The organism is Psychrobacillus sp. FJAT-21963 (assembly GCF_001420585.1).
Lineage (GTDB): Bacteria > Bacillota > Bacilli > Bacillales_A > Planococcaceae > Psychrobacillus.
In genome coordinates, this window is record NZ_LJIY01000014.1 from 117710 (window position 1) to 168931 (window position 51222).

A 51222-nucleotide genomic window follows, 5' to 3' on the forward strand; every position below is an offset into this window, starting at 1 on the left:
AAATACCTAGTGGAGGGATCATTGTGAAGCGTATCGGTGTATTGACAAGTGGGGGAGATGCTCCAGGCATGAATGCAGCAATTCGTGCAGTAGTAAGAAAAGCAATATATGAAGGTTTAGAAGTAGTAGGTATTTTTCATGGTTATCAGGGATTAATCGATGGAAATATGGAACTTTTAGATTTAGGTTCGGTTGGAGATATTATTCAACGAGGTGGAACCAAACTTTATTCTGCGCGTTGCCCTGAATTTAGAACAGAAGAGGGACAACAAAAAGCTATGGAGCAATTAAAAGCAAATGGAATTGAGGGGTTAGTCGTTATTGGGGGAGATGGTTCTTACAGAGGTTCCATGACTCTAACGAAAAATGGCTTTCCTTGTGTTGGAATTCCGGGGACCATTGATAATGATATTCCAGGGACGGATTATACACTTGGTTTTGATACAGCTTTAAATACAGTTATCGAATGTATTGATAAAATAAGGGATACAGCAACTTCACATGATCGAACATTCATCGTCGAGGTAATGGGTAGAGATGCAGGAGATTTAGCTTTATGGGCAGGTCTTGCTGGCGGAGCTGAAACAATTATAATTCCAGAGGTAGACTATAATATAGATGAAGTTGTAGAAAGATTAAAAAGTGGATCTGCTCGTGGTAAAAAGCACAGTATTATTATAGTTGCTGAAGGTGTAATGAGTGGATCTGAATTTGCAGCTAAATTGATGGAAAAAGCAAATATAGAAACACGTGTCTCCGTTTTAGGCCATATTCAACGTGGTGGTTCTCCAACTGGTCGTGACCGTGTATTGGCAAGTATGTTTGGAGCTAAAGCGGTTGAAGTATTACTAGCTGGCCATGGAGGTCGTGCAGTTGGCATACAGAATCATCAAGTGGTAGACTATGATATGAATGAAGCTTTTGAAAAGAGTGAAGTTTTTGATTCAGTAATGTATCAATTATCGAAGGAATTATCCATCTAATTATTATCTTCTTGAAAGAAAGGACTTGTATATGAGAAAAACTAAAATAGTATGTACGATTGGACCGGCTAGTGAATCAGAAGAAATGTTAAAACAATTAATTGGAGCAGGCATGAATGTCGCTCGATTAAATTTTTCACATGGCAGTCATGAAGAGCACGCCGCTAGAATCCAAAAGATAAGAGAAGTATCAAACAAAGCAGGTAAAATTGTAGGGATCTTACTTGATACAAAAGGACCTGAAATTCGAACACATAAAATGGAGAATGATGCTATTGAGTTAGTATCTGGTCAAACAATTGAAATATCTATGAACGAAGTATTAGGTAGTAAAGAACGTTTTTCGATTACATATGAAAAATTGATCGAGGATGTTCAAGTGGGCTCGATTATTTTACTTGATGATGGATTAATTGAATTAGTAGTTACTAAAATAGATGTGAATGAAGGTATTATCACTACATTTGTACAAAATGCTGGAACACTAAAAAATAACAAAGGCGTTAATGTTCCTGGAGTATCAGTGCAATTACCTGGAATTACAGAAAAAGATGCAAAAGACATTTTATTTGGAATTGAACAAGGTGTCGATTTTATCGCAGCATCATTTGTTCGTCGAGCAAAAGATGTACTAGAAATAAGAGAGCTACTGGAAAATAATAATGGTTCACATATTCAAATTATCCCTAAGATTGAAAATCAAGAAGGGGTAGACAATATAGATGAAATTATTCAAGTTTCAGATGGCTTAATGGTAGCTAGGGGCGATCTTGGTGTAGAAATTCCTGCCGAAGAGGTTCCTTTAGTTCAAAAGAGTCTTATTCAAAAATGTAATAATGCTGGAAAGCCAGTCATTACTGCTACCCAAATGTTAGACTCTATGCAGCGTAATCCAAGACCTACTAGAGCAGAAGCAAGTGATGTTGCAAATGCTATATTAGATGGCACAGATGCGATTATGCTTTCTGGTGAAACCGCAGCTGGCCTATACCCGGTAGAATCAGTTCAAACAATGGATAAAATAGCTAAAAGAACTGAAAATGCAATTGACTATCGTTCGATTGTTACTAAACTAAGTAAAGGACGAGAAGTAAACTTAACGGATGCAATTGGTCAAGCAGTGGCACATACTGCTATTAACTTAAAAGTAAAAGCGGTAATTGCACCGACTGAGAGTGGACACACAGCTAAAATGATTTCAAAATTTAGACCAGGTGTGCCTATTATTGCAGTAACATCGTCTACACAGCCTTCTAGAAAGTTAACACTCGTTTGGGGTGTTTATCCGATAGTTGGTAAGAAGGCATATTCAACTGATGAGGTTTTAGAGGTTGCAGTAGAAGAAAGTATTCTTCATCATTATGTAACGCATGGTGATTTAGTAGTAATTACTGCTGGTGTACCTGTTGGAGAAGCAGGAACAACTAACTTGATGAAAGTTCATGTTATAGGAGATATGGTTGCTAAAGGACAAGGGATTGGCAAACTAACTGCTTATGGAAAAGCGGTTGTCGTGAACAATTCAAGAGAGCTATTAGGTCAAGATACCTCTAATAGCATTATTGTAACAATTGGTTCTGATCGTGAAATGATTCCTGCGATCGAGAACTGTAAGGGACTTATTACAGAAGAAGGTGGCTTAACAAGCCATGCTGCTGTAGTTGGGTTAAGTTTAGGGATTCCAGTTATTGTTGGAGTTAATAATGCAACAAAATTAATTAAAAATGGACAAGAGCTTACGATAGACGCGGAAAGTGGAGTTATTTATCACGGAAAAGCAAGTATCATTTAAATTGTCTACAGATAATATTAAAAATTGCCTCACCATAATTGGTGGGGCAATCATTCTATATAGAAGGTGAATATATGAAATGGATCATTGGATTGCTTATCATCATTCCAGCAATAGAATTATATATATTACTTTTGTCTGGTAAATCAATTGGTGTAGGTTTTACAATTCTGCTTATACTAGCAACAGGAATTGCTGGTGCTTTTTTAGCAAAAAAACAAGGGATGAAAGCTTACCGTGAAGTTTCCGATAGCATTAAAAACCGTCAAGCACCTGGAGATGCGGCTATAAATGGCCTGTGTGTATTTGTTGGTTCAATTTTAGTTATCCTACCAGGTTTTATTTCTGACGTTCTTGGATTTTTACTTTTGATTGGTCCAACAAGAAAGTTATTCAAACCAATAATTTATAAGTGGATTCGGAAAAAAATGAAAAACGGTCAAGTAATTGTTATGAAGTCCTCGTGAGACCGCTCCATCTGGTTGCAAGCAAATATATAAAAGGACTAAATAAAATTCCGATAAACCCAAATATTAAAATGGCTGCCGCGCTAAGAAAGAATACGTGGACAGCCTTTATTTGCATAGAGGAAGACCATAACATAGACTCTACGATATGCCGTGTTAACTGGACAAATAAATATAAAAGCAAAATAATGAGCCCAAACGTATGTTGTTCCAATAAGAAAAAGTAAATACTAAGAGGAATTAAAATTATGCCAATGCCTAAAAAAGGAAGACTATCAACCAAGGAAATAAGAAATGCATATTTAAATGGTTGTTGAAAGCCTAATACAACAAATCCAATTGATAAAAGGAAGAAAGTTAAAATATATAGCTTTAAACCTACAGAAATAAAATTATTCATCACAACTGAAACCTTCACTAATACCCTTTCACAAAGTCCTCTAGCCTTTTTTGGAAAATAAACTAGAAACCAATGACGGTCTTTCCCAGATTCATATAATGAAAAAAAGAGTGCAATGATAAAGAGAAACAACTCAAAAAAATAAGAAGGCAAGTGAGTGAGGTAGATTAAAAGCTCATTCATAAATTTATTTAATAATGTTTGAAATTTCCCTTCAAACATTAAAAAGATAGGATGTTTTTGAATTTCTACTACTGGTAACTTCACAATATAATCGTGAATTAGCGGAATAAGATCAATGAGTGTTTGTACCAAATATAAAATTAACAATATACAGCCAGATAAAATAAATACTTCTGTTAAAAATACACTAAAGATAATTGGAAGTTTAAACTTCTTATAAAAGAGATTAGTTATTGGAAATAAAAAATATCCTAATATAATTGCTAGAGTTAAAGGATAAGCGATAATTGAAATAAGTATAATTATTCCAATCGGCATCCATTTCCCAAAAAAATCTTCCTTATTTATTTGAAAACCAATCATTTTCATCCAATCTTTTCAAATATTTAGTAGATTAGTAATTATTTTTTTGATAAATTTAAGCGTTTTCATTCACAAATTAGCCAAACTTGATTATAATGAATTAGTAAGCATTGATAAGATACATATTATATTCAGATAAATTCTTATCATCTTTTTTAGGTGATTAATAATTTAATCTGAAAAAGAGGGAGAGATTAAAATGACAACAACTCGTGGATTAGAAGGGGTTGTAGCTACGCAGTCTGCTATCAGTTCAATTATTGATGACACACTAACTTACGTAGGCTATGATATTGATGATTTAGCTGTAAATGCGAGCTTTGAAGAGGTAGTATTCTTACTTTGGAATAAACGTCTACCTAAAGCAAATGAATTGGAAGAATTAAAACAACTACTTGCTAATAACATGGCAGTTCCTCAAGAAGTACTTAACCATTTCAAATCTTATCCAATATCAAAAGTTCACCCAATGTCGGCTCTAAGAACTGCTGTATCTATGTTAGCATTATATGATGATGCTGCTGAGGATATGTCCGAAGAGGCGAACTACTTAAAAGCTATCCAACTTCAAGCTAAACTTCCAACATTAGTTACAGCATTCTCTCGAGTACGTAAAGGACTAGAACCAGTTGCTCCAAAAACAGACTTAGGTTATGCTGCAAACTTCTTGTACATGCTTAATGGCGAACTTCCAGAAGAAATTGAAGTGGAAGCATTCAATAAAGCATTAGTACTTCATGCAGATCATGAACTAAATGCTTCTACCTTTACAGCACGTGTATGTGTTGCGACACTTTCAGATATATATTCAGGTGTAGTAGCAGCAATCGGAGCTCTTAAAGGACCACTACATGGTGGAGCAAACGAACAAGTTATGAAAATGTTAACAGAAATCGGTTCTGTTGATAATGTAGAAAAAGTTATTAATACAAAACTAGAAAACAAAGAAAAAATCATGGGCTTTGGTCACCGAGTTTATAGAAAAGGTGATCCACGTGCAAAACATTTACGTGAAATGTCTCAAAAATTAACTGCTCTTCGTGGTGAGTCAAAATGGTACGACATGTCTGTAAAAATCGAAGAAATCGTTACTGGTCAAAAGAATTTACCACCTAACGTAGATTTCTATTCAGCATCCGTATATCATTCTCTTAATATCGATCACGATTTATTTACTCCAATTTTTGCTGTTTCTCGTGTTTCTGGGTGGACTGCTCATATTTTAGAGCAATATTCAGATAACCGTCTAATTCGCCCACGTGCTGAATATGTAGGACCTGGAATGCAAAAATATGTACCAATCGATGAAAGATAATGAAAAATAATAGCGTTTCATGATAAAATTAGGGCTGAACACATTTGTGTTTATAGCCCTATGATTATGATAGTAGGAGGAAATATAAAATGACAACTGGCAAAATCACAGTAGAAAACGGTGTACTTAACGTACCAAACACAGCAATAATCCCTTTTATTGAAGGTGATGGAACAGGTCCAGATATTTGGGCTGCAGCATCAAGAGTTTTAGAAGCATCTGTAGAAAAAGCATACAATGGCGAGAAAAAAATTGAGTGGAAAGAGGTTCTTGCTGGTCAAAAAGCATTCGATCAAACGGGTGAATGGTTACCTCAAGAAACTTTAGATGTTATCAATGAATATTTAATTGCAATCAAAGGACCACTTACTACACCAATCGGTGGTGGTATTCGTTCTTTAAACGTTGCACTACGTCAAGAACTTGATCTATATACTTGTCTTCGTCCTGTTCGTTATTTCACTGGAGTACCTTCACCAGTTAAACGTCCAGAAGATACAGATATGGTAATCTTCCGTGAAAACACAGAAGATATCTATGCTGGTATCGAGTATGCAAAAGGAACTGATAACGCAAAAAAACTAATAGAATTCTTGCAAACAGAATTTGGTGTTAAAAATATTCGTTTCCCTGAGACTTCTGGTATCGGCATCAAACCTATTTCAGAAGAAGGAACTAAACGTTTAGTTCGCGCTGCTTTAAACTATATTATTAAAGAAGGTCGTACTTCTTTAACACTTGTGCACAAAGGGAACATTATGAAGTTCACAGAAGGCGCATTTAAAAACTGGGGTTATGAAGTTGCTGAACAAGAATTTGGCGATAAAGTATTTACTTGGAATCAATATGACAAAATTAAAGAAGAGCAAGGAACAGAAGCTGCTGATAAAGCACAATCTGATGCACTTGCATCTGGTAAAATCTTAGTGAAGGATTCAATTGCTGATATCTTCTTACAACAGATTTTAACTCGTCCAAAAGAGTTCGATGTAGTTGCTACAATGAATTTAAATGGAGATTATATTTCTGATGCACTTGCTGCTCAGGTTGGTGGTATTGGTATTGCTCCTGGTGCTAATATTAACTACGTGTCTGGACATGCTATTTTCGAAGCAACTCACGGAACTGCTCCTAAATATGCTGGTTTAGATAAAGTTAACCCATCATCGGTTATCCTTTCTGGTGTGTTAATGCTTGAACATTTAGGTTGGAATGAAGCTGCTAAACTAATCATGGATTCAATGGAAAAAACTATTGCTTCTAAAGTAGTTACTTATGACTTTGCTCGTCTTATGGATGGGGCAACAGAAGTAAAATGTTCTGAATTCGCGGATGAACTAATTAAAAATATGTAAGATTTTACGAAATTGGGTTTACCGGGGGAGGATTTTCCTTCCCTTTACATATGATTAAAAGGAGAGTTTTCAATGACATTAAAACGTAATAAGATCTCAGTTATTGGTGGCGGCTTTACAGGTGCTACAACTGCATTCTTGCTTGCACAGAAAGAACTTGGAGATATTGTTTTAGTTGACATTCCTCAAGCTGAAAATCCAACAAAAGGGAAAGCTTTAGACATGGCTGAAGCTGCTCCTGTTCAAGGTTTTGATGCTAAAATTGTTGGTACTTCAAACTATGAGGATACAAAAGACTCTGACTTAGTAATTATCACAGCTGGTATTGCACGTAAACCCGGTATGAGCCGTGATGATTTAGTTCAAACAAACCAAAAAGTAATGAAAGCAGTAACAGGTGAGATTGTTAAATATTCACCGAATACAACGATCATTGTATTAACAAACCCAGTAGATGCTATGACATATACTGTATATAAAGAATCAGGTCTTCCAAAAGAACGTGTAATTGGGCAATCTGGCGTGCTGGATACGGCTCGTTTCCGTACATTTGTAGCAGAAGAATTAAATCTGTCTGTTAAAGATGTAACTGGTTTCGTACTAGGTGGACATGGCGATGATATGGTTCCTTTAGTTAGATATTCTTATGCAGGTGGTATTCCATTAGAAACACTAATCGATGCTGCTCGTTTGGAAGAAATCGTGGATCGTACTCGTAAAGGCGGGGCTGAAATCGTTAACCTGCTTGGTAATGGTTCTGCTTACTATGCCCCGGCTGCATCATTAGTCGAAATGGCCGAAGCGATTCTTAAAGATCAAAAACGTGTTTTACCATCTATCGCGTATTTAGAAGGCGAGTATGGTATGGACGGAATTTATCTTGGAGTTCCAACGGTATTAGGTGCTAGTGGTATTGAAAAAATTATTGAACTTGAATTAACTGAAGATGAGAAAGCTTTATTAAACAAATCAGCTGAATCAGTTAAAGCAGTTATGAACATACTAGCTTAATTTTGTATCAAAGAAATCGAGTGGGGAAACCTACTCGATTTTTTTATGCAATAATAAAGGACTTGCATATAGCCCTTTGCTTCTCATCAGTTTCAAATTTTTCCTAAAGAGATGGACTGATAATTGATTTTTCATGATTGATAGGAAATAACTTAAGGTATCTCAGGCATTAATCTAACTTAGGCAAATTTAATAACCCTATAATAAGTATTATTACTAAGGTGGATGTAATGTTATTTGCTGATTTAAGAAAAATAGTAAGCACAAATCTAATAGAATGAAATATAGCCACCGAAATTGTATCTTCGGGAGCTAACAAATGAATAGGACAGGGTATATTCACTCATTATCCAAACAACTATAATCCAGTTCCTAAAAGTTGCAGGATGTTGACGGACAGACGACAGCCACCAAATTACCAAAAAAGGAGAGGAGGGTCTTGACAGTAGTCACGACCCTCCTCTCCTAAAAATATTCGGTAATGTAATTGCGACAGTCCTGTCCAAAGCACTCCGGAAATATTTGAAACTGGTGTTTTTTTAAAAAATCACGACGGTTTTCTTATTATTTTAGTATAGGATATCCTAGTTATTAGGTCCTTTATTTCTAATACATAGAGGCGCTTGCGCTTATCTTATACTTATTGTTAAGATAGAGGTAGTATACGGATTGGGGGAGACGTATTGTTATTAGGGAAAACGCGCAAAATAGGTAGAAGAATAGAAGAGATCACTATTGGTGAGAAATTAACTATAACTGAGAAGATGGACGATAAGGATTTGCTTTTATATTTAGGGTTAACAAATGATAGTAATCCATTATATATACAGCATGATTTTGCATCTCAATCGGTCTATGAGAAACCAATTGTTCCGCCAATTATGCTCACAGGAGTAATTACTTCTGCAATTTCCAAATACTTACCTGGACCAGGTTCTTATTTAAAAAGACAATCATTAGCATTTCCTATACCAACCTATCATTATTCTGTTATTGATTTTACTTTCGAGGTTAAAGAAGTACATATGAATACAAACGAAATAGTAATTCAAGTAATTGCTCAAAATGAGGATGAACAAATAGTAGTGGAAGGGATTTTCCATGTTTCTCCACAACTCTTGGTCAATTGATTTGGAATGGGGGTTTCAAATCAACTTGGAGGCGAAAAAATGAAAAGAGTATTAGTCGTTGATGATGAAAGTTCAATCGTAACATTATTAAAATATAATTTAGAAGAAGCTGGTTTTGAAGTAATTACAGCGATGGATGGCTTAGAGGGCTTAAATCTTGCATTGAATGAACATCCTGATGTTATTGTGTTAGACTGGATGCTACCATATAAGGATGGTATGGAAATCTGTAAAGAGCTTCGCATCAGTAAAATACAAACACCTATAATCATGCTAACAGCAAAAGATGAAGAATTTGATAAAGTTCTTGGTTTAGAATTAGGTGCTGACGACTATATGACAAAACCTTTTAGTCCAAGAGAAGTTACCGCACGAGTAAAAGCGATGATTCGACGCTCAGGTATGGCTAGCGATGCAGCTAATACAGAACCTAAACATACTGAGGAATCATATGTTTTTGGTCCTCTACAAGTATTTCCTGAGCGATTTGAGGTTTTATTAAGCAATGAACCAATTGAATTCACACCGAAAGAATTTGAGCTACTTGTTTATTTAATTGAAAACAAAAATAGAGTCTTAACTCGAGATCAACTTTTAAGTGCAGTATGGAATTATGATTTTGCTGGGGATACTCGAATTGTAGATGTTCATATTAGTCACTTAAGAGACAAAATTGAAGAAAATAGTAGAAAGCCGATTTATATTAAAACAATAAGAGGTCTTGGGTATAAATTTGAGGAGCCAAAGACTAAATGAAAACCTATCAATCACGAATTTTGAGAACTTATTCTATATTAATTGGGGTAATCTTAGCTGGACTAGGCATCGTTCTTGGTCAGCTTTTTCCTATTTTCGTGGACCATTCTGCAAATAAGATAGTGGACTCAAAAATAGAGTCTGTTTCAACTTTTTTAGAAACGACAGAACTTTCAAAAGATGAACAAGTGAAAATTAATCAGTTAATTTCTTCTGAGCTCAAAGGGGAGAACTTAGTTGAGGAGCAATCGCTTTGGTTATTTTTGTTCTTTACTTTACTAGCAGCGTTTCTTATTGCATTATTTCTTGGAGCTAGTATATTTAGAAAATATGCTCAACCGATTGAACATTTGACAGAGACAGCTATGGAACTTGCCCGAGGAAACTATCGGATTAGAGCATTCGAAGATGACTTTTCAGGTATGTCGAAATTAAGTAATTCTCTCAATATTCTCGCACGTAATTTACATGATATTTCTGTTATGCGGGAAACAGAAAAAGAGCGTTTAAAAACGTTAATAGAAAATATGGGCAGTGCATTAATTATGATTGATCGAAATGGATTAATTACGATAGTTAATCGCTCATTTCTACAACAATTACAAATTTCCTTAGATAATGTAGATGGAAAGCTTTTTCGTAAAATTGGCTTGCCTGAAAAAATAGAAGAGTTTATAGATAAGCTTTTTCTGACAGAGTCTTCGAGTCGTGAACAAATTCAAATCAAGCGTGATCTTCATACTTATTACATGGATGCATATGGTGCACCAGTTATAGGAGAACACGGTAGATGGCTTGGAATAGTCGTTGTTATGCACGATATTACTGAGCTTATTAAATTGGAACAAATCCGCAAAGATTTTGTTGCCAATGTTTCACATGAATTAAAGACACCTGTTACATCTATAAAAGGATTCTCAGAAACTCTATTATTTGGAGCTTACAAAAACGAAGAAACATTACTTTCTTTTCTAGAAATTATCCATAAAGAAAGTAATCGATTACAAATGTTAATTAACGATTTACTGGATTTATCTAAAGTAGAGCAAGTTGGGTATGAAATATCCTTAAAGAAAGTCAGGCTAACAGATATTTTAGAGCGTGGTCTTGAAATGACCGCACACTTAGTAGAAGAAAAAGATATGAAACTAGAAACGACGGTAGATGATTCTGTCCATGTTTTAGGGGATATGAATCGTCTCATACAAATAATGATGAATTTACTTGCAAATGGGATTACGTATTCTCCAGAGAATACTACGGTTCGTGTAAATATATTCAAAAATGAACAGTATGGAATCTTTCAAATACAAGATGAAGGCATAGGTATAAGCAAGTCAGAGATAAATAGAATCTTTGAACGTTTTTACCGTGTGGATCGAGCTCGAAGTAGAAATTCGGGGGGGACAGGTCTAGGGCTAGCAATAGTTAAACATCTCGTGGAAGCACACCATGGATTAATAAAAGTAGAAAGTGAAGTAGGAAAAGGTACAACATTTACTGTATATATTCCTATTGCTAAAAGTTAACGGAGGTTTTTATGAACAATCAACCCTTTATTCCAATTATTATCGGCACAGACATAAATGCATATAACATGGCGATTTCCTTTCATGAAGAATACAATATAAAGCCAATTTTAGTTGGTAAGGAAGAAATGTCATTTACAAAGTGGAGTAATATTATTGAACATACTGAAATTCACTCTAATCTTTGGGACAAATCAGCGTTTGTCGCAGTTTTAACTCAAGTTGCTGAAAAGTATAATACACCTGGAAAACAATTGCTTCTCATTGGAACGAACGATTTCTATGTGCGATTGATTATTGAACATGCAGATGCATTGAAAAAGATGTATGTCTTTAACTACATGTCAGAAGAACTGATGAATAATCTACTTGTTAAGTCCAACTTTTATAAGCTTTGTGAAGAACATGGTATTGATTCTCCAAAAACATATTATTATTCATGTTTGAAAAAGGAAGCTTTCACAGAAGAAGTATTATTCCCTTTAATTATCAAACCAAGTAATGGAGTTCAATATTACAAGAACAAATTCGAGGGACAACAAAAGGTATATAGAGTTGAAAATAGAGAAGAGCTTAACACTGTAATTAACCAAGTTAATGCTAGTGGATATGAAGAGGATCTAATTATTCAGGATTATATTCCTGGAGATGATACTTATATGTGGGATTCCGTTATTTATATTAGTTCGAATGGGAAAGCTCAATTAAGTACATTTGCACAAGTTGTTTTACAAGAACATACAGTTACTGCAATTGGTAACTATACAGCTCTTATTACAAGATATAACGAGGAAATAATGAATAAATTGCAATACTTCTTAGAAGCTGTTGGTTATGTTGGGTTTGCAAACTTTGATCTAAAATATGATGAGCGAGATGGTAAGTTTAAGGTATTTGAAGTGAATATTAGACAAGGCCGTTCCAGCTATTATACTACAGCTCTGGGACATAATATGGCTCGCTATTTTGTTGATGACGTCATCTATAAAAAGGAAAAGCCTCTAACATTATTAAATGAGCATTATTTATTTACAGTTGTACCTAAAATAGTTCTGAGAAAATTTGTAGAGAATAAAGAAATTAAACAAGAAGTAGAGCAACTTATAAGAGAAGGGAAATGGGGGAATCCATTATTTTATAAGAAAGATACCCATTTAACACGAAAACTATTTCTAATTGCTCGACAGTTTAATTATTATAAAAAGTATAAAAATAATAATTGGTGAATGAAAATTTACAGTATATTCACAATGTATTTACAATCGTCTGCTACATTTAAATAGACCCCTTTTCCAAATGATTTACCTAAAAAAGCTAGCCTAGTGCTAGCTTTTTTACTGTCTAAATAAGTATTAACATAGCTACTAAATAATTTAGAATGCGAGGGTTGTGACCTTATTCATGCCACTCGCATATTTTGAGAATTGTGTAGGGACGTAACGTATAGGGAGAACTACCCTTTTGTTTATTTATTTTTGAAACCTATTACACTGTTGTTCCGTAAATGAGTTATACATAGAAAGGGGAAAAGATATGAGCACAAAGAGATTAATTTCTATTATCCTAGTTTCATTCATTGGAATCATTTTATTATCTGCTATTTTTACGTCTTGGTATACCGTAGATGAATCAGAACAAGCAATCGTTATAACATTTGGTGAAGCAAGCGACCCTATTACAGAATCAGGTCTAAAATTTAAGATGCCTTGGCCTATTCAAAAAGTTGAAAAGTTATCAAAAGAAACTTTTAGTCTTCAATTTGGTTATAAGCAGACACCGGATGGAGAGGTAACATCTTTTGATAAAGATACTAAAATGATTACAGGGGATGACAATATCGTGCTAACTGATTTAGTCGTTCAATGGAAAATCACTGATCCAAAAGCTTATTTATTCAACTCAGAAAGTCCACAAGATCTTTTACATGACGCAACTTCGGCCTCCATTCGTTCCGTTATTGGTAACTCTAAAATTGATGATGCTTTAACTTCAGGAAAAGCACAAATTGAGGCGGATACGATAGAATTACTTGGTTCATTAATCGATAAGTATGATATAGGTATCACCGTATTAACAGTGAAGCTACAAGATGTGGAGCTTCCAAATGCCGAAGTTCGTTCAGCGTTTACTGCTGTAACAGATGCCGAAGAAACAAAAAACACAAAGGTGAACCAAGCGGAAAAATATGAAAACCAACAAATGAGTGAAGCTGTCGGGGAAAAGGATGCAATTATCTCCAATGCAAATGGTTATAAAACTGCTCGTATCGAGCAAGCACTCGGAGATGTGGCATTATTCGATAAGTTATATGCAGAATACCAAAACAACAAAGAGATTACGAAGCAACGACTTGTAATGGAGACATTAGAAGCGGTTCTACCAAATGCAAAAATTTATATTATGAACGATGAAGGCGGTACGATGAAGTACTTACCACTTCAATCGTTAGAGTCAACTAAACAAATAACCCCTCCACCAGCAACTGATACGGAAACAAAAACAGAAGAAGGGAGCGGACAATAATGGCAGACAATAATAATCCATTTGCAAATTTAGAAGCAAAATTTAAAGCGATGGAAAATAAACCAAAGAAAGAAAAAGCGCCAAAGAAAGAAAAGACACCGATAGATTTTAAAAAGCATATGAAATCTTTTATCGCTATTTTCATCATGTTTGTCGTTTTTGTCATTGCTCTTGCAAATATTTATGTTGTGAAGGAAGGCGAATATAAAGTAATTCGTCAATTTGGTGAAATAAAAGACGTAAAAGATACACCAGGATTGCATATGAAAATACCATTTATCCAAAGTGTAACAACTATCCCTAGATATCAAATGAACTATAAACTTTCAGAGGCAGAGATCAACACAAAAGATAAGCGCAGAATCATAATAGATAATTACGCTGTATGGCGAGTAGTCAATGCAAAAGAAATGATAACAAGCGCAGGTAGCTTAGTAAATGCAGGTTCTCGTATGGAAGAGTTTATATACTCCGTAGTACGTTCAGAGCTTGGACAATTAGAGTATAGTGAAATCATCAATGATGAAAATTCATCTCGAGGCAGCTTAAATGACCGAATTACTACACAGGTGAATGAATTACTTAAAAAAGATAAATATGGTATTGAAGTAGTCGATGTCCGTATTAAACGTACTGATCTACCACAAGAAAATGAGCAATCCGTATATAATGAAATGATTTCGGAGAGACAAAGTATCGCACAAAAGTTTTTATCAACTGGGGACGCTGATAAACGACGTATTGAAGCGGAAACAGATCGTGAAGTAAGAGTGATGCTAGCAACTGCAAAAAAAGAAGCGGCAATTATTCAAGCTGAAGGTGAAGCAGAAGCAGCGAAAATATACAACCAATCATTCTCAAAAGATCCTGAGTTCTATTCGCTTTATAGAACATTAGAATCCTACAAAAAAACAATTGGAGAAGATACGATGATTATCATTCCATCTGATTCTCCTTATGCTAAAATTCTCTCTGGATATTTAGAGTAGTATGAATCGTCATTCCCCTTACTCACGTGGTAAGATATAGGGAATGACGGTTTTATTTATCTTATTTGAGCAAAACACCTGCTGAATATCGGAGTACCCTGGCAAATACCGCCATGTCCTACGTCAGAGCCTAGCGACAAACATCCTCTTTGCCTAAAGTATCTTGCGGATGTCAGTAGTTTAAGCAAGCTCAAAGCATAATTCTAGAATCGAATAAGTCAAGGTGATTTTGATTCGCTGGCAGCTTCAGGCTGCTCACTTATTACATATTTGAAGGAGTGAACTTAATGTCATCCGAAAAAGTTCTTTTATTAGATGGAAATAGTCTCGCATACCGAGCGTTTTTTGCACTACCTTTATTATCGAATGAACATGGAATTCATACAAATGCAGTTTATGGTTTTACATTAATGCTACAAAAAATTATGGAAGAAGAAAGTCCGACTCATATGCTAGTTGCATTTGACGCTGGGAAAACAACTTTCAGACACTCCACTTTTGGAGAATATAAAGGTGGAAGACAAAAAACTCCACCAGAACTTTCCGAGCAATTCCCATATGTTCGTAAGCTAATTGATGCATATGGAATTAAAAGATATGAGCTTGAAATGTACGAAGCAGATGATATCATTGGTACTCTTTGTAAGCAAGCGGAAGAGAAGGGACAACAAGTAATTGTTGTTTCAGGAGATAAAGATTTAACTCAACTTGCTACAGAAAATACAACGGTCTATATTACTCGAAAGGGTATTACGGATATTGAAAAATATACACCGGCGCATGTTGAAGATAAATATGGTTTAACTCCTCTGCAAATCATCGATATGAAAGGTCTGATGGGGGATGCATCGGATAATATACCTGGTGTACCTGGTGTAGGTGAAAAGACCGCAATTAAATTATTAAAAGAGCATGGTTCTGTTGAAAATTTATATCAAGCATTAGATACTGTAAGCGGTGCGAAGCTGAAAGAAAAACTAATGGCAAACGAAGAACAAGCAAAAATGAGCAAAGTTCTTGCTACTATTGAAACAAACGCCCCTATCGAAGTATCGGTAGATGATTTAACATACAGCGGTGCGAATATGGATGAGGTTACTTCTATATGGAAGGAGTTATCATTTAAAACACTATTAGAAAAATCAGAGCATGTTACGGAAGAACAAACGGCTTCGGAAGTGACTTTTGAGATTTTAGATGAAATAAATGCTTCTATTCTAAAAGATAAAATGGCCATTCATCTAGAAATGTTTAATGAGCAATACCATACAAGTGAGTTGCTAGGCATTGCTCTTTATGATGGAGAACAATCGTATTTTGTTACTGGATCTGTCGCGTTTGAATCGGCTGGTTTTTGTAAATGGTTGGAGGATGAATCGAGGATAAAATATTTAGTAGATTCAAAAGCAACACAAGCTGTTAGCCGCAAACATAATGTAAGTTTACTTGGAGCAGATTTTGATTTAGTTCTTGCCGCGTATATTGTTAATCCCTCTATTTCTTCTGATGATGTATCAACAATGGCTAAAGAATTTGGCAATTATGATGTGCTCACAGATGAAAATGTATATGGAAAAGGAGCAAAGAAAGCTACTCCTCCATTGGACAAGCTTGCAGAACATGCAATTAGAAAGGCTCAGGCTGTATGGAAGCTAAAGCCTATATTAGAAAAGAAGTTAGAAGAAAATGAGCAATATGCTTTGTATAAAGATATTGAATTGCCGTTAGCATCGATATTAGGAACCATGGAATCGGATGGTGTAAAAGTTGATGTTCATGTTTTAAAAGAAATGGGAATTGATTTGAATCAAAAACTGCGAGCTATCGAAAAAGAAATTTATACTTTAGCTGGACAAGAGTTTAATATTAATTCCCCGAAACAATTAGGCGTTATTTTATTTGAAAAAATAGGGTTAACACCTTTAAAGAAAACTAAAACAGGATATTCAACTGCAGCTGATGTACTTGAAAAGCTAGAAGGTGAACACGAGATTATCTCCCATATTCTAAACTACCGTCAATTAGGGAAGCTTCAGTCTACCTATATTGAGGGATTGACAAAAGAGATACACGGGGAAGATCAGAAAATTCATACACGATACCAACAAGCATTAACTTCTACAGGACGTTTAAGCTCGATAAATCCAAATCTTCAGAATATCCCTATACGATTAGAAGAAGGAAGAAAGATTAGAAAAGCATTTGTTCCTTCCCAACCAGATTGGATTATGTTCGCAGCAGATTATTCCCAAATAGAACTTCGAGTACTTGCTCATATGTGTGAAGATGAAAAATTAGTGGATGCATTTAATCATGATCTGGATATCCACACAAAAACTGCGATGGATGTTTTCCATGTAGGAATAGATGAAGTCACATCAGATATGCGTCGTGCTGCTAAAGCGGTTAATTTTGGAATTGTATATGGCATCAGCGATTATGGTTTATCACAAAGCTTAAATATTACTCGAAAAGAAGCTGCTACTTTTATAGACCAATACTTAAACAGCTTCCCAGGGGTAAAAGATTATATGGATGATATTGTACGCGAAGCAAAACAAACTGGTTATGTAACGACAATTCTAAAACGAAGAAGATACTTACCGGATATCACAAGTTCTAATTTCAACCTTCGCAGTTTTGCGGAGAGAACTGCTATGAATACACCGATCCAAGGAAGTGCGGCAGATATTATTAAAAAAGCAATGATTGATATGGCTAAACGCCTAAAGGATGAAAATCTGCAAACGAAAATGTTATTGCAAGTACACGATGAACTTATTTTTGAAGCACCTAAAGAAGAAATTGCTATACTTGAAAAAATTGTACCTGAAGTAATGGAGGGAGCTATCAAGTTGATTGTTCCATTAAAAGTAGAATATGCTTATGGCTCATCTTGGTACGATACGAAGTAAGGAGTTTTGAAATGCCAGAATTACCAGAAGTAGAAGGACTTGTACGTTCACTTAAGCCAATTGTTACTGGCAAAACAATTGAATCGGTAGAAGTTTCAAAAACTATTATTGATTCTAAAGCAAATGGAAAAGAAGCTATCTTGAAAGGGTTAGATGTAGAATCCTTTCGAGAAGCTCTGCCTCATATGAAGATAGAGCGAATTGATAGACGTTCAAAATATATTTATTTTCATCTACAAAAAGATGGGACTCCATATTTACTCGTTTCTCATCTTGGTATGTCTGGGGCTTGGTTTTATGTAAAGGGCTTACATGAAATTTTGGAGGATAAATTCAAACGGCATATACATGTCATCTTGCATTTTAGTGAGGGTGACATGCTTGTATATGCAGATATTCGTCGCTTTGGAGAACTTCGATTTTTGAATAGCGTTGAAGATTATCCTCCTTTATTATTAATGGCACCTGAGCCTTTTGATCAAAACGCTTTAGATCATTACTTAGAAATGAGCATATTGCCAAAGTATGAAAATAAACCGATAAAAGAATTTATTATGGATGGTCATGTTGTTTCTGGGTGTGGAAATATATACGCTACAGAAGCATTATTTCGTATGCGAATTCATCCTGGGCGTAAAGTAAAAAGAATTAGTAAAGAGCGTAAGATACAATTATTTAATGAAATCGTCATCGTTCTTTTAGATAGCATTGAAAATGGGGGCAGCAGCATTTCTGACTATCGTCAGATTAATGGAGAGTCAGGTAAAATGCAGAATCGGTTGCAAATGTATGCGAAAAAGACTTGTCCATTATGTAATGCAAAAACTCTACAGAAAACGATTGGCGGAAGAACTTCTACTTATTGTGGAAAATGTCAGAAATAAGGGAGGAAGCAAATGATTATTGGGCTGACTGGTAGTATTGCTAGCGGAAAAAGTACCGTTTCCAACATGTTGAAAGAATTAGGTTATCCTATTGTTGATGCTGACTTAGTTGCTAGGGTTGTAGTTGAAAAGGGAACGATGACGCTAGAAACGATCAAAGTAGCATTTGGAGAAGAAGTTTTATCGGAAGATGGAACGCTGAATCGAGAAAAATTAGGTACTATCATTTTTTCATCACCACAAAAAAGAAAGCAATTAAATGATATTATGCATCCGGCTATCCGTGAAGAAATGCTTCGACAAAAAAATGTTTTACTGGAAGAAGGTTTTGACACAATTGTCATGGATATCCCCTTATTATTTGAAAGTAAGCTTCAGTCCTATGTAGATAAAATTTTAGTTGTAACTGTAACAGAAGAAACGCAGTTGAAGAGACTAATGGCTCGTAATAATTACTCTTTAGAAGAAGCTAAAGCAAGAATTCAATCACAGTTACCACTATCGATTAAAGAACAAGGTGCAGATGCTGTCATCTATAACAATGGAACAATAGAATATACTAAAGAGCAATTACTCAAAATATTGTCAATTTGGAAAGACTAGTAGTCGGAAAATAAAAAATATTGCGGGTTTCTTTTGCAAGGCTACACAATTGTGAAAATGTGTTATACTAATTCATGGTTATAAAATAAAAAGTATCACATAGTTACAGGAGGATTTTTTTATGACAGCTTCAATCGCAATAAACGGATTTGGACGTATTGGTAGAATGGTGTTCCGCCAAGCAATTGTACAAGAAGACATTAATGTTGTAGCAATTAATGTGAGATACCCATTAGAAACTTTAGCGCATTTAATTAAATATGATTCTACTCATGGAACTTTCGAGGGAGAAATAAGTATTGATAATGATGCACTAATAGTTAATGGAAAGCGAGTTCAAATCGTAAATGATCGTGATCCAGCTAACTTACCTTGGGGTAAATTAAATGTTGATATCGTGATTGAATCAACTGGAAAATTTAATGACGGGGAAAAAGCTGCCGCTCACTTAGAAGCTGGAGCAAAAAAAGTTATTATTACAGCACCTGCCAAAAATGAAGATGTGACGATTGTTATCGGTGTAAATGATGACAAATTAGATGTAGCTAAACATAATATTATTTCGAATGCTAGTTGTACAACAAATTGCTTGGCACCGGTAGCGAAAGTATTAAATGATACATTTGGAATCGAAAATGGTTTAATGACTACTGTACATTCTTATACAAATGATCAAAACAATTTAGATAATCCTCATAAAGATTTACGTCGTGCACGTGCTTGTGCACAATCCATCATTCCTACTTCTACTGGAGCAGCAAAAGCGCTTACTATCGTGCTTCCTGAATTAGAAGGTAAAATGCATGGAATGGCTTTGCGTGTACCAACGCCAAACGTTTCTTTAGTAGATTTAGTAGTAGATTTACAGAAAGATGTTACTGCAGAGGAAGTAAATGCTGCATTTGTAAAAGCATCTGAAGGATCAATGAAAGGTATTCTAGGAGTAACAATGGAACCTTTAGTTTCAATTGATTTTAATACAACAACAAATTCAACAACTATTGATGGTTTAACAACAATGGTAATTGGAAATCGTAAAGTAAAAGTACTTGCTTGGTATGATAACGAGTGGGGCTATTCGGCACGTGTTGTTGATTTAACAAAAAAAGTTGCTTCATCTCTTTAATCTCTTTCCTCTTTCAAAGTTTTTTGAAAGAGGATTTTTTTTTCTTGCTAATTTGAATAAAACATCCTATAATGAGAATCGTGTACTTCACGTGCACCGACTACTTAAAGGGTTAGGACCTCTTAGGACTAACTTTCCCCCGTGGTAGTCAACTTTGAAAATTTTTAAAACTAAATTTTATCAAAGGGGGAAACGGACATTGGAAACAATGGGACGTCACATTATTGCAGAACTATGGGAGTGCGATTTCGACAAACTTAACGATATGCCATTTATTGAGCAAACATTTGTTGATGCAGCACTTAAGTCTGGTGCGGAAATCAGAGAAGTTGCATTTCACAAATTTGCGCCACAAGGTGTAAGTGGAGTCGTTATTATTTCCGAATCACATCTAACTATTCACAGCTTTCCAGAGCATGGTTATGCGAGCATTGATGTGTATACATGTGGTGATTTAGATCCATCGATTGCAGCTAACTATATTGCAGATGCTCTTAATGCTGGAATACGCGAAACGATTGAAATGCCCCGTGGAATGGGTCCAGTAAATGTACCTAAGCCACGTTTGACAGTTCAAGCATAATAGACTTTAGGCTAAATGAGTTAGCAGAGGAAGAGATTCCTCTGCTTTTTCGATTTTAGGGAAGAATATTGTTATAATAGATACATAAATTTTCGTAACTAATTAGGAGAGATCAATATGAGATGTCCAGCTTGTCAGTTTAATGGCACGAAAGTTGTCGATTCTCGTCCTGTAGATGACAATAAAGCCATTAGACGAAGAAGAGAATGTGAAGACTGTGGATTCCGTTTTACTACATTTGAAAAAGTAGAAGAAACTCCACTAATTGTAGTGAAAAAAGATGGTTCGCGTGAAGAGTTTAGTCGCGAAAAAGTATTGCGTGGATTAATTCGTGCTTGTGAAAAAAGACCAGTAGCATTAGATCAGTTAGAAGAAATTGTGTTTTCGATTGAAAAAGAATTAAGAAGAACAGGAAATTCTGAAGTAAAATCAGAAGCAGTTGGAGAAAAAGTAATGGACAAACTCTCAGAGGTTGACGAAGTTGCTTATGTTCGATTTGCTTCGGTTTATCGTCAGTTTAAAGATTTAAATGTTTTTATAGATGAACTCAAAGAAATTCTAAAGAAAAATCCGTCATTATAGGAAACAACAAGAGAGAGTAGGTAGGAATGTCGATGTTATATAAGGAGCTACAGCCAGCAGACATGTATATGATTCGCTTGCCATATTCTTTCTCTGATTATGAACGTCAATTATTAACGTTATTGTATCAACCATTAATTGGTGCAGAAGGAATAAGCCTGTATCTTACTTTGTGGGCTGATGGAGAGCTTAAAAGTGAGGAACAATGGCAGCATTATCAGCTTATGAACTTACTTGGGGTATCAATAGGTAAAATATTTCAGGCAAGAATCGCTTTAGAAGCTATTGGATTACTTCGCTCATGGCAAAAGACCGAAAATGATACACGAATTTTTTATTATGAACTTGCTGCTCCATTAGATGCAGAATCGTTTCTAAAGGATCCTTTGTTGTCTATGTTTCTATTAAACAAAATAGGGGAAAAAGCATATAAGCGACTAAGAAGTCGCTTCATTCAAACTCCTAATTGGAATGATGGCTTCAAAGACGTTTCACGTACCTTTATGGATGTATTTAAACCGTCTACAAAAACAGTCCAACCTGTCCCTTATAATGATGCATTTGAATCAAAGAGTAGGAATTCTGCATTGCCTTTTTACTTTGAAGAGTTTGACTTTACTTTGCTTCAAGACGGTTTATCAGAGCAACTTGTTCCGAAATCAGCCTTAACTATTGAAGCAAAACAGGTAATAGCTAAGTTAGCTTTTTTATATAATCTCGGTCCAATTGAAATGCAAAAAGTGGTGATTCTAGCATTAGATGACGATTTGCACTTATCAGATGCAAGATTGAAAAAAGCGTGTGCAGACTATTATAAGTTGACCGTATCAAAGAAAGCTCCTGTTATTCAAAATATAGCTAAGGCTAAAAAAAGTGTAAGTGAAAATAGTAAGCCATTAACTAAAGAGGAAGAACTTATTCATTATTTAGAAACAACTTCACCAGTTACTGTGTTAAAAGATATTGCAAATGGGAAGGAACCTATTCTTGCGGATGTTCAATTAGCGAACCATTTAGTGTCTCATTACAATATGCCTGTAGGAGTAGTAAATGTTTTATTGCAATATGTATTACTTAGAACAGATATGAAATTAACTAAAAACTACGCGGAAAAAATAGCATCTCATTGGATGAGAAAAGATGTCAAAACGGCAAAAGAGGCAATGGAGTTAGCTAGAAATGAACATGAACAATATTTAAAATGGAAGAATGAAGGTTCTAAACAAAAATCCTATTCGAAAAAACCGACCAGAGAAGAAAAGGTACCAGATTGGTTTTATAAAAAAGATGGCGAAACAAAGCAATCGGGAACTGCAACAAACAATATTCAAAACATTGATGAAGAGCGAAAAAAGCTATTAGCTGAATTAGGCGTAACGAAAAGGTAGGTGACATTATGGAACGAATTAATGAAACATTAAAAAGGGTTATTACACCAGAATTTACTTCGAGACTCGATGAAATGAAACAAGAGGTGCTTGAGGATCCAGGCGTTCAACTATTCCTTGAAGAAAATGCTGCTCATATTTCGAAGCAAATGGTAGACCGAAGCTTAAGTAAGTTATATGAATATAAGTCACAATCTCATGATTGTGGTGCATGCCAATCTCTTGAATTGTGTACGAATTACATGAAAGGCTATGAACCAAGGCTTGTATTGGATCGGAATCTGATTGATCTTGAATATGTTCGATGCAAGCGAGGAGTAATTGAGGATGAACGAAAAAAAGTAACATCCATGATTAATAGTATTCATATGCCGAAAGAGGTAATGGAGTCTAACTTGGCAGGTGTTGACTTAGAGGATGGTAGTAGAGTAGTAGCAGTTCGAGCTGCTAAAAACTTTTTAAATGAATGGGAGCAAACTTCTACATTACCGAAAAAGGGACTGTATATTCATGGACAATTCGGTGTAGGTAAATCTTATTTACTTGGAGCACTTGCAAATGAATTGGCAGCCAGACATATCCATTCGGTAGTTGTTTACGTTCCAGAGTTTTTCCGTGAAATGAAGCAAGCAATTCAAGATAATTCTCTTGCAGAAAAAATTGAATTCGTAAAACGTGCGCCTGTTTTAATGCTAGATGATATTGGAGCAGAGACAATGACTAGTTGGACGAGGGATGAAATATTAGGGACAATTCTACATTACCGAATGTCCGAACAGCTCCCAACTTTTATGACATCCAATTTTAATTATGACGAATTGGAACATCATTTATCCTTCACGCAGCGAGGAGAAAAAGAGGTCGTCAAAGCTGGACGAATTATGGAAAGAATCCGAGCGCTTACGAATCCAATTCCACTTCAGGGAAAGAATTGGCGAGAAGAAAAATAGCTACTTGCAAATGATTTTTGAGTGGCGTATAATCATTCACATAAGAATAAAGAAATGCGTAGAAGAGGACAACAATCAGTTTGTACGACTTTATAGAGAGAGAAGCCAAGGCTGCAAGCTTCTTAAGTATCGGCAATCGATTTACCACCTCCGAGCAGTAGTTGTGAATTTAACAGCAATTACCGGTGACCGGCCCGTTAGCCGATGCAGAGCTTCGTCTATTTACAGATTTAATAGACAGAAGAAGGGTGGAACCACGATAGTACCTCGTCCCTTTATAGGGACGGGGTTTTTTTGTTGTTTTCCGGTAATAAATGCATACGCTTTACCTAAATAAAAGGAGTGTTCAAAATGGCAGAAGTTATTAAGTTGAAATTTCCAGATGGAGCAGTAAAAGAATTTCCGATTTCTACAACAACAGAAGAAATCGCTCAATCCATTAGCCCAGGCTTACGTAAAAAAGCACTTGCAGGAAAGTTAAGTGGAAAGTTAGTGGATTTAAAAACTCCTATAACAGAAGATGGAGAAATCGCGATTATTACACCTGAATCAGATGAAGCACTAGAAATCTTACGACATAGTACAGCTCATTTACTTGCTCAGGCAGTGAAACGTTTGTTTAAAGATGTGAAACTTGGAATAGGTCCAGTTATCGAAAATGGATTCTATTACGATATTGATTCGCCAGAACCAATAACTGCAGAAGATTTAGTGTTAATTGAAAAAGAAATGAAAAAAATCATCAATGAAAATATTGAAATCGTTCGACATGATGAATCTCGTCAAGATGCATACGACAAATTCAAAGAAATTGATGATGAATATAAATTAGAACTTTTAGAAGCGATTCCTGAAAATGAACAAGTATCCATTTATGAGCAAGGTGAATTTTTTGATCTTTGCCGAGGAGTACATGTTCCTTCTACTGGAAAGTTAAAAGAATTTAAATTGTTAAGTATTGCTGGAGCATACTGGCGCGGAAATAGCGACAATAAAATGCTTCAACGTATTTATGGTACTGCATTCTTCAAAAAAGAAGAGCTTGCTCATCACCTACAAATGCTAGAAGAAGCAAAAGAACGTGACCATCGTAAAATAGGGAAAGAATTAGATTTGTTTATGACTTCCCAAAAAGTTGGACAAGGTTTACCACTATGGTTGCCTAATGGTGCTACAATTCGTCGTGTGATCGAGCGCTATATTGTAGATAAAGAGCTTAAACTTGGATATAAACATGTGTATACTCCTGTATTGGGTTCCAAAGATCTTTATGAAACATCTGGACATTGGGAGCACTATCAAGATTCTATGTTCCCACCAATGGAAATGGACAATGAGACATTAGTGTTGCGTCCAATGAATTGTCCACACCATATGATGATATTTAAAAATGGTATGCACTCTTATAGAAATCTTCCATTGCGAATTGCTGAGCTTGGAACTATGCACCGTTATGAAATGTCTGGTGCTGTATCAGGTTTACAACGTGTACGTGGGATGACATTGAATGATGCTCACTTATTTGTTCGCCCTGACCAAATCAAGGCAGAATTCCAAAAGGTAGTTGAGTTAATCATCTCTGTCTATAAGGATTTTGATTTAACAGATTACTCATTCCGTCTTTCTTATCGTGATCCAGAAGATAAAGAAAAATATTTTGATGATGATGTAATGTGGGAAAAAGCACAAAGTATGTTAAAAGAGGCAATGGATGAGCTTGGCTTAGATTACTTCGAAGCAGAAGGTGAAGCTGCATTCTACGGACCTAAACTTGATGTGCAAGTAAAAACAGCTATTGGTAAAGAAGAAACATTATCAACGGTACAACTTGACTTCTTATTGCCAGAACGATTTGATTTATCATATGTTGGGGAAGATGGTAAGCCGCATCGACCAGTCGTTATTCACCGTGGTGTCGTTTCTACAATGGAACGTTTCGTTGCATTTTTGATTGAAGAATATAAAGGTGCATTCCCAACTTGGTTAGCACCTGTTCAAGTTGAAATCATTCCAGTATCCAATGAGGTCCATTTCGATTTCGCAAAACAAGTGGAGGAAAAATTAGTTGCTGCTGGATTCCGAGTTGAAATGGATGACCGAGAAGAAAAACTAGGTTATAAAATTCGTGAAGCACAAATGCAAAAAATTCCGTACATGCTTGTTCTTGGAGATAAAGAATTGGAAGCAGGTAATGTAAATGTACGTAAATATGGAGAGCAACAATCAGAAAGTATTCCATTTGATGAATTCCTTGCTCGAATTCAACAAGAAGTTTCTCACTAATATTTTATGTTGACATGCCTAGTACAACATGGTATAGTTAATAAGGTTATTGAATACAAGTTTGTGGTATAAGAAGAGGCTGCCCGCTTCTCACCTGTTCGACACAGCAAGTCGTTGACTGGTAAGCACACGATCGACTGTAATATGTAGGTTGCTACATGTTCTTATATCGGCGGGCAGACATACATCTTATGTCTGCTCGTTTTTTTATTTGATCGAAAACGGCGTAAGTAATTCGTTTCTACGGAATTTATGCCCAAACCATGTATTCGCGACACTATCTGGAGGTGGATTGTTATTAGCAAAGACATGTATGTGAACGATGGCATTCGAGCTCGCGAACTACGAGTTATTGATCAAAATGGTGATCAATTAGGTTTAAAAACACGTAACGAAGCACTTGAAATTGCAGGTCGTGTAAATTTGGATCTTGTCCTTGTGGCTCCTCAAGCCAAGCCGCCGGTCGCTCGTATCATGGACTATGGTAAATTCAAATTTGAGCAGCAAAAGAAAGATCGTGAAGTTCGTAAAAATCAAAAAATCATCGTAATGAAAGAGGTTCGTTTGAGCCCAACAATAGATGAACATGATTTCCAAACGAAATTGAAAAATGCGATCAAATTCCTTGAAAAAGGAGATAAAGTGAAAGCATCTATTCGTTTTAAAGGTCGTGCCATTACTCATAAAGAGATTGGTCAACGAGTATTAGATCGTTTTGCTGAAGCTTGTACGGAAGTATCCACAATCGAGTCAAAACCGAAAATGGATGGCCGTAGCATGTTCTTAGTGCTTGCACCAAAGAACGAAAAACAGTAATAGAGTACAATTGTTTAGGAGGAATTCGACATGCCGAAAATGAAAACTCACCGTGGAGCTGCGAAACGTTTCAAAAAAACGGGTACAGGTAAATTAAAACATGACCGTGCTTTTGGAAGTCACTTATTCGCTAACAAATCTACTAAAGCTAAACGTAAACTACGTAAAACTAAAGTAGCTTCTTCAGGCGATTACAAACGTATCAAAACTTTACTTACTTACATGAAATAATAAGAGAAATTCAATCATTCGAAAGAATAGCAGGAGGTAATGAACTATGCCACGCGTAAAAGGCGGAACAGTGACGCGCAAGCGTCGTAAAAGAGTATTAAAATTAGCTAAAGGTTATTACGGTTCAAAACATACATTATATAAAGTAGCAAACCAACAGGTTATGAAATCATTAATGTATGCATACCGTGACCGTCGTAACAAAAAACGTGATTTCCGTAAACTATGGATTACACGTATCAATGCGGCAGCACGTATGAACGGACTTTCTTATAGCCGTTTAATGCACGGATTAAAATTAGCTGAAATCGAAGTAAACCGTAAAATGTTAGCTGACTTAGCTGTAACTGATGCAGCAGCATTTACACAACTTGCAGATGCAGCAAAAAAAGCAATCAATAAATAATTTATAGATAAAAAGGCTGATAGAGATTCTATCAGCTTTTTTTGTACAAGGAGTATCCAATGACAGAGATTATCCTAATATTTATTTTAGTAATGTCCATTTTTGCATTTTTCGTTATGGGATATGACAAGTCTCAAGCAAAAAAACATAAACAAAGAATTTCGGAGAATACATTGTGGACGCTCGCTATCTTTGGTGGTGGAATTGGCGCATACATTGGAATGCAATTTTTTAGACATAAAACAAAGCATACTAATTTTAGAGTTGGCTTTTTAATGTTATTAATACTATATGTATTCTTGATTTTTTGGCTCTTGCAAAAAGACAGTCCTATTTTAACTTAAATGTATTCCGATGCTTACTTCGGGTGAGCGGCAAGCCTCCTGCTCTACAAAGGTACACTTTCATCTGATATCGTTTGATATTGGATGAAAACAAATTTCACAGTCCAGACCTTGCAGGAGTGTAGCGAAGGCACTAAAAAAGTCCTCCAAGAGATTTCATAACAGTATGTGAACGACAAGTTGTTCACATACTCGATTTATTATTTTGGACCTGTTAATTTCGTTCCAGGCGGACGCGTTCCGCCGGCATGGCTTCAGCCGCTTCCCTCACTACGCTCAGTCCAGGGTCTTCAGCTCATGCACCTGACGCTTCGCTTTCGGTGCAGAAAACATTTGCTATTCCGGCTGGAGTCGCCACCTTCCACTCCAATCAACTATTATCCGCTTTTCAATTAGAAAACCATCATGCCATTAATAGAGCAAGTTTTTATGTTTTTATCTCATAAATTTTTTCAATTAGTATTTATAAAAAATCGTTGAAAAAGGCGACACTCCTGCGGGAATAGCGTTAGCCGAAGACCCCACAGCGCAGCGAGGAGGCTAAGGCAACGCCCGCGGAAAGGGAGCCGTTTCAACGATTTTCTTATTTATCGGACGACATTATTTAGTAAAGTCAAATTCTATAGACCTTTTCAGTGCCCTCAGCGTAAGGAAGGAAGTGTAGGTGCGCTACGTCAAATGGATGCAATGTAATTTTTCTGTTGTCTGCACTTTTAGCTTTCTTATTCCTCTTTCATTAGTTGTTCTATCGGGCTTTTCCAATTAATTTTAGCAGCTGGATAACTCATTTTGATTTCGTTATGTAAAAACCGAAAATCTTCTTTAGTAAATCCTTGCAACTTGGATGAATCTTTTGTCCAAACAAATATAGAAACGACTTCAAAAGCTTGGTCAGTAGTACCTAAATATTTTTCTCCCTCAAAAATTGCACCTTTATAAGTAATAAAAAAGTTTTTCCTAACATTTTTAATATCATCATAAAAATAGTATTGTTCCTTCTCGTAGGCCTCATCAAGTTTTCTTTTAGGATCAAACAAGTAACGTAGAATTTTATAAAAAACATATATAATAAGGGCAATTATAAGCAATCGTAGTATATGGACCATTTGAAATGTCCTCCTTGTAAAATACATAGTAACTGCTATACGATAGAAGGGGTAGTTTGGTTTCAAAATAATATAAAATTTTTGGAGGAAAACATGAATTTAGATAAACTTTTTACAATGCAGCAAGCTTTAGATCAATATATTCAGTCAAATAAACAAGTGAAAGAAGATGTTTTTGCGAAAAAAGGGCTTGCTTTGCTTGTAGAATTAGCAGAACTAGCAAATGAAACAAGATGTTTTAAATTTTGGAGTGAGAAAGGTCCATCTGCACAAAGCGTAATACTAGAAGAGTATGTGGACTCCATTCATTTCTTACTTTCACTTGGAATTGAAAAAGGATTTAATGATTTAAAAAGTTGGCCAATCGAAAAAATAGACGCCGATTTAACTGAGCTTTTTCTCTTAACAAATGAGGCGGTGTTATCGTTTTTGAAAAATCCTACAAGAATGTATTACGAAAAAATGTGGGTACTGTATGGAGCAATGGCAGAAGAACTTGGCTTTAGCAGTGAAGAGGTATTACAAGCATACATACAAAAAAATGAAACAAATTATGAGCGCCAGAAAAGTGGATATTAAGTAATTTTAATGAAACCAAATCAAAAGCAAACCGTAAAAATTACTAGAGTTATTAGTATTTTTAGGAGGTGTTGCCGATGAAAAAGATGATTAGCACAATTGTTTTATTCATTATGATGTTTTCATTTAGTGTCATTGCAGAGGCTAAATCCTATTCAATCGAATCGGTTCATATTAAATCATGGATTCAACCAAATGGAGATCTCTTAGTTAATGAAGTATTTACGTATAATTTTGACGGGGAGTTTAATAATCTCAGCCGATCCTTCCCTAAAATACACGATAATAATGTAATAAACTTCTATGCTTATGAATTATCTCAATTAAAACCAGAGCCTGGATTTATAGATGATGCTACGCTCAAACAATTAAATGTATCAAAAGAGAATGGAGTTTATCGTACAAAAGTAAATAAAGAGAATCAACAAGTTTCATTTTTATATGTATATACATTAAAAAATAGTATAAAAGCATATGATTCTTATAGTGAAGCGAAAGTAACTTATTTTGAAGATGTGGATGCTCATGATCAGAATATTAATAATGTGACAATTGACTTCATCCTTCCTAGTACAACAGATCCCACTAATTTTGATGGTGTGCTTTTTGATAGGAATGCAAAGAAAAATGAAAAGTCACAGTATGGAATCCGATTTAACACTTCTGTTTCGGAAGCATACACCGAAACTAAAACAAGCTTTTTCTTCCCATCTTCTATGATGACTAATATGGAAAAAACGAAGGCTGCTATTCCTTTACAACAAGCAATAGCAAATGAAAAGCGAATACAGAAAGAAACGGAAAAACGTATTTCTTATATAGACAAACTACATGCAATTATTCCAAAAGCTACAATTGGTATACTTATTATCGTCCTTCTTCTTTTTTTATTACCACAAAGGCACTTTTGGCGAAAAGGATCAACTGAGGATGTTATGAATACAGATCTTTTATATTTATACTTTGTAGACCGGGTAGGTAAGCCACATCCTAAAGCTTTTTTAGCGGGACTATTTTCAATGGTAGAAAAAGGTGCTGCTACAGTTAGGCAAACAAAAGCAGCACTTCGTTTTAAAGAGGATTCTCATGCGCCAAAGGACACACTTGATTTTCGATTAGTTAAAGGATCATTGGCTACTTCTGATTTTGAAAAACAGATGATTAACTGGCTTTTTACAACTAGAAGTGGCTCTAATAGATGGGCATTTCATTTACACGATGCTGCAGGTGCAGCTAGAAATAACAAGACTTCCAGTTATTTTCATGGGAGAGTAAAAGACTTTAAGAAGAAGCAAATGAAATGGCATCGTTTAGTTGAAAGTGATTTAGAGGAAGCTGGAACTTTTAATAGTAAGCTTCCCTTAATAATATTAAGTATCTCTACAATCGTTTTAGGTACAATGACAGCTTTTTCTTATTATGCAGATTTACGTAGTAGCTGGGGAATTGGATTTATATTAGGCATAACATTTCTATTTCTGCTTATAATTTGGTTAAAAAAACGTTCAAATTTATTTTTTGGCTTATATATCATTATTATGTATTTCTCAACAACTCCCCTTGTTAATGATCAATTAGTAAATACTTTAGTGAATTTGTTATTAATGTTCACAGTTTTATATATAGTACTGCCAAGAAATATATTATCTATGAATGCTGTTCGTGCAAAGGATGCGATACGTTCCTTTAAAAGTAGCATTAAACTAGGTATACCAGATAATTTAAGTGATAAAGAACAAGAAAAATGGGTTGTCGGGGCTTATCTACTTGGTAGAAAAAATGAAAAGAAAGTTTCTTTGCAGGAGATATCAGCTCCTCTTGCTGCTTTGCTTTTAACTTCAACGGATCCACTTGACTATGTTACTCAGTCATGGAAGTGGACTAAAGTAGCTTCATCAGATGGAACTTCGTGGGGAGGAGCTTCTAGTGGTGGAAGTGAAGGAGGGAGTGATGGTGGAGGAGGAGGAGCTGGAGCAGACTAACTAGTTAAATTTTGAAAATGCATACATTTTAGAATATAATATATTAGATAGATATTTAGGAGGTCGAAATAATGGCACAGCTGGATGAAACATTAACTATGTTAAAGGAATTGACAGATGCTAAAGCTATTCCCGGAAATGAGCGAGAAGCACGTAAGGTAATGGAGAAGTATATTGCTCCTCATGCTGACAAAATTGAATATGATAATCTAGGAAGTTTAATTGCCGAAAAAGTCGGCGATGCAAACGGACCAAAAATTATGGTTGCAGGTCATTTAGACGAAGTCGGTTTCATGATTTCTAAAATAGATGATAAAGGATTTTTAAGTTTTCAAACTGTAGGTGGCTGGTGGTCTCAAGTCATGCTTGCACAGCGTGTTACAATTGTTACTCGTAAAGGAGACACAATTACTGGTGTTATCGGGTCAAAGCCACCGCATATATTAACTCCTGATGCTCGTAAAAAAGCGGTTGAAGTAAAAGATATGTTTATCGATATAGGTGCATCTTCTAAAGAAGAAGCAATGGAATGGGGAGTATTACCAGGGGATATGGTTGTTCCGTATTTTGAGTTCACTGTTATGAATAACGAAAAATTACTTTTGGCTAAAGCTTGGGATAATCGCATTGGTTGTGCCATTGCAATTGATGTATTAAAAGGATTAAAAAATGAAAAACATCCGAATATTGTATATGGAGTTGGAAACGTTCAAGAAGAAATTGGTCTGCGTGGGGCAAAAACTTCTACAGTAAAAGTTAAACCGGATATAGGTTTTGCAGTGGATGTAGGTATTGCAGGGGACACACCAGGAATTACTGCTAAAGAATCAACAAGCAAAATGGGAGAAGGGCCTCAAGTTATATTATTTGACGCTTCAATGGTTTCACATAAAGGTCTACGTGACCTAGTAATTGATACAGCAGAAGAAAATAATATTCCATATCAATTTGAGATGATTCCAGGTGGCGGTACAGATGCTGGGTCTATGCATATTTCTTTAAATGGAGTTCCTTCTTTATCTATTGGAATTGCCACTCGTTATATTCATTCACATGCTGGAATTTTACATCGAGATGACTATGAAAATACAGTAAAGCTAATAATAGCAGTCATTAAAAAGTTAGATCGAAACACTGTAAACCAAATAACATTTGAGTAATGAAAGAGTCTAGAAGGCAGAAAAATAGCCTTTCTAGACTTTTTTTATTATTATAAAATTTGTATTAAAATTCATTTGACTTTATAATTATTCACATTTATAATAAGGGTTACATAAATATACGTAAAAAGGAGTTTTTATAAATGAAATTACTAGAATGGGTTAATCTAAAAGTGGTTGATAGTTTAAAAGGCAAAGACCTGCTAACACTTTTGGATTACTCAAAAGAGGAAGTGAGAGAATTAATACAGCTAGCAGTAGAATTGAAAGCATTGACTAAGGCTGGAAAGTGTCCCCCCTTATTAGAAGGGAAAACTTTAGGAATGATTTTTGAAAAACATTCGACTCGTACTAGAATCTCTTTTGAAGTTGGGATGAAGCAATTAGGCGGAAATGGCATGTTTATGAATGCACGTGATCTACAGATCGGACGAGGTGAATCGGTATATGACACTGGCCATGTATTATCTGGATATTTAGACGGGATTATGATTCGAGCGAATTCACATGAAATGGTGAAAGAACTTGCAGAACATGCAAGTATACCTGTTATTAATGGTTTAACTGATATGTATCATCCATGCCAAGCACTTGCAGATATATTAACGATACATGAGGTAAAAGAGAATATGGAAGGTTTGAAGCTTGCTTATATTGGTGATGGAAATAATGTAGCTCATTCCTTGGTAATTGCAGCAGCATATATGGGTATGCATATTGCAGTGGCAACTCCGGTTGGTTATGAAGCGAATGCTGAAATAATTCAAGAAGCAACAGCAATTGCACTGGAAAATGGAGGGTCACTTTTTGTGACAAATGATCCATTAGAGGCAGTTGTGAATGCAGATGTAGTTTATACAGACGTTTGGACGTCTATGGGGCAGGAAGAGGAAACAGCAAAAAGACTTGCGGACTTTAAAGATTTTCAAATTAATGATGAATTAGTAGCAAATGCTAAATCGGACTATATGTTTTTGCATTGCCTACCTGCTCATCGTGAAGAAGAAGTTTCAACATCTATTATAGATGGTCCAAACTCATATATTTTTCAACAAGCCGAAAACCGTTTACATGCCCAAAAAGCAGTACTTGCTTCTGTAATGGCATAGTAAACATTTTATAGAATTCAAGTTGACTTGACAGGGTTTGTCTAGCAGCTTGATAAGATTGTTTTGTATTTGTAACACCGTACAGTGATGTTGTCTGTCAAGATGGACGGCTTCATCACTACATAGGAAGAGTGATTCAGGAGACGCTGGATCACTCTTTATTATTTACATAGAGTAAACTATTTCTACTCAGTAAACTCAGGACACCCTCATCTAAAAAACGCGGTATGGATGAAGCAACCGCACTGTCCACATCAATCCGATATCTATTGAAAACAGGTATTACTTTTCATAGGCGAGATTAACGATTTTTTAGTTCTGTTAAATCTTAATTTTCCACAACTTCAAATTCAATTGATTGTTCCATATTATAAGTTTGTTTTGCCTCATCTGTTTCAATATAGAAATCTGTTTTACCAGTAATAACATATCTTCCTATCGGAAATTCTCCATCCATTAGCTTATTAACAAATTGAACGTAATCATCTGGACTGAATTCATTGTAACCACCAGAAAAACTATATGGTATACGTAAAGGTTCCCTTTTTTTTAGCGTTGAGCTGAGAAGTGGTGTATCCATTGCATACCCAAAATCAAAATTAGTATTTAACTCTTTCAACTCTAATATGAAAGGGGAACTAGCGTGATAAATCGTAATTTCATCACTTTCGCCAACATACTCCAGTTGAGCGTAAATTTGAAGGGGTTCGTTTAGTGTATAAGTATCTTTTTCAGATTTAAGTTGGAATATGAAATCATCCATAATGCCCTTGTTATCTTTTGAAAATATCTGTTCATCATCTTGTTTTGCAGTTCCGCAAGCAACGAGTGCTATTAGGATAAATATTAATAGGAAAATTTTTTTTATAGTGGTCACTTCCTTTCATTAAGGTTGCATTCTATAATTAGTCGTGACTTCCACAAACTTTGTTACAGTTTTTTATGTATATAATCCCATTAAAAAAGACTGACCCATCGTCGTGTTATCGGCAAATGAGTCAGTCATTATTTTGTCAATTATACTTCAGACACGGTAATTTTCGTTGTAGTAGAGCTTATTTTTTCACTTCCCTCAACTGGACGTTTAGACCAATATGTCGCGAGGATAGGACCAGAAATATTGTGCCAAACTGCACCTAGTGCACTTGGTAATGCTGCTAGAGGACCTAGATGAGCTGTAGCTAATGCAACACCTAATCCTGAATTTTGCATCCCAACTTCAATAGAGATAGCACGACAATCTAATTTGGAAAGACCAGTCATTTTCCCTGCATAATAACCTAAAAGGAGACCAGCCCCGTTGTGAAGAAATACTCCTAAGAATACCAAAAATCCAGCAGAAGCAATATTGTCGACGTTTCCAGCTACTACCGCAGAAACGATTGTAATAATCGCTAAAACAGAAATTAAAGGAACGACGTTTAAACTTTTTTCTACAAAAGTAGGTAGTATTTTTTTTACAATTAATCCAAGAGCGATTGGAAGAATAATTACTTGTACAATTGATTTAAACATCGACATAGGATCAACCGGCATCCATTGACCAGCCAATAAAAGTAATAATATTGGCGTAAGTAATGGTGCAAGTAATGTTGAAAAAGATGTCATCGTTATGGATAATGGAACATTTCCTTTTGCTAAATAAACCATAACGTTAGAAGCTGTTCCTCCAGGTACAGAGCCAAGGAGGACAAGTCCAGCTGCAAGTTCACCAGGAAGCTGTAAAATATAAGCAATAGCAAGTGCTGTAGAAGGCATAATGATAAACTGAGCAGCCACACCTAATAAAACTGGTTTAGGATGTGTTGCAATTAACTTGAAATCAACAGCTTTCAACGTAAGCCCCATCCCAAACATTACTATTCCTAGCAAAATCGTAATATACTTTCCAAACGGTAAAAAAGTATCCGGAATTAAGAATGCGATAACCGCTACTATTATTACTAAAAAAGCAAAATATTTTCCTGCAAAGTTACTGATGGATTCTAAAACTTTCAATTTATTCACCTAAGCTTTCTATTTTTACTATTTTATTAGGATTTAAAATATTATTTGGATCAAGTGCTAGCTTAATCTTTTCCATTACATGAAGTGCTTCTCCATGTTCAGCAGCCTGATATTTTTGTTTACCTACTCCAACTCCATGTTCTCCTGTACAAGTACCATCTCTTTCTAGTGCATAGTGAACGATTTTTTCATTAAATGCATCAGCTTTAGCAACTTCTTCTGGATTATTCATGTCAATCATTAATAGAGCATGGAAATTACCATCTCCAACATGGCCTACAACTCCACCGGTAAGTCCGATTGCTTCTAATTCTTTTCTTGCAAAAATTACTGCACCTGCTAATTCAGATATCGGAACACAAACGTCTGTAACCATCATCTTTTTCCCAACGTTTCCGTGTATATAAGCATAGGCCAGATTATGTCTTGCATCCCATAGTTTCGTGCGAGCTGTATTGTCTGTTTCAAATTGAATTTCTTCGCAATCATGATCTTCCATTATTTCTTTTGTAAACTCAACATCTTGTGTTAATCCTGCTTCGTTGCCGTCGAATTCTAAAAACAGCGTTGGTCTTTCTGCATAATTTGTATCGCTAAAATGGTTTACTTGACGAATAGATTCTTCATCTACTAATTCCACACGAGCTATTGGAATTCCAGCTTGTAAAATAGAGGTAACTGCCTCTACAGCATTTTGGACTGTAGGGAAGACTGCTCTAGCAGCTGTTGTGAATTCAGGAATACCATATACTTTTAAAGTCAGTTCTGTGAAACAACCCAGTGTCCCTTCCGAACCAACAAAAAGACCGTTCAAATGGTATCCAGATGATGATTTTGCTGCTAAGTTCCCAGTATGTATAATAGTTCCATCCGCAAGTACTACTTCTAAATCGCGGACTTGATCACGCATAACTCCATATTTTACGGTAGTTGTACCACTTGCATTTGTTGCAGCCATTCCACCTAAAGTTGCATCTGCTCCCGGATCAACAGAGAAGAACAGTCCGTATTTTTTTAACTCCTTATTCAACTGAGTTCTTGTTACACCAGGTTGTACTTTTACAAGTAAATCCTTTTCACGAACTTCTAAAATTTTATCCATCAACGAAAAGTCAATGGTAATTCCCTTATCGTAAGGAATGATGTGTCCTTCCAGACTAGAACCACGACCAAATGGGACAACAGGTACTTTTAAATTATTTGCTACTTTCATGATATTACTTACTTCTAAAGTTGTTTTTGGAAATACCACAATATCTGGAAGGCTTATATCATGATAGGATTCGTCTCTACCATGAAGTTCTCTAATTGTTTGATTGATTGAAACTTGGTCGTCTCCTAAAAATTCTTTTAAAGCAAGTACTATAGTTTCGATGGATGTGCTCATTTTTTTCTCCTCTTCACTTAGAATTAAATATAAATTAGAATTTTTCAGACAATTCCAATAGTGTAATTATCAAATAGAAAAAGTAAAATAGCAAGTTATAAAAATACCTTTTTTGGAAGAAAAAAGGGGTAAATATATTGCATATTAGTCTAAAAGTAGCTTAATACAAGGACAAATTCCCTTTGTGAATATTTTCGCAATTTTACTCAAGAAAATATATACAATAGCTAAAAGTGATGTTTAATTAACTTTTTGTTAATTTTAATTGACAATATGTTAAGTATACGTTACATTATGTATATAAAAGTTAACTTTTTGAAGAAAGGGTTATTTAAATGCTTAAAAATCGTGTGAAAGAGCTTAGGGCAAGATTTAGCTACACTCAAGGGGGATTGGGTGAAAAAGCCGGAGTAACAAGACAAACAATTGGGTTTATTGAAAAAGGGGAATTCTCCCCATCTATAACGCTTTCTTTAAAGCTTGCACATATTCTCGACTGTAAAGTGGATGAATTATTTTGGTTAGAAGGGGAGGAATGGAAATGAAGAAGGATTTTCGGGTGCAATATCCACTTTGGCAAATGGGCTTTGCTTTGTTATTTCTCTTATTTGCAATTGTAATTACTGGAGCAATATCTAATTTTGCTAAGGCGAATAGCTCGTTTACCTATTCTGTAGAGTTAGGTGCATTAGAAGGATTTATGGTGTTTTTATTGCTTCCTGTATTCATTGGGATGGTTCTACTATTTGGCACAAAAATATCGAAATATAACAAAGAACATCCGAGAAACAAAATAACTATTTGGGGTATAAAACCAGCTGAATATATGGAAGATGATGAAGCATGGCAAATGATTACAACTAAAGCAACCCAGAAAGTTTACACATTCTTTTCATGGTCATTGCCTTTATCCGCTGTTTTCCATCTATTTTTACCTGCATCTCAGCTATTGATCATTTTGAATATAATTGTTCTTTCCATGACGCAATATATTATTTATTATGTAAATATTCGTAAACATACAATGGAAGAAGAGGAAGAATAAAAAGAACCCGTGAAGAATCAAATTTTCTTCACGGGTTATTTTTATTTGAATGCAGTTGAAAGTTCATTTAGTACAGCGTTTTTCTTTGTATCATCCGCAATGTTCCACCATTTTTCAAAGAACACTCCAAGACCAGGAAGTAAATGTTCTTCTCCTCTTTGAATTGCATCCTCAACAACCCCTCGAATGTCAGTCGGAGATTGCCCTTTCATATTAGCTGATATTGCTTCTCGAATTTGAAAATCCATTTTTCATCACTCCTTGCAATTATCTTCCCCAAACACTCGCTTGCTATACATGAATTTGTTACTATTAAATAAAAAAGGCGGTTACATATAGATGAAACGAATTGAATCCACGCAAAATTCGCTAGTGAAACATTGGAAAAAATTATTAAGTGTTCGAAAAGAGCGCGAAAAAACAAGCGAGTTTCTAATAGAGGGATATCACTTAGTAGAAGAAGCGATTAAACAAAAAGAAAAAGTATTAACTATAATGATTAGTGACACAAGCGAAATCCCTGTGACTTGGGACGTAGACAATATAGAAATAGTAGAAATTAATGATGTTATTAAAAAAGAACTTGCAGAAACAGAGCATACACAAGGTATATTTGCTCATTGTAAGCAGCAAACTGTGAAAGAGGAAGAGCATGCCAATTGGAAGCGAATTTTGTTAATTGATGCAGTTCAAGACCCTGGGAATATTGGTACAATGATCCGTACAGCAGATGCTGCTGGAATCGATGCAGTAATTTTAGGTAAAGGATCTGCGGATGCATATAATCCAAAGACGCTAAGATCAGCACAAGGCTCTCATTTTCATATACCGATTTTAAAAGGTGACTTGCCTTATTGGGTAGAGCAATTAAAAAAACGTCAGATTCCCGTTTTCGGTACTGCATTTGAAAACTCAACACCATTCCATAAAGTTGAGAAAAGTGATTCTTTTGCTTTAATTGTTGGAAATGAAGGAAGCGGCATTAACAAAGAGCTATTAGAGCAGACTGATCAAAATATTATAGTGCCCCTTTTAGGACAAGCCGAATCATTAAATGTGGCGGTTGCAACAGGAATACTGTTGTACGGATTGTCATTATAGTTCGCAAATGAGCAACATTGTTGCGAGTAAGGGATTACGCTAGGATTTAGCGCTCTGGCGTTTCGCTTTCCGCGGGCGATGCCTTAGCCTCCTAGGCCAACACGATGTTGGTCATGCAATCGTTGCCGCAAAAGTTCTTTTGCGACGAGCTTTGCGCAGGAGCAGGATGCGGCGAACTTAGATTGCCTTCCACACAACTGCGGGGTCTTCGGCTAACGCTATTCCCGCAGGAGTCTCACACCACCACGTTAAATCCAATAAATGGTTGAACGAGACAATACTCGCTATGAACGCGACAAACCGACCTAAAAACATGACAACATTTCTTATAAAAAAGCTTTAACTTGGCATGAGATGCTATTTTCTAATTAGCTTTTATATATATTGTACGTATGAATAGAAATGTTGCGACTACGGTAGTCTATGTTGAGAAAAATGTTCTGGAATATTGTGCGTAATTATGTAATTTGTAAAAAAATGATTTGAACTAAATTACTGCTAGTTAGACGTTGATAAATCTAATGATCTATCCCATTTTGCTATTGATTAACCAGCAAATTCCATTGATTTTCACAGCAGGCGGCGACTCCAGCGGGATGAGTGAGACAGATGAGTCATCACAACGAACGCGTAGCGGCGGTGATGGCTCATCGCTCACCCCGCGGAAAGCGTCCGACTGCTGCGAAACACCTAACGGGCACTTCTTTAAGACGTATTTTATCTAGTATGCGCAACATTATGGTTCAGTTGCGTATAATATAAAAAAGTCACACTTGATGAAACGTTTAAAACTCCGTATAATAGAATATAATTTGATAAATAAAAAAAGCTGTCATCGGGAAAAGTATATATGACGATTCGAATAAAGGAATTTTACACCTTGACTGAAAGTGTAATTGGAGAATGCATATAGAAGTTCACCCCGTTAGCTGCCACCGGGACCAGCAATTGCTGTAAAGGTGTGCCGGTGTAGAGCCGTTAGTCGAATTGAGTGATTGTACGTTTTTTGTACAATAATCAGGGTGGTACCGCGAAATTAGTCCTCGTCCCTTTTATAGGGGCGGGGTTTTTATTTTGTCAAAATTTCAATTAGCGGAAACATGCATGCCTTCGGCGGATGGCACAGATTTTGTAAAGGAGTTCATCGAGCGGGCTCGATGCAAAATCTGGACTCAAATAAGCCAAGGCGAATTTGATTAAGGAGAGATCATAAAACATGGAAGCACAACTTCAACAATTAAAAGAAGAAGCTTTGCAAAAAATTGAAGCTTCACAAAATGTAAAAGAATTAAATGATGTACGTGTTGCATACCTAGGGAAAAAAGGACCCATTACGGATTTATTAAAAGGAATGGGTAAACTTCCTGCAGATGAACGTCCAAAAATGGGAGCTCTAGTAAATGTTGTTCGAGAAGAAGTAACCGAAGTATTAGAAGCTCGGATGACACTCCTTCAAGAGCAAGCAATTCAAGAGCAATTAGAAAAAGAATCTATTGATGTTACATTACCAGGTCGCCCAGTTAAAACTGGGAATCATCATCCTTTAACACGAGTGGTAGAAGAGATTGAGGACTTATTTATCAGCATGGGTTATGAAATTGCCGAAGGTCCAGAAGTGGAAAAGGATTACTACAACTTTGAAGCTTTGAACTTGCCAAAAGGACATCCAGCTCGTGATATGCAAGACTCTTTTTATATTTCAGAAGATATTCTTCTTCGTACACATACATCACCTGTGCAAGCTCGGACAATGGAAGCAAAAGAAGGCAAGCCAATTAAAATTATTTGTCCAGGTAAAGTGTATCGTCGAGATAATGATGATGCGACTCATTCACATCAATTCACTCAAATTGAGGGATTGGTAATAGGTGAAAATATTCGAATGAGTGACTTAAAAGGTACACTTTCTGTTTTTGCGAAAAAAATGTTCGGAGAGGATAGAGAAATCCGTCTACGTCCAAGTTTCTTCCCATTTACAGAGCCATCTGTTGAAATGGATATTTCTTGCTTCAAGTGTGGTGGTAGTGGCTGTAACGTGTGTAAAAAAACAGGCTGGATTGAGATTTTAGGTGCTGGTATGGTGCATCCGAATGTCCTTGAAATGGCTGGATATGATTCGAAAAAGCTTTCTGGTTTTGCATTTGGTATGGGCCCAGAACGTATTGCTATGTTGAAATATGGAGTGGAAGATATTCGTCATTTCTATACGAATGATGTGCGTTTCTTATCGCAATTCCACCGAACAGAAGTGTAAGGAGGAAATGACATGTTAGTTTCTACGAAATGGTTAGCAGAATATGTAAATACGCAAGGACTCGATCCAAAGGATTTGGGTGAAAAAATAACTCGTTCAGGTATTGAAGTTGATGCAGTAATAGATCGTTCTCAAGGCATGACAAACGTTGTAGTAGGTTATGTAAAGGATTGTGTGAAGCATCCAGAAGCAGACAAATTAAATATTTGCCAAGTAGACGTAGGAGAAGAAATAACACAAATTATTTGTGGGGCTCCAAATGTTGCAGCTGGACAAAAAGTAATCGTTGCACGACCAGGAGCAGTACTGCCTGGTGGAATAAAAATTAAGAAGGCAAAACTTCGTGGAGAAGAATCAAACGGAATGATTTGTTCTCTTCAAGAACTAGGTATAGAAGGAAGACTCGTACCTAAAGCGTATGCAGAGGGTATTTATGTACTTCCAGAATCAGCAACTCCTGGGGAGAGTGCATTGCCTTTACTAGGTTTAGATGATATTATCCTTGAACTTGGCCTGACTCCTAACCGTTCAGATGCACTAAGTATGCTTGGGGTAGCTTATGAAGTAGGGGCAATCCTATCAGAAGACATGAAATATCCGGAAGCAACTTACAATGAAAGTAATGAACAAGCATCTGATTATTTAAATTTACGTGTTAATGCTATGGAAGAAAATCCAATGTACGTAGCAAAAGTGGTGAAAAATGTTCAAGTAAAAGAATCACCATTATGGTTACAGCATCGCTTGATGGCAGCTGGCGTTCGTCCACATAATAACGTAGTAGATATTACAAATTACGTATTAATGGAATATGGTCAACCTCTTCATGCATTCGATTATGACAGATTAGAAACAAAGGAAATTGTCGTTCGTCTTGCAGAAGAAGGGGAAAAAATTGTCACATTGGATGATCAAGAGCGTACATTGAAGTCCACTCATTTAGTAATTACAAATGGTCAAGAACCAGTTGCAATTGCTGGTGTAATGGGTGGCGCAAATTCAGAAGTGCATGATGGAACTACAACGGTAGTAATTGAATCTGCATACTTTGCAAGTGGTTCTGTTCGACAAACATCTAAAGACCACAACTTACGAAGTGATGCAAGCGCTCGATTTGAAAAAGGTGTAGACCCAAATCGTGTGATTCTAGCTGCTGAACGAGCGGCAAGTCTTCTTGCAGAGCTTGCTGGCGGAGAAGTTTTAGCTGGTTCTGTTATAGTGGATGAGTTAGAAAAAAAACCTACAGAAGTAGTCGTGTCTCCTGATTTCATCAATAACCGTTTAGGGATGAAAATTTCTTTAGAAGACATGACATCTATTTTGAGTAGATTAAAATTTGATTATCAAGCGGCAAATGGATACTTATATATTAATGCTCCAACTCGTCGTCAAGATATTAAAATTCCAGAGGATATCGTGGAAGAAATTGCTCGTATGTACGGTTATGATGAAATTCCAATGACTTTACCAGTGGAAGAATCAAAACCAGGTGGCTTAACCTCTTACCAAGCAAAACGTCGTCAAGTTAGAGCTTATTTGGAAGGTGTAGGTCTTTATCAAGCTATTACGTATTCTTTAACTTCTAAAGAAATGTCTCAAAAATTTGCATTAGAAACAGCTCCAGTCACAGAACTATTAATGCCAATGAGTGAAGAACGTAGCATCCTTCGCCAAAGCTTAATCCCGCATTTATTGGAAGCTGTTACGTATAATACTGCACGTCAAGCAGATACGGTGGCACTTTATGAAGTAGGGTCTGTGTTCTTAGGAGAAACAGAATCAGGTTTGCCACATGAGCAAGAACATTTAGCAGCAGTAATTGCAGGTAAATGGGTAGAGCATAGCTGGCAAGGTGAGAAAAAAGTAGTTGATTTCTTTGTATTAAAAGGAATTGTAGAAGGTTTAATGGAACTTCTTGGCCATACAAGTGAACTTACATTTGAAAAAGCGGTAATAGATGGCTTACATCCAGGACGTACTGCATCCATTAAGCTAGCAGGAGAAGCAATCGGTGTCATCGGTCAATTACATCCTTCTGAGCAAAAAGCACGTGATTTGAAAGAAACTTATGTAGTAGAAATTAATTTAGCAAAAGTATTAAATAAAGAATTGGATGCATTATACTATGCACCAGTTTCAAAATTCCCGTCAATTACACGTGATATTGCATTAGTAGTAGACAGCGAAAAAGCAGCTGGCGAACTACAAGCAATTATTCAATTATCTGGTGGAAGACTATTAAAAGGTGTACATCTTTTCGACTTATATGAAGGAGAAAAAATGGAACCAGGTAAAAAATCGGTTGCATTCTCTCTCACATACTTCGACCCAGAACGTACACTAACAGACGAAGAAGTTGTGAATGCCCATAACAAAGTATTAAAAGCACTTGCAGAACAAGCAGGAGCAGAGTTAAGAGGATAATTTAAACGGAGCAGCACCAATTATTGGTGCTGCTTTTTTATGAATAATAAGATGAAACATTTGCCAATGACCAAAATGATATGGAGCTATTATAACATGCAGCCTATACACTAAACGTTAGCCTGCACTGAAACTAATATTAAAAGACCTAAGTTCGAATGGATATCGAACTCAGGTCATGGAAGCTACCACTTTGTCTAATTATTGGGTCAGGCAAAAGATAGCTATTTGCTATTCATCTAGTTTCTATGTTTCCGAATTGTCAATAAAACACCGAATAAAACTCCAATGAATGACATAATGGAAATAATGAAATAAAAAGTATGTCCACCAAATTCTTTATATATGTAACCTCCAGCATAAGATGCAATTATACTAGATAAACCGAAGAATAAGAGCGCAAGTACGGTTTGTCCAGTAGCACGCCATTCTTTTGGCATAATTTGATATAAATATTGAATCGCAGCAGTATAAAAAATAGGGAATGTAAACATCTGTAGTACTTGCAATAATGTTAAAGCAAGGGGACTTAAAATGAAAGCAGCGAGGATAAAACGTAAAAAGTAGAAAAATGTTGCCATCGTAATAATTTCTAACTCTTTGCCCTTTCGAAGCCACCAAAAACTTAAAGCAAATATAACTATTTCACTTGTTGCTGCTATAAAGAAGGCAATTCCAATTAATGAAGTATCCCCTCCAAGTTCCCGCAGATGTAGACCTAGAAATGTATCATTCATACGTGCTGGTATTGAACTTATGAAAACCATCACTAAAAACAGAAGCATTTCTTTATTCTTTAATACTTGTTTCAGTCCTTCCATAGTAACAGGCTTTGTGGAGGCTTGGACATCCGGCATGAACCAAACGATTGCAAATGATATCAATCCTAATATTGCAAACAATATAGAAGCGCTGTTCATACCGAAATAGTCCATTGAAAACCCGACAATTAAAGACAAAATCGCATATCCCAACGCTCCATATGTTCGAATTGATCCATAGCTGACTCGAGCCATTTCGGAAACGGTAAAGTTAAGGCTTTCCGTCAGAGGATCCAATGGCATGAGTGCGAAGTATACTAACAAAGCAAACATTACAAGTAACACAAAACTATCCACGTTAAATAAGAAGTATCCAAAAATTGTTGTTAGACTAACAAGTATTAGCATCACTTTACGTATAGTTTTTGTCTTATCACTAATGAATCCCCATAGAGGTTGTGCAATTAATGTTACAAATCCGCCCGTTCCAATAACTAAACCAATTTCGCTAGCTGATAAACCTTTATCCTCCAAATAGACAGGTAAAAAAGGAATAAATAATGCAAGTAAACCAAAAAATAAAAAATTATACCCTTTTAATAAAACTTGAACTTTCAAATCAATTCTCCTTCTAATGTAAAGCAAATTAATTCTGTATAAACAAATATCATTGAATATTGTAACTGATTTTAAAGTGAAGAACCGAAAACTGTATTTTTAATTATCTTTTATAGACTGAAAGATAGATACGTACTTTTTGAAAGTTTAAGTAAAGGATGTTGTGCATCTCCCGCAAGTCTTCCTAACTTATCGGTTATTAATTATTTCCATTCTTCTGCTAAGATAGCGTAATAATACTCGTCCCACCACTCATTATCATGAGGAATACATTTCTTAAAATACCCTTCTCTTCTCATTCCGATCTTTTCCATAACTCGGTAAGAGGGAGGATTTTGAGGTTGGCAAGTAGCAATGATTCTGTGTAATTTCATTTCTTCAAAAGCATATTTTAATATGGAAAGAGCAGCTTCCGAAGCATACCCTTTATTATAATATTTAGGATTAAACACCCAACCAATCTCATAAGTATGATCACCAAAATATTGTTGAAAAGAAATGTGCCCAATTAATTCTTCTTTATCTGACAGTACAACAGGAAACATATGAGCGTCCCCGCCAATATTTTTATTTACAAAGCATTTTGCATCCTCTTCAGTAAAAACTCCCTCTGGTATGTATTTCATAACAACTGGATCGGAAGTATACTCGTGCACTGCCTTCCAATCACTTAATTTAAAGTTGCGTATATGAAGTCTTTCTGTTTTTATATTCATTCCTGTTCCCCCACCTTTTTCCATTCTTATTTTATTTAACATCATATATCCCAAAAGGACAATGGTTTAATTTATTAAGAAAAAAGGATTTCCCTTCTTTAAATAGAACCTTAATAATATGTATATTGTTGGAGGCTATGAAATGGATAACATAGACAAGAGAAAACGTTTAGATGCTAATCCTTTTAGTTATCATATTACGAAGGATCATATTGTTTTTCTTGAGTTTCATGGGAAACGTGTAAAAATATTAAAAGGAAAAGACGCTGAGAGATTTTTAGAAAAAATGAATGATGCCAAAGATGAAAAAGAAGAACAATTAATATTAGCGAAACTCACTGGCAATTTTAAAAGAGGAAATGAGAGAAAATAATAAAGGGGATTAGATATGTTAAAAAGGAGATATGGGAATCGTTCGGAATGGAAGCGAATTGTGAAAAGAAAGTATGCACAATACTATTTGAATACCAAAGAGTTTACTGGAGTTATAACATTATTAAAACTTGTTCAAGTTACGGAGCCTTTATGGGTGAACTATGCAGACAAAAGCATTTGTATTGTAGATGATGGGTATAGTTGGATGCAACATTTCCCGATAGAGAACAGTTATTCCATTACTACGATGTTTAATGCGAATGATGAGATTGTACAATGGTATATAGATATATGTCATGAAATAGGAACAGAAAATAATATTCCTTGGTGGGATGATTTATTTCTAGATATTATAATTTTGCCTAGTGGAGAGATTATTCTGCAAGATGAAGATGAACTGGAAGATGCTCTTTCAAGTAATCTCATTGATCTAGATATGTATAATCTAGCATGGAACGAAGCCAATAGAATTACATCATTACTAAAGGAAGATAAATTTGAGTTGCTTAAATATTCAAAGATCCATAAGGAACAGTTAGAAAAACATCTTCATACTGTGGGGGATGTACATGCGTAAAGTAGAAGTTTTGCCTTATTCTGATCAATGGAAGGAACAATTTGAGGATGAAGCAAGAAAAATAAAAGAAATATTTGGTTCTGACATTCTGGAGATCCATCATATTGGGAGCACCTCTGTTAGAGGACTTCAAGCAAAACCAATAATAGATATGATGCCGGTAGTTAGTGATATATCTATAATTGATACATATAACGAAGCAATGATTAATCTTGGATATATTCCAAAAGGAGAGAATGGTCTCCCAGGACGTAGATATTTTCAAAAAGGTGGCGATAATCGATCACACCATGTGCATATGTATGAAACGGGTAATACAGAAATTAAACGACACCTTGTATTTAGAGATTACTTAAGCGTGCATCCACAAGTTGCCCATGAATATGGGGAATTAAAGAATATGTTAGCAAAACAATTCCCATATAATATGGATTCGTACATTAAAGGAAAAGAAAAATTAGCATTGGAAATTCAACAAAAAGCAATGGAATGGTCAAAAGGCATTATTAAAAGGAATTTTCATCGCGCATTTGGTGTATATGGTATATGCGTGCAACAAGAAAAACTGCTTGTTATCAATAAAAATGGTGGTCCTTACATTAACCGCTTTGATCTTCCTGGTGGGAATTTAGAAGAAAGAGAGAGTTTAGTAATAGCTTTAAAAAGAGAATTTTTAGAAGAAACAGGTTTAGAAATCGAAATTATTAAAACTATAGGCACGACTGATTTCATGGTTTCTGCGGACTGGAGAGGTGCGACAGATGTACATCATATTGCAGTGTTTTATTTAGTTAAGCAAGTGGGTGGTGATATAGTGGAACCTGAACAATTTGAAGGACAAGACTCATTTGGAGCTGGGTGGGTTGCTGAAAATGAAATTAATGCTGATAATGCATCACCTCTCGTACTAAAAGCAATGGAATGGTTAAGAACTGAAAGCTTAGGGCTGGATGTAAACCATTACCCTAAGTTTGTAGTTAAAAAAGATTGGAGTTGAATTGATGTTGAAAAATGAAATTACTAGGTTATTAAAGATAGAGTATCCTATTATTCAAGCACCAATGGCTGGAGGGATAACTACTTCGAAATTAGTGGCAGCTGTTTCTAATAGTGGAGCGCTTGGAATGATTGGAGCCGGATATTTAACTCCAGCTCAATTACAAGAGCAAATCAAAGAGGTAAAGCAGTTAACATCAGAATGCTATGGAGTAAATTTATTTGTTCCAAACTTTTTTGAGATTGATGAAGCGAAGATAAAGAAAACCAATCAATTACTAAGCAAATACAAAGTGGAATTAAACATTCAAGATGAAAATATACTTCTTCCAAGTATAGAGAATACCAAACAGACATTTATGGAACAAATACAAATTGTTATGGAGGAAAAAGTTCCTATTTGTTCTTTTACTTTCGGTGTTCCATCCAAAGAAGTGTTAAATGAATTAAGTAAACTAAACATTATCTCTATTGGTACGGCAACAACAGTTAAGGAAGCAATACTTATTGAGGAACTAGGAATGAATGCTGTCGTTGTGCAAGGAAGTGAAGCGGGAGGTCATAGAGGTAACTTTTTAAATGCTCACGAAGAAGGCTTGATTGGCCTAATGTCTTTGATTCCTCAAGTAGTAGATCATGTAAAGATACCTGTAATAGCTGCTGGGGGCATTATGGATGGTAGAGGGCTAATGGCTTCTTTAAGCTTAGGTGCATGTGCTGTCCAAATGGGTACTGCGTTTTTAACTTGTGAAGAAAGCGGTGCTCAACCAATACATAAAGAAGCAATACTCGAAGCCAAAGATGAAGATATAACGTTAACTAATGCTTTTTCAGGTAAATGGGCAAGAGGGATTAAAAATAAATTTATAATAGAAATGCACAAAAATGAAACTGATATTCCAATTTTTCCTATACAAAATACATTGACACAATCTATTCGAAAGATATCTTCTGATCAACATAATAAAGAATTTATGTCTCTCTGGTCTGGTCAAAGCCCCTTACTTGCTAGAACGGAGACAGCGGAAGCATTAATACAGCGGATCATAAAAGAAGCAAAAGGAATAAATATAAGCATGTAAAAACAAAGGGGCTGTTCAATAATTCCCTAAAATAATGCAAATGGAGAAAAACGACTTACATTATAAGCAATTTGGCGATTTTTTTGTATACTTTTTTCATAAAAAGATCCTGTTTTATTATATTTTAGATTGAGAGAAGTAATTGATTGGAGTGAAAGGCGGAGACTCCTGCGGGAAAGCGAGATAGTCCGAGACCCCGTACGTAGCCCTAGAGAGGAAGGAAGGCTAAGGTCGCCTCTTCAAACGGAAGGCAATCTAAGTTCGCCGCGTCCTGCTACTGGGCAAAGCTCGTCGCAAAAGAACTTTTGCGGCAACGATTGCATGACTACACATCCTGTGGGCCTCAACGCCTTCATGACCAACATCGTGTTGGCCTGAGAAGGCTCGGCGTTCGTTCGCGGAAAGCGTGCCCCTGGAACGGAAATAATCGTCATTTTATTAGAAGCTACGAAGAAAGAGGCTGCCCCTAAAAGTCATTTTTTATGACTTTCAAGACAGCCCCATTTTCTAGTTTGATACAATAATGTATTCATAATAAGGCTCATCTTGTTGCGTATCATCAAACCATTTCATGCCTTTATAAGTAAAACCAATCTTTTCTAGTATTTTGAGTGAACCTTTATTCTCCGGACTCGCTGATGCTGTAACCTTTTGAATATTTGTGTGACTTTTAACTAATTCTAAGCAAGCCTTAGCAGCTTCGGATGCAAAACCTTTTCCCCAAGATGATTGAATGAAATGATAAATTAATTCAACTTCTTTCATGGAGCCAGTTATATTAAACCCTGCAGAACCAATAACCTCATTCGTCTCTTTTATTATTACAGCGTATACGGATAACCCGAGGACTTCATGACATTTACGATAACCTGCGATCACTTGAGACAATAGTTCATGTGGGGTAGGTCCATCACATAATGCCATCACTTCTTGATTGCCCCAAAAATGTTTTGCAGACTCTATATGTTCTTCTTCAAATACGCATAAATACAATCGAGCAGTTTCCATTACAATCTTCAAATCCCCACTCCTTTTCACTGTTATCAATCTATAAATATGTTATCATGTCCTTTTTGCCTTTTATAGAAAATTTTATCTGCATTTTTTTTCACTTCGCAAATATTATCTGCTTTTTTTTAAAGAAATGAAATTCTGATATCTCATTTAACTAAAAAATTAAATAATCGGAATTTGTGTAAGTGTACGAGATTGATTAAATTACAAGTTTCTTATTCTGGCTCCTCTATTAAACATGCTCTTTGTTAGCTCCTACAGCACATGGACACGCTTTTCCCACTGAAATCAATAGCAATATATAACTTAATTTTTTCTAATAAAATCGTATGTTGGCACGACACTTGCATTATAAAAAGTGTATTAACAAAATTTTATAATTAGGAGGAATTATCAATGACAACACCTGAAATCTTATATTCTGTGAAAGCACAAAGAGGACCTGAGTTACGTTGTAAAGGATGGAGACAGGAATCCATCCTTCGTATGCTTGAAAATAACATGGAAAACGCAGAAAAACCAGAGGAGCTTGTTATCTATGGGGGAATCGGGAAAGCCGCACGCAACTGGGAATCCTATCATGCCATCGTGGAATCCTTAAAAGAGCTAGAGGATGATGAGACATTGGTCGTTCAATCTGGGATGCCGGTGGCGATCTTCAAGACACATAAGTATGCCCCGACCGTGGTGATGGCAACGACGAACATCATGAAAGCAGATTGGCCGACATTCTACGATCTACAAGACAAAAATCTGACAATCTACGCGAACTATACAGCGGCACCTTGGGAGTATATCGGTACTCAAGGGGTGATCCAAGGGACATTTGAAACACTTTCGGCGATTGCACGCCTGCATTACAATGATTCACTCGTTGGAAAAATTCTACTTACTGCAGGGGCAGGAGGGATGGGCGGGAATCAAACACGCGCGATGACGATGCATGGGGGTGTTGCCATCCTTTGTGACTCGAACATCGAAATCATTCAACGTCGTATCGACAAAGGCTTCATCGATGAGGT

47 protein-coding genes, 1 pseudogene and 2 other annotated features are annotated in these 51222 nt (G+C 35.8%); of the genes and pseudogenes, 39 read left to right on the top strand and 9 right to left on the bottom strand.

The genetic code is table 11. The features are described 5' to 3' along the window. The first annotated feature begins 23 nt into the window (after positions 1–23). From pfkA to AN959_RS18810, 3 genes are all read left to right on the top strand, one after another. Complete coding sequence (pfkA, locus tag AN959_RS18800) at positions 24–983, top strand: 6-phosphofructokinase (protein WP_053588638.1); 960 nt, start codon at positions 24–26, stop codon at positions 981–983. Between the two features lie 31 nt (positions 984–1014). Next, complete coding sequence (gene pyk / locus AN959_RS18805; RefSeq protein WP_056833018.1) at positions 1015–2775, top strand: pyruvate kinase; 1761 nt, start codon at positions 1015–1017, stop codon at positions 2773–2775. Between the two features lie 74 nt (positions 2776–2849). Next, positions 2850–3242, top strand: a complete 393-nt coding sequence (locus tag AN959_RS18810) for an FxsA family protein (RefSeq protein WP_056833020.1) — start codon at positions 2850–2852, stop codon at positions 3240–3242. On the opposite strand, the gene AN959_RS18815 is transcribed toward AN959_RS18810, so the two are convergent. Then, entirely contained in the window at positions 3226–4188 is a 963-nt protein-coding gene (locus AN959_RS18815) for an AI-2E family transporter (protein WP_053588641.1), read from the bottom strand. The two genes, AN959_RS18810 and AN959_RS18815, sit on opposite strands and share 17 nt — an antisense overlap. A gap of 199 nt (positions 4189–4387) precedes the next feature. Here AN959_RS18815 and citZ point away from each other — a divergent pair, with 199 nt between their 5' ends. The 22 genes from citZ to AN959_RS18925 all read left to right on the top strand — a co-directional run bounded on the left by citZ (position 4388) and on the right by AN959_RS18925 (position 27907). Further along, the gene (gene citZ, locus AN959_RS18820) at positions 4388–5503 is read left to right on the top strand and encodes a citrate synthase (RefSeq protein ID WP_053588642.1); all 1116 of its coding nucleotides are present in this window, start codon (positions 4388–4390) and stop codon (positions 5501–5503) included. Positions 5504–5592: 89 nt separating this feature from the next. Then, on the top strand, positions 5593–6858 hold the full coding sequence (icd, locus tag AN959_RS18825) for an NADP-dependent isocitrate dehydrogenase (RefSeq protein WP_053588643.1): 1266 nt from the start codon (positions 5593–5595) through the stop codon (positions 6856–6858). Between the two features lie 72 nt (positions 6859–6930). Then, complete coding sequence (gene mdh, locus AN959_RS18830) at positions 6931–7869, top strand: malate dehydrogenase (RefSeq protein WP_053588644.1); 939 nt, start codon at positions 6931–6933, stop codon at positions 7867–7869. A gap of 683 nt (positions 7870–8552) precedes the next feature. Continuing rightward, a complete protein-coding gene (locus tag AN959_RS18835; protein ID WP_053588645.1) occupies positions 8553–8999 on the top strand; it encodes a MaoC/PaaZ C-terminal domain-containing protein in 447 nt (148 codons plus the stop codon). 39 nt (positions 9000–9038) lie between these two features. Then, positions 9039–9755: a response regulator transcription factor gene (locus tag AN959_RS18840; protein WP_056833021.1), complete on the top strand. Its 717-nt coding sequence runs from the start codon at positions 9039–9041 to the stop codon at positions 9753–9755. Continuing rightward, positions 9752–11284, top strand: a complete 1533-nt coding sequence (gene pnpS / locus AN959_RS18845; RefSeq protein WP_053588647.1) for a two-component system histidine kinase PnpS — start codon at positions 9752–9754, stop codon at positions 11282–11284. The genes AN959_RS18840 and pnpS overlap by 4 nt, the downstream gene beginning before the upstream one ends. Positions 11285–11295: 11 nt before the next feature. Then, positions 11296–12510, top strand: coding sequence for a carboxylate--amine ligase (locus tag AN959_RS18850; RefSeq protein ID WP_056833023.1), 1215 nt, complete (start codon positions 11296–11298; stop codon positions 12508–12510). A gap of 307 nt (positions 12511–12817) precedes the next feature. Beyond that, positions 12818–13807, top strand: a complete 990-nt coding sequence (gene hflK / locus AN959_RS18855) for an FtsH protease activity modulator HflK (RefSeq protein ID WP_056833025.1) — start codon at positions 12818–12820, stop codon at positions 13805–13807. Then, positions 13807–14796, top strand: coding sequence for a protease modulator HflC (gene hflC, locus AN959_RS18860; protein WP_053588650.1), 990 nt, complete (start codon positions 13807–13809; stop codon positions 14794–14796). Before hflK ends, hflC begins: the two co-directional genes overlap by 1 nt. A gap of 287 nt (positions 14797–15083) precedes the next feature. Then, entirely contained in the window at positions 15084–17711 is a 2628-nt protein-coding gene (polA, locus tag AN959_RS18865; protein ID WP_056833027.1) for a DNA polymerase I, read from the top strand. 11 nt (positions 17712–17722) lie between these two features. Then, positions 17723–18595, top strand: coding sequence for a bifunctional DNA-formamidopyrimidine glycosylase/DNA-(apurinic or apyrimidinic site) lyase (gene mutM / locus AN959_RS18870; protein WP_056833029.1), 873 nt, complete (start codon positions 17723–17725; stop codon positions 18593–18595). A gap of 12 nt (positions 18596–18607) precedes the next feature. Beyond that, positions 18608–19198, top strand: a complete 591-nt coding sequence (gene coaE / locus AN959_RS18875; RefSeq protein ID WP_053588653.1) for a dephospho-CoA kinase — start codon at positions 18608–18610, stop codon at positions 19196–19198. A 121-nt stretch (positions 19199–19319) separates the two neighbouring features. Next, on the top strand, positions 19320–20324 hold the full coding sequence (locus tag AN959_RS18880) for a glyceraldehyde-3-phosphate dehydrogenase (protein ID WP_053588654.1): 1005 nt from the start codon (positions 19320–19322) through the stop codon (positions 20322–20324). A gap of 199 nt (positions 20325–20523) precedes the next feature. After that, positions 20524–20907, top strand: coding sequence for an adenosylmethionine decarboxylase (speD, locus tag AN959_RS18885; RefSeq protein ID WP_053588655.1), 384 nt, complete (start codon positions 20524–20526; stop codon positions 20905–20907). A gap of 117 nt (positions 20908–21024) precedes the next feature. Next, entirely contained in the window at positions 21025–21489 is a 465-nt protein-coding gene (gene nrdR / locus AN959_RS18890) for a transcriptional regulator NrdR (protein ID WP_053588656.1), read from the top strand. A 26-nt stretch (positions 21490–21515) separates the two neighbouring features. Beyond that, positions 21516–22877 (top strand): replication initiation and membrane attachment family protein, encoded by a 1362-nt coding sequence (locus AN959_RS18895; protein ID WP_056833031.1) that lies wholly within the window; start codon positions 21516–21518, stop codon positions 22875–22877. Positions 22878–22885: 8 nt separating this feature from the next. Beyond that, positions 22886–23827 (top strand): primosomal protein DnaI, encoded by a 942-nt coding sequence (gene dnaI / locus AN959_RS18900; RefSeq protein ID WP_053588658.1) that lies wholly within the window; start codon positions 22886–22888, stop codon positions 23825–23827. 351 nt (positions 23828–24178) lie between these two features. After that, positions 24179–26110 carry a threonine--tRNA ligase gene (thrS, locus tag AN959_RS18905; RefSeq protein WP_056833033.1) on the top strand — a complete coding sequence of 644 codons (1932 nt, stop codon included), beginning with the start codon at positions 24179–24181 and terminating at the stop codon, positions 26108–26110. 64 nt (positions 26111–26174) lie between these two features. Next, positions 26175–26323, top strand: a sequence feature (ribosomal protein L20 leader region). Positions 26324–26362: 39 nt separating this feature from the next. Further along, on the top strand, positions 26363–26926 hold the full coding sequence (gene infC / locus AN959_RS18910; RefSeq protein ID WP_082355151.1) for a translation initiation factor IF-3: 564 nt from the start codon (positions 26363–26365) through the stop codon (positions 26924–26926). Positions 26927–26956: 30 nt separating this feature from the next. Beyond that, on the top strand, positions 26957–27157 hold the full coding sequence (gene rpmI, locus AN959_RS18915; protein WP_053588661.1) for a 50S ribosomal protein L35: 201 nt from the start codon (positions 26957–26959) through the stop codon (positions 27155–27157). Between the two features lie 46 nt (positions 27158–27203). Then, on the top strand, positions 27204–27563 hold the full coding sequence (gene rplT, locus AN959_RS18920; protein ID WP_053588662.1) for a 50S ribosomal protein L20: 360 nt from the start codon (positions 27204–27206) through the stop codon (positions 27561–27563). Positions 27564–27622: 59 nt separating this feature from the next. Continuing rightward, a complete protein-coding gene (locus AN959_RS18925) occupies positions 27623–27907 on the top strand; it encodes a DUF1294 domain-containing protein (protein ID WP_056833035.1) in 285 nt (94 codons plus the stop codon). A 722-nt stretch (positions 27908–28629) separates the two neighbouring features. On the opposite strand, the gene AN959_RS18930 is transcribed toward AN959_RS18925, so the two are convergent. After that, positions 28630–29013 carry a hypothetical protein gene (locus AN959_RS18930; protein ID WP_053588664.1) on the bottom strand — a complete coding sequence of 128 codons (384 nt, stop codon included), beginning with the start codon at positions 29011–29013 and terminating at the stop codon, positions 28630–28632. A 93-nt stretch (positions 29014–29106) separates the two neighbouring features. Between AN959_RS18930 and AN959_RS18935 the strand changes: the two genes are divergently transcribed. The 4 genes from AN959_RS18935 (at position 29107) to argF (ending at position 33843) form a co-directional block, all read left to right on the top strand. After that, entirely contained in the window at positions 29107–29592 is a 486-nt protein-coding gene (locus AN959_RS18935; protein WP_056833038.1) for a dUTP diphosphatase, read from the top strand. Between the two features lie 77 nt (positions 29593–29669). Continuing rightward, complete coding sequence (locus AN959_RS18940) at positions 29670–31574, top strand: DUF2207 domain-containing protein (protein WP_056833040.1); 1905 nt, start codon at positions 29670–29672, stop codon at positions 31572–31574. A gap of 71 nt (positions 31575–31645) precedes the next feature. Next, entirely contained in the window at positions 31646–32734 is a 1089-nt protein-coding gene (locus AN959_RS18945; RefSeq protein ID WP_056833042.1) for a M42 family metallopeptidase, read from the top strand. A gap of 143 nt (positions 32735–32877) precedes the next feature. Next, positions 32878–33843: an ornithine carbamoyltransferase gene (gene argF, locus AN959_RS18950; protein WP_056833044.1), complete on the top strand. Its 966-nt coding sequence runs from the start codon at positions 32878–32880 to the stop codon at positions 33841–33843. Positions 33844–34171: 328 nt separating this feature from the next. Here argF and AN959_RS18955 read toward each other — a convergent pair whose 3' ends face one another. The 3 genes from AN959_RS18955 to AN959_RS18965 form a co-directional block, all read right to left on the bottom strand. Beyond that, positions 34172–34720: a hypothetical protein gene (locus AN959_RS18955; RefSeq protein WP_056833046.1), complete on the bottom strand. Its 549-nt coding sequence runs from the start codon at positions 34718–34720 to the stop codon at positions 34172–34174. Positions 34721–34860: 140 nt separating this feature from the next. Then, complete coding sequence (locus tag AN959_RS18960) at positions 34861–35841, bottom strand: bile acid:sodium symporter family protein (protein WP_056833048.1); 981 nt, start codon at positions 35839–35841, stop codon at positions 34861–34863. Between the two features lies 1 nt (position 35842). Continuing rightward, entirely contained in the window at positions 35843–37237 is a 1395-nt protein-coding gene (locus AN959_RS18965) for an FAD-binding oxidoreductase (protein ID WP_056833049.1), read from the bottom strand. Between the two features lie 335 nt (positions 37238–37572). On the opposite strand from AN959_RS18965, the gene AN959_RS18970 reads away from it, so the two are divergent. After that, positions 37573–37782: a helix-turn-helix transcriptional regulator gene (locus AN959_RS18970; RefSeq protein WP_056833051.1), complete on the top strand. Its 210-nt coding sequence runs from the start codon at positions 37573–37575 to the stop codon at positions 37780–37782. Beyond that, on the top strand, positions 37779–38282 hold the full coding sequence (locus AN959_RS18975; protein WP_056833053.1) for a hypothetical protein: 504 nt from the start codon (positions 37779–37781) through the stop codon (positions 38280–38282). The genes AN959_RS18970 and AN959_RS18975 overlap by 4 nt, the downstream gene beginning before the upstream one ends. 41 nt (positions 38283–38323) lie before the next feature. Here AN959_RS18975 and sspI read toward each other — a convergent pair whose 3' ends face one another. Beyond that, positions 38324–38530, bottom strand: a complete 207-nt coding sequence (gene sspI, locus AN959_RS18980) for a small acid-soluble spore protein SspI (protein ID WP_053588674.1) — start codon at positions 38528–38530, stop codon at positions 38324–38326. A gap of 91 nt (positions 38531–38621) precedes the next feature. On the opposite strand from sspI, the gene AN959_RS18985 reads away from it, so the two are divergent. From AN959_RS18985 to pheT, 3 genes are all read left to right on the top strand, one after another. Further along, on the top strand, positions 38622–39383 hold the full coding sequence (locus AN959_RS18985) for an RNA methyltransferase (protein WP_056833054.1): 762 nt from the start codon (positions 38622–38624) through the stop codon (positions 39381–39383). 822 nt (positions 39384–40205) lie between these two features. Continuing rightward, positions 40206–40437: a binding site (T-box leader), on the top strand. Positions 40438–40599: 162 nt separating this feature from the next. Then, positions 40600–41637 (top strand): phenylalanine--tRNA ligase subunit alpha, encoded by a 1038-nt coding sequence (pheS, locus tag AN959_RS18990; RefSeq protein WP_053588676.1) that lies wholly within the window; start codon positions 40600–40602, stop codon positions 41635–41637. A gap of 12 nt (positions 41638–41649) precedes the next feature. Then, complete coding sequence (gene pheT, locus AN959_RS18995; RefSeq protein ID WP_056833056.1) at positions 41650–44061, top strand: phenylalanine--tRNA ligase subunit beta; 2412 nt, start codon at positions 41650–41652, stop codon at positions 44059–44061. A gap of 239 nt (positions 44062–44300) precedes the next feature. Here the strand turns inward: pheT and AN959_RS19000 are convergent, their stop codons facing one another. Together AN959_RS19000 and AN959_RS19005 are read right to left on the bottom strand one after the other, a co-directional pair. After that, positions 44301–45440 carry an MFS transporter gene (locus AN959_RS19000; RefSeq protein ID WP_056833058.1) on the bottom strand — a complete coding sequence of 380 codons (1140 nt, stop codon included), beginning with the start codon at positions 45438–45440 and terminating at the stop codon, positions 44301–44303. A 203-nt stretch (positions 45441–45643) separates the two neighbouring features. Next, the gene (locus AN959_RS19005) at positions 45644–46156 is read right to left on the bottom strand and encodes a GNAT family N-acetyltransferase (protein ID WP_056833081.1); all 513 of its coding nucleotides are present in this window, start codon (positions 46154–46156) and stop codon (positions 45644–45646) included. 142 nt (positions 46157–46298) lie between these two features. On the opposite strand from AN959_RS19005, the gene AN959_RS19010 reads away from it, so the two are divergent. The 4 genes from AN959_RS19010 to AN959_RS19030 are packed head-to-tail and all read left to right on the top strand — an operon-like array spanning position 46299 to position 49186. Continuing rightward, a complete protein-coding gene (locus AN959_RS19010) occupies positions 46299–46529 on the top strand; it encodes a hypothetical protein (protein WP_053588679.1) in 231 nt (76 codons plus the stop codon). 15 nt (positions 46530–46544) lie between these two features. Then, complete coding sequence (locus tag AN959_RS19015) at positions 46545–47108, top strand: DUF402 domain-containing protein (protein WP_056833060.1); 564 nt, start codon at positions 46545–46547, stop codon at positions 47106–47108. Next, complete coding sequence (locus AN959_RS22070) at positions 47101–48105, top strand: GrpB family protein (RefSeq protein ID WP_082461100.1); 1005 nt, start codon at positions 47101–47103, stop codon at positions 48103–48105. Before AN959_RS19015 ends, AN959_RS22070 begins: the two co-directional genes overlap by 8 nt. A 4-nt stretch (positions 48106–48109) precedes the next feature. Beyond that, entirely contained in the window at positions 48110–49186 is a 1077-nt protein-coding gene (locus AN959_RS19030) for a nitronate monooxygenase family protein (protein WP_056833061.1), read from the top strand. 507 nt (positions 49187–49693) lie between these two features. Here the strand turns inward: AN959_RS19030 and AN959_RS19035 are convergent. Then, on the bottom strand, positions 49694–50206 hold the full coding sequence (locus tag AN959_RS19035; protein WP_253278946.1) for a GNAT family N-acetyltransferase: 513 nt from the start codon (positions 50204–50206) through the stop codon (positions 49694–49696). Between the two features lie 390 nt (positions 50207–50596). Between AN959_RS19035 and AN959_RS19040 the strand changes: the two are divergent. Beyond that, positions 50597–51222, top strand: a pseudogene (locus AN959_RS19040) (urocanate hydratase); the annotation flags it as partial.

Excerpts from the sequence above, each read along its gene's own strand:
- citZ (WP_053588642.1), top strand. The coding sequence starts at position 4,388 with ATGACAACAACTCGTGGATTAGAAGGGGTTGTAGCTACGCAGTCTGCT.
- rpmI (WP_053588661.1), top strand. The coding sequence starts at position 26,957 with ATGCCGAAAATGAAAACTCACCGTGGAGCTGCGAAACGTTTCAAAAAA.
- AN959_RS18810 (WP_056833020.1), top strand. The coding sequence starts at position 2,850 with ATGAAATGGATCATTGGATTGCTTATCATCATTCCAGCAATAGAATTA.
- mutM (WP_056833029.1), top strand. The coding sequence starts at position 17,723 with ATGCCAGAATTACCAGAAGTAGAAGGACTTGTACGTTCACTTAAGCCA.
- AN959_RS18880 (WP_053588654.1), top strand. The coding sequence starts at position 19,320 with ATGACAGCTTCAATCGCAATAAACGGATTTGGACGTATTGGTAGAATG.
- hflC (WP_053588650.1), top strand. The coding sequence starts at position 13,807 with ATGGCAGACAATAATAATCCATTTGCAAATTTAGAAGCAAAATTTAAA.
- AN959_RS18925 (WP_056833035.1), top strand. The coding sequence starts at position 27,623 with ATGACAGAGATTATCCTAATATTTATTTTAGTAATGTCCATTTTTGCA.
- AN959_RS18965 (WP_056833049.1), bottom strand. The coding sequence starts at position 37,237 with ATGAGCACATCCATCGAAACTATAGTACTTGCTTTAAAAGAATTTTTA.
- pheT (WP_056833056.1), top strand. The coding sequence starts at position 41,650 with ATGTTAGTTTCTACGAAATGGTTAGCAGAATATGTAAATACGCAAGGA.
- AN959_RS19015 (WP_056833060.1), top strand. The coding sequence starts at position 46,545 with ATGTTAAAAAGGAGATATGGGAATCGTTCGGAATGGAAGCGAATTGTG.
- AN959_RS18985 (WP_056833054.1), top strand. The coding sequence starts at position 38,622 with ATGAAACGAATTGAATCCACGCAAAATTCGCTAGTGAAACATTGGAAA.
- pyk (WP_056833018.1), top strand. The coding sequence starts at position 1,015 with ATGAGAAAAACTAAAATAGTATGTACGATTGGACCGGCTAGTGAATCA.
- thrS (WP_056833033.1), top strand. The coding sequence starts at position 24,179 with ATGGCAGAAGTTATTAAGTTGAAATTTCCAGATGGAGCAGTAAAAGAA.
- AN959_RS18840 (WP_056833021.1), top strand. The coding sequence starts at position 9,039 with ATGAAAAGAGTATTAGTCGTTGATGATGAAAGTTCAATCGTAACATTA.
- polA (WP_056833027.1), top strand. The coding sequence starts at position 15,084 with ATGTCATCCGAAAAAGTTCTTTTATTAGATGGAAATAGTCTCGCATAC.
- AN959_RS18940 (WP_056833040.1), top strand. The coding sequence starts at position 29,670 with ATGAAAAAGATGATTAGCACAATTGTTTTATTCATTATGATGTTTTCA.
- mdh (WP_053588644.1), top strand. The coding sequence starts at position 6,931 with ATGACATTAAAACGTAATAAGATCTCAGTTATTGGTGGCGGCTTTACA.
- AN959_RS18970 (WP_056833051.1), top strand. The coding sequence starts at position 37,573 with ATGCTTAAAAATCGTGTGAAAGAGCTTAGGGCAAGATTTAGCTACACT.
- AN959_RS18895 (WP_056833031.1), top strand. The coding sequence starts at position 21,516 with ATGTCGATGTTATATAAGGAGCTACAGCCAGCAGACATGTATATGATT.
- AN959_RS18945 (WP_056833042.1), top strand. The coding sequence starts at position 31,646 with ATGGCACAGCTGGATGAAACATTAACTATGTTAAAGGAATTGACAGAT.
- AN959_RS18850 (WP_056833023.1), top strand. The coding sequence starts at position 11,296 with ATGAACAATCAACCCTTTATTCCAATTATTATCGGCACAGACATAAAT.
- AN959_RS22070 (WP_082461100.1), top strand. The coding sequence starts at position 47,101 with ATGCGTAAAGTAGAAGTTTTGCCTTATTCTGATCAATGGAAGGAACAA.
- pheS (WP_053588676.1), top strand. The coding sequence starts at position 40,600 with ATGGAAGCACAACTTCAACAATTAAAAGAAGAAGCTTTGCAAAAAATT.
- nrdR (WP_053588656.1), top strand. The coding sequence starts at position 21,025 with ATGAGATGTCCAGCTTGTCAGTTTAATGGCACGAAAGTTGTCGATTCT.
- hflK (WP_056833025.1), top strand. The coding sequence starts at position 12,818 with ATGAGCACAAAGAGATTAATTTCTATTATCCTAGTTTCATTCATTGGA.
- pnpS (WP_053588647.1), top strand. The coding sequence starts at position 9,752 with ATGAAAACCTATCAATCACGAATTTTGAGAACTTATTCTATATTAATT.
- rplT (WP_053588662.1), top strand. The coding sequence starts at position 27,204 with ATGCCACGCGTAAAAGGCGGAACAGTGACGCGCAAGCGTCGTAAAAGA.
- infC (WP_082355151.1), top strand. The coding sequence starts at position 26,363 with ATGCCCAAACCATGTATTCGCGACACTATCTGGAGGTGGATTGTTATT.
- sspI (WP_053588674.1), bottom strand. The coding sequence starts at position 38,530 with ATGGATTTTCAAATTCGAGAAGCAATATCAGCTAATATGAAAGGGCAA.
- coaE (WP_053588653.1), top strand. The coding sequence starts at position 18,608 with ATGATTATTGGGCTGACTGGTAGTATTGCTAGCGGAAAAAGTACCGTT.
- AN959_RS19005 (WP_056833081.1), bottom strand. The coding sequence starts at position 46,156 with ATGAATATAAAAACAGAAAGACTTCATATACGCAACTTTAAATTAAGT.
- AN959_RS18975 (WP_056833053.1), top strand. The coding sequence starts at position 37,779 with ATGAAGAAGGATTTTCGGGTGCAATATCCACTTTGGCAAATGGGCTTT.
- AN959_RS18935 (WP_056833038.1), top strand. The coding sequence starts at position 29,107 with ATGAATTTAGATAAACTTTTTACAATGCAGCAAGCTTTAGATCAATAT.
- AN959_RS18930 (WP_053588664.1), bottom strand. The coding sequence starts at position 29,013 with ATGGTCCATATACTACGATTGCTTATAATTGCCCTTATTATATATGTT.
- AN959_RS19030 (WP_056833061.1), top strand. The coding sequence starts at position 48,110 with ATGTTGAAAAATGAAATTACTAGGTTATTAAAGATAGAGTATCCTATT.
- argF (WP_056833044.1), top strand. The coding sequence starts at position 32,878 with ATGAAATTACTAGAATGGGTTAATCTAAAAGTGGTTGATAGTTTAAAA.
- AN959_RS19010 (WP_053588679.1), top strand. The coding sequence starts at position 46,299 with ATGGATAACATAGACAAGAGAAAACGTTTAGATGCTAATCCTTTTAGT.
- dnaI (WP_053588658.1), top strand. The coding sequence starts at position 22,886 with ATGGAACGAATTAATGAAACATTAAAAAGGGTTATTACACCAGAATTT.
- icd (WP_053588643.1), top strand. The coding sequence starts at position 5,593 with ATGACAACTGGCAAAATCACAGTAGAAAACGGTGTACTTAACGTACCA.
- AN959_RS18815 (WP_053588641.1), bottom strand. The coding sequence starts at position 4,188 with ATGATTGGTTTTCAAATAAATAAGGAAGATTTTTTTGGGAAATGGATG.